49 protein-coding genes, 2 tRNA genes and 2 riboswitches (2 of these 53 only partly in view) are annotated in these 56,920 nt (G+C 65.9%); of the genes, 19 read left to right on the top strand and 32 right to left on the bottom strand.

Annotated elements, in window-relative coordinates; genetic code table 11:
• Positions 1-254, top strand: the 3' end of a protein-coding gene (locus DES44_RS07550; RefSeq protein WP_058935525.1) for an arginyltransferase. The gene continues 481 nt to the left of window position 1, outside the view; the window shows 254 of its 735 coding nt (coding positions 482-735); its start codon lies beyond the left edge, outside the window; it ends in the stop codon at positions 252-254.
• A 64-nt stretch (positions 255-318) separates the two neighbouring features.
• Here the strand turns inward: DES44_RS07550 and DES44_RS07545 are convergent, their stop codons facing one another.
• Positions 319-1,098: an NUDIX hydrolase gene (locus tag DES44_RS07545; RefSeq protein ID WP_259374780.1), complete on the bottom strand. Its 780-nt coding sequence runs from the start codon at positions 1,096-1,098 to the stop codon at positions 319-321.
• Positions 1,099-2,048: 950 nt separating this feature from the next.
• Positions 2,049-2,582, bottom strand: coding sequence for a GNAT family N-acetyltransferase (locus tag DES44_RS07540; protein ID WP_058935527.1), 534 nt, complete (start codon positions 2,580-2,582; stop codon positions 2,049-2,051).
• A gap of 163 nt (positions 2,583-2,745) precedes the next feature.
• Between DES44_RS07540 and DES44_RS07535 the strand changes: the two genes are divergently transcribed.
• The 4 genes from DES44_RS07535 (at position 2,746) to DES44_RS07515 (ending at position 7,376) form a co-directional block, all read left to right on the top strand.
• Positions 2,746-3,027: a hypothetical protein gene (locus DES44_RS07535; RefSeq protein WP_147307006.1), complete on the top strand. Its 282-nt coding sequence runs from the start codon at positions 2,746-2,748 to the stop codon at positions 3,025-3,027.
• Between the two features lie 105 nt (positions 3,028-3,132).
• A complete protein-coding gene (locus DES44_RS24555; RefSeq protein WP_147307005.1) occupies positions 3,133-3,822 on the top strand; it encodes a hypothetical protein in 690 nt (229 codons plus the stop codon).
• The gene (locus DES44_RS07525) at positions 3,819-5,783 is read left to right on the top strand and encodes a carbamoyltransferase C-terminal domain-containing protein (RefSeq protein ID WP_083525662.1); all 1,965 of its coding nucleotides are present in this window, start codon (positions 3,819-3,821) and stop codon (positions 5,781-5,783) included. The genes DES44_RS24555 and DES44_RS07525 overlap by 4 nt, the downstream gene beginning before the upstream one ends.
• Before the next feature lie 768 nt (positions 5,784-6,551).
• Entirely contained in the window at positions 6,552-7,376 is an 825-nt protein-coding gene (locus DES44_RS07515; RefSeq protein WP_058935531.1) for a DUF3037 domain-containing protein, read from the top strand.
• A gap of 118 nt (positions 7,377-7,494) precedes the next feature.
• Here the strand turns inward: DES44_RS07515 and DES44_RS07510 are convergent.
• The 6 genes from DES44_RS07510 to DES44_RS07485 form a co-directional block, all read right to left on the bottom strand.
• A tRNA-Val gene (locus tag DES44_RS07510) sits at positions 7,495-7,569 on the bottom strand.
• Between the two features lie 104 nt (positions 7,570-7,673).
• Positions 7,674-7,748 (bottom strand) — tRNA-Val (locus tag DES44_RS07505).
• Between the two features lie 217 nt (positions 7,749-7,965).
• A complete protein-coding gene (gene dnaQ, locus DES44_RS07500; protein ID WP_058935532.1) occupies positions 7,966-8,712 on the bottom strand; it encodes a DNA polymerase III subunit epsilon in 747 nt (248 codons plus the stop codon).
• Between the two features lie 15 nt (positions 8,713-8,727).
• Entirely contained in the window at positions 8,728-9,564 is an 837-nt protein-coding gene (lgt, locus tag DES44_RS07495) for a prolipoprotein diacylglyceryl transferase (RefSeq protein WP_058935533.1), read from the bottom strand.
• Between the two features lie 78 nt (positions 9,565-9,642).
• Complete coding sequence (locus DES44_RS07490) at positions 9,643-10,707, bottom strand: tetratricopeptide repeat protein (RefSeq protein ID WP_058935534.1); 1,065 nt, start codon at positions 10,705-10,707, stop codon at positions 9,643-9,645.
• Positions 10,708-11,020: 313 nt separating this feature from the next.
• Positions 11,021-11,272, bottom strand: coding sequence for a TIGR04438 family Trp-rich protein (locus tag DES44_RS07485; protein WP_058935535.1), 252 nt, complete (start codon positions 11,270-11,272; stop codon positions 11,021-11,023).
• A 266-nt stretch (positions 11,273-11,538) separates the two neighbouring features.
• Between DES44_RS07485 and DES44_RS07480 the strand changes: the two genes are divergently transcribed.
• A complete protein-coding gene (locus tag DES44_RS07480) occupies positions 11,539-11,850 on the top strand; it encodes a c-type cytochrome (RefSeq protein WP_058935536.1) in 312 nt (103 codons plus the stop codon).
• A gap of 89 nt (positions 11,851-11,939) precedes the next feature.
• On the opposite strand, the gene DES44_RS07475 is transcribed toward DES44_RS07480, so the two are convergent.
• From DES44_RS07475 to DES44_RS07460, 4 genes are all read right to left on the bottom strand, one after another.
• Positions 11,940-13,580 carry a Do family serine endopeptidase gene (locus DES44_RS07475; RefSeq protein ID WP_232309789.1) on the bottom strand — a complete coding sequence of 547 codons (1,641 nt, stop codon included), beginning with the start codon at positions 13,578-13,580 and terminating at the stop codon, positions 11,940-11,942.
• Positions 13,581-13,637: 57 nt separating this feature from the next.
• Positions 13,638-14,999, bottom strand: a complete 1,362-nt coding sequence (locus DES44_RS07470; RefSeq protein WP_058935537.1) for an ATP-binding protein — start codon at positions 14,997-14,999, stop codon at positions 13,638-13,640.
• Complete coding sequence (locus DES44_RS07465; RefSeq protein ID WP_058935538.1) at positions 14,996-15,655, bottom strand: response regulator; 660 nt, start codon at positions 15,653-15,655, stop codon at positions 14,996-14,998. Before DES44_RS07465 ends, DES44_RS07470 begins: the two co-directional genes overlap by 4 nt.
• 158 nt (positions 15,656-15,813) lie before the next feature.
• A complete protein-coding gene (locus DES44_RS07460) occupies positions 15,814-18,534 on the bottom strand; it encodes a hypothetical protein (RefSeq protein ID WP_058935539.1) in 2,721 nt (906 codons plus the stop codon).
• Positions 18,535-18,659: 125 nt separating this feature from the next.
• Positions 18,660-18,793: riboswitch (glycine riboswitch) on the top strand.
• 27 nt (positions 18,794-18,820) lie between these two features.
• Positions 18,821-18,959, top strand: a riboswitch (glycine riboswitch).
• A 154-nt stretch (positions 18,960-19,113) separates the two neighbouring features.
• Between DES44_RS07460 and gcvT the strand changes: the two genes are divergently transcribed.
• The 4 genes from gcvT (at position 19,114) to DES44_RS07440 (ending at position 25,203) form a co-directional block, all read left to right on the top strand.
• Complete coding sequence (gene gcvT, locus DES44_RS07455; protein WP_058935540.1) at positions 19,114-20,238, top strand: glycine cleavage system aminomethyltransferase GcvT; 1,125 nt, start codon at positions 19,114-19,116, stop codon at positions 20,236-20,238.
• Between the two features lie 40 nt (positions 20,239-20,278).
• On the top strand, positions 20,279-20,653 hold the full coding sequence (gene gcvH, locus DES44_RS07450; protein WP_058935541.1) for a glycine cleavage system protein GcvH: 375 nt from the start codon (positions 20,279-20,281) through the stop codon (positions 20,651-20,653).
• A gap of 157 nt (positions 20,654-20,810) precedes the next feature.
• Complete coding sequence (gene gcvP / locus DES44_RS07445) at positions 20,811-23,699, top strand: aminomethyl-transferring glycine dehydrogenase (RefSeq protein ID WP_058935542.1); 2,889 nt, start codon at positions 20,811-20,813, stop codon at positions 23,697-23,699.
• A 37-nt stretch (positions 23,700-23,736) separates the two neighbouring features.
• Positions 23,737-25,203 carry an L-serine ammonia-lyase gene (locus DES44_RS07440; RefSeq protein WP_058935543.1) on the top strand — a complete coding sequence of 489 codons (1,467 nt, stop codon included), beginning with the start codon at positions 23,737-23,739 and terminating at the stop codon, positions 25,201-25,203.
• Between the two features lie 60 nt (positions 25,204-25,263).
• Here DES44_RS07440 and DES44_RS07435 read toward each other — a convergent pair whose 3' ends face one another.
• The 6 genes from DES44_RS07435 to DES44_RS07410 all read right to left on the bottom strand — a co-directional run bounded on the left by DES44_RS07435 (position 25,264) and on the right by DES44_RS07410 (position 31,188).
• Positions 25,264-26,385, bottom strand: a complete 1,122-nt coding sequence (locus tag DES44_RS07435) for a patatin-like phospholipase family protein (protein WP_058935544.1) — start codon at positions 26,383-26,385, stop codon at positions 25,264-25,266.
• A 98-nt stretch (positions 26,386-26,483) separates the two neighbouring features.
• Entirely contained in the window at positions 26,484-27,404 is a 921-nt protein-coding gene (locus tag DES44_RS07430; protein ID WP_083525663.1) for a substrate-binding periplasmic protein, read from the bottom strand.
• A 187-nt stretch (positions 27,405-27,591) separates the two neighbouring features.
• Positions 27,592-28,620 carry a TRAP transporter substrate-binding protein gene (locus DES44_RS07425; RefSeq protein ID WP_058935546.1) on the bottom strand — a complete coding sequence of 343 codons (1,029 nt, stop codon included), beginning with the start codon at positions 28,618-28,620 and terminating at the stop codon, positions 27,592-27,594.
• Between the two features lie 62 nt (positions 28,621-28,682).
• Complete coding sequence (locus DES44_RS07420; protein WP_058935547.1) at positions 28,683-29,984, bottom strand: TRAP transporter large permease; 1,302 nt, start codon at positions 29,982-29,984, stop codon at positions 28,683-28,685.
• Positions 29,984-30,433, bottom strand: a complete 450-nt coding sequence (locus DES44_RS07415; RefSeq protein WP_116001429.1) for a TRAP transporter small permease — start codon at positions 30,431-30,433, stop codon at positions 29,984-29,986. Before DES44_RS07415 ends, DES44_RS07420 begins: the two co-directional genes overlap by 1 nt.
• Positions 30,434-30,549: 116 nt before the next feature.
• Positions 30,550-31,188, bottom strand: coding sequence for a gluconokinase (locus DES44_RS07410; RefSeq protein ID WP_310732340.1), 639 nt, complete (start codon positions 31,186-31,188; stop codon positions 30,550-30,552).
• Positions 31,189-31,450: 262 nt separating this feature from the next.
• On the opposite strand from DES44_RS07410, the gene gntR reads away from it, so the two are divergent.
• On the top strand, positions 31,451-32,476 hold the full coding sequence (gene gntR, locus DES44_RS07405; RefSeq protein ID WP_058935548.1) for an HTH-type transcriptional regulator GntR: 1,026 nt from the start codon (positions 31,451-31,453) through the stop codon (positions 32,474-32,476).
• Positions 32,477-32,633: 157 nt separating this feature from the next.
• On the opposite strand, the gene DES44_RS07400 is transcribed toward gntR, so the two are convergent.
• Together DES44_RS07400 and DES44_RS07395 are read right to left on the bottom strand one after the other, a co-directional pair.
• Positions 32,634-35,918: an efflux RND transporter permease subunit gene (locus DES44_RS07400; RefSeq protein ID WP_083525665.1), complete on the bottom strand. Its 3,285-nt coding sequence runs from the start codon at positions 35,916-35,918 to the stop codon at positions 32,634-32,636.
• A gap of 12 nt (positions 35,919-35,930) precedes the next feature.
• Positions 35,931-37,082, bottom strand: a complete 1,152-nt coding sequence (locus DES44_RS07395) for an efflux RND transporter periplasmic adaptor subunit (protein WP_058935549.1) — start codon at positions 37,080-37,082, stop codon at positions 35,931-35,933.
• A gap of 179 nt (positions 37,083-37,261) precedes the next feature.
• On the opposite strand from DES44_RS07395, the gene DES44_RS24550 reads away from it, so the two are divergent.
• On the top strand, positions 37,262-38,362 hold the full coding sequence (locus DES44_RS24550; RefSeq protein WP_157592967.1) for a glycoside hydrolase family 19 protein: 1,101 nt from the start codon (positions 37,262-37,264) through the stop codon (positions 38,360-38,362).
• Entirely contained in the window at positions 38,346-38,930 is a 585-nt protein-coding gene (locus DES44_RS07385; RefSeq protein WP_058935551.1) for a hypothetical protein, read from the top strand. Before DES44_RS24550 ends, DES44_RS07385 begins: the two co-directional genes overlap by 17 nt.
• Before the next feature lie 4 nt (positions 38,931-38,934).
• Here DES44_RS07385 and aroC read toward each other — a convergent pair whose 3' ends face one another.
• Positions 38,935-40,044, bottom strand: a complete 1,110-nt coding sequence (gene aroC / locus DES44_RS07380) for a chorismate synthase (protein WP_058935552.1) — start codon at positions 40,042-40,044, stop codon at positions 38,935-38,937.
• Between the two features lie 221 nt (positions 40,045-40,265).
• Positions 40,266-40,727, bottom strand: a complete 462-nt coding sequence (locus DES44_RS07375) for a CBS domain-containing protein (protein WP_058935553.1) — start codon at positions 40,725-40,727, stop codon at positions 40,266-40,268.
• A gap of 193 nt (positions 40,728-40,920) precedes the next feature.
• Here DES44_RS07375 and DES44_RS07370 point away from each other — a divergent pair, with 193 nt between their 5' ends.
• Positions 40,921-42,234: an O-acetylhomoserine aminocarboxypropyltransferase gene (locus DES44_RS07370; protein ID WP_058935554.1), complete on the top strand. Its 1,314-nt coding sequence runs from the start codon at positions 40,921-40,923 to the stop codon at positions 42,232-42,234.
• A gap of 8 nt (positions 42,235-42,242) precedes the next feature.
• Positions 42,243-43,091: an alpha/beta fold hydrolase gene (locus DES44_RS07365; protein ID WP_058935555.1), complete on the top strand. Its 849-nt coding sequence runs from the start codon at positions 42,243-42,245 to the stop codon at positions 43,089-43,091.
• Here DES44_RS07365 and DES44_RS07360 read toward each other — a convergent pair.
• Both DES44_RS07360 and kbl read right to left on the bottom strand, forming a co-directional pair.
• On the bottom strand, positions 43,077-44,054 hold the full coding sequence (locus DES44_RS07360) for an NAD-dependent epimerase/dehydratase family protein (RefSeq protein WP_058935556.1): 978 nt from the start codon (positions 44,052-44,054) through the stop codon (positions 43,077-43,079). The genes DES44_RS07365 and DES44_RS07360 overlap by 15 nt on opposite strands.
• Positions 44,055-44,141: 87 nt before the next feature.
• The gene (gene kbl, locus DES44_RS07355) at positions 44,142-45,365 is read right to left on the bottom strand and encodes a glycine C-acetyltransferase (RefSeq protein WP_058935557.1); all 1,224 of its coding nucleotides are present in this window, start codon (positions 45,363-45,365) and stop codon (positions 44,142-44,144) included.
• Between the two features lie 143 nt (positions 45,366-45,508).
• Here kbl and DES44_RS07350 point away from each other — a divergent pair, with 143 nt between their 5' ends.
• The gene (locus DES44_RS07350; protein ID WP_058935558.1) at positions 45,509-46,087 is read left to right on the top strand and encodes a helix-turn-helix domain-containing protein; all 579 of its coding nucleotides are present in this window, start codon (positions 45,509-45,511) and stop codon (positions 46,085-46,087) included.
• Between the two features lie 16 nt (positions 46,088-46,103).
• On the opposite strand, the gene DES44_RS07345 is transcribed toward DES44_RS07350, so the two are convergent.
• Positions 46,104-46,337: a FitA-like ribbon-helix-helix domain-containing protein gene (locus tag DES44_RS07345; protein ID WP_083526070.1), complete on the bottom strand. Its 234-nt coding sequence runs from the start codon at positions 46,335-46,337 to the stop codon at positions 46,104-46,106.
• Between the two features lie 122 nt (positions 46,338-46,459).
• Here DES44_RS07345 and DES44_RS07340 point away from each other — a divergent pair, with 122 nt between their 5' ends.
• On the top strand, positions 46,460-46,828 hold the full coding sequence (locus DES44_RS07340) for a hypothetical protein (protein ID WP_058935559.1): 369 nt from the start codon (positions 46,460-46,462) through the stop codon (positions 46,826-46,828).
• A 173-nt stretch (positions 46,829-47,001) separates the two neighbouring features.
• Here the strand turns inward: DES44_RS07340 and DES44_RS07335 are convergent, their stop codons facing one another.
• Complete coding sequence (locus tag DES44_RS07335) at positions 47,002-48,240, bottom strand: YihY family inner membrane protein (RefSeq protein ID WP_232309790.1); 1,239 nt, start codon at positions 48,238-48,240, stop codon at positions 47,002-47,004.
• Positions 48,241-48,259: 19 nt separating this feature from the next.
• Between DES44_RS07335 and DES44_RS07330 the strand changes: the two genes are divergently transcribed.
• Together DES44_RS07330 and DES44_RS07325 are read left to right on the top strand one after the other, a co-directional pair.
• Positions 48,260-48,670, top strand: coding sequence for a DUF2069 domain-containing protein (locus DES44_RS07330; protein WP_232309791.1), 411 nt, complete (start codon positions 48,260-48,262; stop codon positions 48,668-48,670).
• A 74-nt stretch (positions 48,671-48,744) separates the two neighbouring features.
• Positions 48,745-50,166: an FAD-binding oxidoreductase gene (locus tag DES44_RS07325; protein WP_058935561.1), complete on the top strand. Its 1,422-nt coding sequence runs from the start codon at positions 48,745-48,747 to the stop codon at positions 50,164-50,166.
• A 30-nt stretch (positions 50,167-50,196) separates the two neighbouring features.
• Here the strand turns inward: DES44_RS07325 and DES44_RS07320 are convergent, their stop codons facing one another.
• From DES44_RS07320 to nuoN, 6 genes are all read right to left on the bottom strand, one after another.
• Positions 50,197-53,520, bottom strand: a complete 3,324-nt coding sequence (locus tag DES44_RS07320) for an efflux RND transporter permease subunit (RefSeq protein WP_083525668.1) — start codon at positions 53,518-53,520, stop codon at positions 50,197-50,199.
• 17 nt (positions 53,521-53,537) lie between these two features.
• Positions 53,538-54,773 carry an efflux RND transporter periplasmic adaptor subunit gene (locus DES44_RS07315; RefSeq protein ID WP_058935562.1) on the bottom strand — a complete coding sequence of 412 codons (1,236 nt, stop codon included), beginning with the start codon at positions 54,771-54,773 and terminating at the stop codon, positions 53,538-53,540.
• A 262-nt stretch (positions 54,774-55,035) separates the two neighbouring features.
• Complete coding sequence (locus tag DES44_RS07310; protein WP_058935563.1) at positions 55,036-55,569, bottom strand: DUF1178 family protein; 534 nt, start codon at positions 55,567-55,569, stop codon at positions 55,036-55,038.
• 25 nt (positions 55,570-55,594) lie between these two features.
• Positions 55,595-56,227 carry an NUDIX domain-containing protein gene (locus DES44_RS07305; protein ID WP_058935564.1) on the bottom strand — a complete coding sequence of 211 codons (633 nt, stop codon included), beginning with the start codon at positions 56,225-56,227 and terminating at the stop codon, positions 55,595-55,597.
• Positions 56,211-56,543, bottom strand: a complete 333-nt coding sequence (locus DES44_RS07300) for a DUF2818 family protein (protein WP_058935565.1) — start codon at positions 56,541-56,543, stop codon at positions 56,211-56,213. The genes DES44_RS07305 and DES44_RS07300 overlap by 17 nt, the downstream gene beginning before the upstream one ends.
• 42 nt (positions 56,544-56,585) lie before the next feature.
• Positions 56,586-56,920 carry the final stretch of an NADH-quinone oxidoreductase subunit NuoN gene (nuoN, locus tag DES44_RS07295; protein WP_058935566.1) on the bottom strand. It continues 1,144 nt past the right edge of the window, so 335 of the gene's 1,479 nt are visible here — the last part of the coding sequence; its start codon lies off the right edge, out of view; the stop codon is at positions 56,586-56,588.

Here is a 56,920-nt window from a genome sequence, read left to right as displayed (position 1 = left end):
TGGTGTCCATCCTGGACATCCTCAGCGACGGGCTGTCCGCGGTCTACACCTTCTATGAGCCGGAAGCCAAGGTCAGCTACGGCACCTACAACGTGCTGTGGCAGCTGCGGCAGACCCGCGAGCTGGGCTTGCCGCATCTCTACCTGGGGTATTGGATCGCGCAGAGCGACAAGATGGCCTACAAGGCTCGCTTCCTGCCGCATGAGCTGCTGCGGGACGGCAAGTGGCAGCGGGTGGAGAACGCGCAGGGCTGATGTAGCGGCTGAGGTCGCGGCGGAGGTAGCGGCGGAGGAGGCTGAGGCGGATCAGGAGCCTCGCTCAGGCGAGGAGATCGTCCCGCCTTTCGTCGTGCATCAAGCCCCATGCGGTGACGGCGGCGGCATCCACGCTGAATTCGTCCTGCGCGAGGCGCTGGGCCAGTGTTTCCAGGTCCAGGGACAGGAACTCACTCACCTCTCCGTCCCGGTTGCTGGCGACGAAGCCCGGCGGCAGCACCAGGCTGTAGACATGCAGCACCTCGTCATGCAGACCCTCCGGGGTCATGCGCGTGCTGCGGAGTTGCCCACGGGGCTTCAGCGAGGCGCTCAAGGCCATCGGGACACCGGCCTCTTCCCACAGCTCCCGCTGCGCGCAGGCCAGGAAGTCTTCGCCCACGGGAACACCGCCGGCTGCCAGGTTGTCGAGTCGGCCGGGGTCGGTGGCCTTGGAGAGGGCGCGTCGTCCGCACAGCAGACGGGCGCCTGGGAGGAAGCCGTTGATGTGCACGGCGCGGCTCATCAGGCCGAAGAAGCGGAAGGCGGCGCGTTCGAGCGCAAACAACGGCTCCCCCCGCTCGGCGCATGGGTCCGCGACCGGATGCTCACAGGCGAAAGCCTCATCCCGCCAGCCGGGGATGGCCTGCCGCTCCCGCAGGGCCAAAGCGACGGCGGCGATCCGTGCACTGCGCTGCGCCATGTCCATGTCGGGCGCATCCCAGCGCGCCAGGCCGGCCGAGAGCTGCAATTCCGGCCAGCACGCTTGCAGCGCAGGCACCCGCATGGGGTGAATCCATCCGATCGCGACATCGCCAAGCGTGAAGCGCAACAGCCCCTGCGGCACTGGCTGCAGGGCGCGAGACAGCTGGCGCGGCAGCAAGGCGGACAAGGTCGGCGGCAGGCCGTGGAGGGCTCGTGAGGATGCAGAGGGCGAGTGGGCGGGTGTCACGGAAGACGGCAATGCAGCGGCGCTTTGAGCATTGTGCTGCGCCGACCTTCGCCGCTCCCGCAAAGGGCTTCCAGCCTGGGTTGCTGGAGGAGCAAAGTGCGTTTTTCAGTCGGTCTTGAGCAGGTCCTTCGGCCTGCGTTGTTCTGGCATTTCGGCAACGAGCGCAGACTTGGAAGCCCACCGCACGTTTCAGGCTGACTGCTGTCGGTCGCATTCAGACGGCCAACGTCGGCGGCCGCTGGAAGCGGACTTTCGGCTGCGGTGAGGGTTGCTAGCAGGTCTTTGCATCCCGTCGCCCGCACTGTCATGCGTGCTGACCAATCAGACGAATGCGATCGCAGGCGCCGCGACCGCTGTCCTTGTTGACGACAGCATGCTGTCGACGCTCTCAGCAACGCCCGGTTCCGCCCGCGCATCGTCACAGACCGACTGGTCGGAACGGCCCGTGGGAGGGCTCACAGCACCGGGTAGCCAGTCGTACGCGGCATCGAGCACTGAGATGCTAAACCGACATTGAGATATCTGCCTCGGTCGGCTCTCCAGCGCATTAGGGGCGACCCGGCACCCCGATCTTGAAGTCACCGCACTTGGCCGCTTGCTCAAGTACCTGCTGGTCACGATCATTGGTGCACCTAGGAAGGCTCGACGTGAGGAATCTGCGATAGACCTGCCGGTCGCCGAAACAACGACTCCGAGGCCGCACGTACGTCCTCAATTTTGGGGAAGCGGAATGCGGACCGATGGTCTATTGTTTCAAGGAATAAACATCAACCGATCGAGCCGGCCTTCCGCTGCGTGCGAATGAATAAGGCAGCGCTCAAACACTGGCTCCGGCGCACGTTCGGCTATCTGGTGGTCAGGGATTTGCGCCACACTGCTTCAGCCGAAGTCGGTGCCTCGCCCGGATAGTCCTCGTGTCCGATTCGTTGGAAGCCTAGACGAGCCAGCAGCCTCATCGACCGGTTGTTATCCAAGCAGGTGACAGCGTAGGCAGTCTGCACGGCATGTTGAACATGGAGCAAATAAAGCATCTGCAAGGTTGCCTTGTACGCAAAGTCCTGCCCCCAAAATTTGCTGGCGAGAACGTACGCAACATCCGCATAGGCGGGCTCGTAAATCGTGGCTTGGACATAACCGAGCAGCTGACCTTCACGGTGGCGCACGACCCAGTTTAGCCATTTCTCCGTGCCGTCAGGTGAGCCTCCGACTTCCAGCGCTTGGAGCCGCTTCGAAAACGATTCCAAAGTTAAAGGAGGGGTGTCGGAGATGTGCTTGTAAATCTCCAGGTCCTGCAGCACTTCGAAGAGCTCGCCAGCGTGCGCACGGGTCTGCGATTCGAGCGTCACGTAGTCGTCGGGGGTCTTGGCGTCCGTTGTCATGAAATTCTCAATGCAATCATAGGGCTGGCTCTACCACCTGCTCGTCCACGCGACCGCGTCAGTACATTACCTGATGGCTCACCGAGCAGCTGGCGCCGCTGTCAACCGAGGTTTAGCATTTTATCGCGCTCCTTTCGCGGAGCGTTACACAAAGGAGGACTAAGTGGCAACATCGGCGAAACCCAAAAACCTTGATGCGCTGGAAGCAGCGACGCCTACGCTCATCAAGAAGCTGGCAGAGATGAGTAAGACGCTGACTCCGGAAGAGAAGCAGGTGCTCAGCGAGATCGTGGAGTCTGCAGCCATCCACACCAAGCTTGTACAGGCACACGAAGAGGGCGATGGCGATCTCGTGTTTATGAAGCCCAAGTCCGTTCATTCAACCATCAAGATGAAGAAGGCGTATGCCGACCTCCCCAAGAAGCTGGGGCTTGGAAAGAAATAGGCCTCATCAGCGCCCTCGCTAGAGCCTGAGCGGCTTGCGTGAGTCTGAACGAAAAGTCCTCTTTCTCGTTAACTGTTGGTCTTTCTTCGACAAGGATGGCACTGCATGCAAGCGCAGTTGGCAAAACGGTTCGCTAGTCTTAAGAGAAGCCTGACCCAAGAAGAGCTCGAAAACTACAAGCTACTGCTTTGCATGGCGGCAGGTGGTCTCGCGCCGCGTGGGTCAAGGCCGCATAGTGAGGCAAGCGCCGCGGCATTCAGAACCGTGCTCCAGTGCCTCAGCGACATGCGTGTGCAGGGCACAATGTGGCGCGGTCGGCCGGCTTGCGTAACCGATATCGTGCTGGCGTCTCTGCAGGAGGAGAGTCGGTGTACCCGGGAGATCGCTAAGCCGACCGATCGATACTTGCTGGGATGCGGTGGCACGGTTGCCGATCAGTTTGCACTGGACCGCGATCTCAAGCGGTTCGTTCAAGACCTTTATCCTGGTGTTGAGCCAACTGGAGTAGCGAGTTATATCTACTACGACGGCCAAGGACATGGGCTCGACCCACATGTGGATACAGAGGTTTATGAAATCAATGTGATCGTAATGTTGGAGCATCTGCATCCTGTGGATGCTGAGCCGTCGCATCTCCTAATCTATGAAGACGACGTCTCTCCGAGGCGCATTTTGCTTGCCCCTGGCGAAGTTGTTGTTCTGAATGCCGGAAGCGTGGTTCACGCACGCGAAGATATGAAGCCTGGAGAGCGCGTCAGCATCTTGACGGTTGGTTTCTCCAATCAGGTGCAGTGAGCAAGAAGAGATCCATCTCGCTCGGCATTCACGTAGGACACGACTCTGCGTGTGCGGTGGCAATCGACGGCTGTATCGTTTCCGCCCTCCAACAAGAGCGAGTCACACGCCGAAAACACGACGGACAGGCCAGTCTTTCCGAGCGCTTGCCGATACGAGAGGTGCTAAATGCAGCCGGCGTGACGATCGACGACGTCGATCGAATCGTCAGCAGTCACCAATCTGCTTCGCTTGGCGGCATCGGCTTCGGGAAAGACCTTGTATCGCCGGGCTTCGATGCATTTGCTGCGGATGATTCGCGGCATATGGCGATTTCGCATCATCTTGCGCACGCCTACTCAGTTATCCCCTATCTTGAAGGGAATGACTATGCAATCCTGGTTTGTGACTTAGCCGGTTCGACGACGCACGACGGCGACGACTACGCCGTGCCGTTTCTCGAGTTGCTTGCCTCGCTTGGGCGCTCAGGCGCAATTCAGCCCGTTCGGACAGAGTGTCTGTCGATCTACAAGTGGCAGCATGGGCGACACCTACTCGTTGAACGTGAGTTTGTGATGGCGCATAATGAGCCCGACTGCTTCGTTTTCAGTCCTGCCAGTCTCTACGACAACGCTGCCCAGTGGGTCTTTCAGAAGCCAAACTGCTACGGGCAGTTGATGGCACTAGCTTCGTTTGGTGTGCCGTCGGATTGCCTCTCTGTTGAGGATATCTGCCGCGTCTCCGACGAGCGCGTCGATTGGCTGAACGGGTGGCAATCCAAAGTCTGCTGGCCGCCCTCCGATTTCGATGCGTCTGCAGCATTCGCGGCTGTAGTTCAGCGCACCACTGAAGAGGTCGTACTCGCCCATGCTCGTCGTGCTAAGCGTTTGACGGGGGCCAGTCGGTTGGCTCTTGCAGGCGGCCTGTTTCTGAACATCAACTGCAATAGTAGACTCGCCGAATCTGGCCTGTATGAGCATGTGGCGGTTCCAAGTGCGCCTGGTGATGCAGGCATTGCCGTGGGCTGTGCGATGTATGGGCAAGCCTCGCTTGGCTTCGACCTCAGAGCTGCGAGGACTCTTACTGACAGGTTGGGCCCTCGCTATTCTCGCTCTATCGTGTACCGCGCGTCAGCGGCTTTTGCCCCCTTTGTCGACGCAGAACCGTGCTCGACCTCGCGCGTCGCGCGAGCTCTTCAATCTGGATGCATCGTCGCAAGGTGGTCGGGCCGTTCAGAGTTCGGTCCGCGTGCCTTGGGTGGCAGGAGCCTTCTTGCATCCCCTCTATTCGGGAAAAACAAGGATCGACTCAACGCCATCAAGGGCCGGCAGCATTGGCGTCCGGTCGCACCGATAGTTCTTACCGAGCGCTTCTCGGAATACTTCGATGGACCGTCGCCAAGTCCATTCATGACCTTTCTTCATCGCGTCAAGCCCGCGCTGCAGTCAGTATTGCCAGTACTTTGGCATCCAGATCACTCGACTCGTGCTCAAACGCTGGACCTATCCACAGACCCTGATCTCAGGGAACTTCTTCTCGAGTTTGAGGAGCTCTCGGGATACGCAGTGCTCGCTAACACCTCTCTCAATGGTCCAGACGGCCCAATCGTCGAGACTCCAGAGGAGGCCTTAAGGTTTTTTATTGAGAACGCGGATATCGACGCATTGGTACTAGAGGATCTATTCATTACAAGGGCCCCAAAATGGGCTGAGGCGAAATGGGCGCCTACCGAAATCCGACTGGGACTCGGCACCGCAGTAGGGCGAGTCGTTGGTCACAACGGACAGGAATTCCGCTTGTATCGGGCGTCGACTTCGATTGGGATCAGCGAGGAGTGCTTTTATCTACTCACCAACCACGCGATAAATTTTATCGATGCAAAGACGTTGGTTGAGCATGCCCGAAAAATTGCGTCGTCTTTGGCTGATGAATTGTACGCGCTCGCATCGGCAGGGTGGCTCGAATGGCGCCACAGAAATTGAAGGACACCCAATGGGCCGCAGTGATTGATGCCGCAGCAGAAATACGGACTCGGGAAGGATTGCCCTTACGGGGTCGGCATAGTGAGTCCGGGTCCCAAAGAAGCACTTATCGGCGGTTACCTACTGACACCGCGTGCCGTACGGCGGGTATCAATGTACCGCTGCTATTCACGCGCCCAACGCTGATCGGACCGGCTGACCGCTTGGCCGCGGTCAGCGTGCGCTCGCGTCCGCGTAGCCAAGGTCAGTAACCGCAGCATAACGGCCGTTCACGGAACCTCGTTCATGTTGCCGAACTTGGTGTCCGTGGACGCCGAAATGAGCAAGCAAAGCAGCGTGAACGTCCGATAGATCAGACAAATTTGATGTTTTTGCCTGAAGTATCGGACAGCCCCGTGGTCGCGGACATTGGAGGAGCCGACTTCCCGCGCTGCGCGCACCGGATGTCTGTGTCCGGGCGCACAACGCAGCCACACGAACCACAGCACCGACACCTCACAGAACTGCAGCAGCAAGACACTCAAAGCCGCAATCTTCCGGGATCGAAACATCAACTCTGGGCGGCGTGCCGCCCGTCTCGCGACCGTAAGATGGCGGAGCTAACTTGCCTTCTGAGGCTTTGCATGACCCCCTCATGCTGGCCGGGAACTTCCCACCACTGCCCTGCTGATTCCCGATCCAGCGCCCATTGTTCAAATCGTCGAGGTGTTAGGCCCCAGTGAACAAGGGCTTGCCCGCCCCTATCTAGAGTGGACTTTGGAGGACGGTATGAAAAAAGTTGCGTGCCGCTACGCCGTGGTTCAGTTCACACCGTTTAGCGAAACCGGCGAGTTTGCGAATGTTGGAGTGGTGCTGACTTGCCCCCATACCAAATACTTTGGATTTCAGCTCCAGACGCGGCGGTACAAGCGGATCACGAGCTTTTTTGATGAGTTGCCCAAGGACGTCTACCTCAGGGCCATGCAAGTCATCAAGATCGAGCTTCAGAGGGTTGCCGACGTGATTGCCGCTGCGCCTGCAGCTGGGCAGGCGGAATACGTCAGGCACGTGTTTGACAGCTTGATCCATCCTCGGGAAGCCATTATTCGCTTCAGCGCAGCGAAGGTCGTGCTGACGGACGACCCCGGTTTGGAGCTCGCCAAGCAGTTTGACCACTATGTGGACCGTTCTTTCGCCTCCCCAGAATATGTGGAGCAAGCCATCGAACGGCGCATTCGGACCTTGCTGGGCAGCTTGGAGCTGCCTCATCCGTTTCGGCCCGCGAGGGTGGGCAATGACGACGTCTACGTCAAATTCCCACTGGTTCAACAGCATGGAGAGCGAACCTCCAAGGTCATCAAGCCATTCAATCTGGACCAGAAGGAGCCAATGGGCATCTACGACCATGGCGGTACGTGGCTTCAGCGGGTGAAGCTGCTTCGCCGACATCGCCTGCTGCCGCAAGACGTTCTGTTTGCGGTATCGCGGCCTCCGGAAGCAGATGCGAAGCGCTATGCAGCATTTGCGGAGATTCAGCGTGAGCTGCAGGCCGAGGACGTGCAACTCGTGGACGAGCGGGATGAGGATCGAATCGCTGCATTCGCTCTGGCTTGAGAGGATGACCACCCTGGAGGCGCCATGCACCTGTCCCGCACGGTGACCTTTGCAGCTCCAGGAACGTCCAGCCGAAGATAAAAAAGCACTTGGCAGTTTTGCCAAGTGCTTTTTCATTTGGTGGGCGGTGCAGGGTTCGAACCTGCGACCCCTGCCGTGTGAAGGCAGTGCTCTACCGCTGAGCTAACCGCCCGGTATCTGGGCACATCACTGTGCTGGCGACATCCGGGATGTCTTCGCGACGCGTTCCTGTTGCCTGGGATCACTGCGCTGGATGGCGCACATCTCAAACCAACTTGGTGGGCGGTGCAGGGTTCGAACCTGCGACCCCTGCCGTGTGAAGGCAGTGCTCTACCACTGAGCTAACCGCCCGATTTGTTGCTTCGGGCTCGCCGCGAAAGACCAAGAGTATGCCATGGAAATTTAGGGCCACTCAAGAGGTTCAACGGTTTTCTTTGAGGGCGCTGAGCGAGACTTTTGTTAATCGCACCAACTGCTACACAAAAGGGCAGCCCCGGCCCTCACCCGCTCAACCAGAACGGCTCCAATCAGCCGTTCCAACCTGTCCTGGGCTTGGGCGCCTTCCCGCTCAAGCCGTTGCGGTAGCGGCCGCATCACTGGGCGCCTGCGGCACCTGCCAGATCCGATTGCCGCCGCTCGCCTTGTCCAGGTCTGCCAGCACCTTCTCATGCAGGGCCAGCTCTTCCTCAGTCGCGGTGATCACCGGCAGCTGGAAGCTGCTCAGGTCAATCGCCGCCACCTCCAGCTCACCGCCCTGCCGCTGCGAAGACGCATCCGAATCGTCGATGACCAGCGAGTCCTGGCCCCGCGTCAGGCGAATATAGACCTCGGCCAGCAGCTCCGCATCCTTCACGGCGCCGTGCAGGCCACGGTTGCTGTTGTCCACCTCCAGCCGGCGGCACAAGGCGTCCAGCGAGTTGGCCTTGCCCGGGAACATGTCCCGCGCCATCAGCAGCGTGTCGGTCACGCTGGCCACCACTTCATGCAGCAGCTGGCGTTTGGCCCGCTTGAGTTCCGCGTTGATGAAGCCGACGTCGAAGGCCGCGTTGTGGATCACCAGGTCCGCCCCGCGCAGGAAGTCCAGCAGCTCGTCCACCACCTCGGCGAACTTGGGCTTGTCGGACAGGAATTCGCTGCTCAGGCCGTGGACCCGGAAGGCTTCTTCCGGCATGTCCCGCTCTGGGTTCAGATAGAAGTGCAGATGCCGCCCGGTCAGCTGCCGGTTCACCATCTCCACACAGCCGATGTCCACCACGCGGTCACCGGACTCCGGGTTCAGGCCCGTGGTTTCCGTATCAAAAAAGATCTGTCTCATGTCTCAACCCCAGGTTCAGGTCCGCGCCACCGACGGCGTCCCCGCCCCTCGTGCACGACGGTAGGCCCAGATCATCATCAGGATGCCGGCCACCACCATCGGTGCGCTCAACCATTGCCCCTGGCTCCAGCCAAAGGCACGCAGCCCCAGGAAATCATCCGGCTCGCGGAAGTATTCAGCGATGAAGCGGAACGCCCCATAGCCAATCAGGAACAGGCCGGACACGGCCGCCATCGGCCGCTGCTTGCGGGCATACAGCCACAGGATGATGAACAGCAGCAGCCCCTCGCCCAGGAACTGGTAGACCTGGGACGGGTGGCGCGGCACCATGTCGTGCGCCTGCGGGAAGATCATCGCCCAGGGCAGCGACGGGTCCGCCGGACGTCCCCACAGTTCTCCATTGATGAAGTTGCCCACCCGGCCCATGGCCAGGCCCGTGGGCACGCAGGGGGCCACCAGATCGGCCACCTCGAAGAATTTAAAGCCCCGGCGCCACGCAAAAAACGCCAGCGCCGCGATGACCCCCAGCAAGCCGCCGTGGAAGGACATGCCGCCCTGCCACACCGCAAAGATGTTCAGCGGATGCTGCAGGAATTCGGCAGGCTTGTAGAACAGCACATAACCCATGCGCCCGCCCAGCACCACGCCCAGCACACCGAAGAACAGCAGGTCGTCCACGCCCTGGCGGGTCCAGCCGCGCTGGGCGTTCCAGGGCCTTTTGGCCTGCACATTGGCCAGCCACAGGAACAGGGCAAAGGCTGCCAGATAGGTCAGGCCATACCAATGGATGGGCCAGCCAAACACCTTGAAGGCGACCGGGTCGAACTGGGGATGGATCAGCGGAGGAGTCATGCGATTGGAGGCTGCCGGCGGCGAGGTGCCGAATCATAGTGCGCTGGCGACGGCCGCCACGCGCTCTGCGCCCCCGCGTCAGGTGGCGGCGCCCAGTTCCGCCAGACGGCGGCGGCAATCCTCGACATTGCTGGCGCTGGCGCGGCGGTTGCCGATGTAGCGCTCGAACGCGGCGCGGGCGCCGGCCTTGTCGCCCTTGTCCTGCAATGCGATGCCGATGCGGTGATCCAGCGCCAGTTGCTCGGCGCCGAGCAGCGTCTTGGCCTTTTCGTAGGCGGCGACGGCGGCGTCGTGGTCATCCATCGCATCCAGCACCCGGCCCAGGCCGTACAGCGGCATGGCCTGCTGCGGCTGCTGGCGGGACAGCTCCTCCAGCCAGGCTTTGGCCTTGGCGTATTGACGGTCATGCATCCACTGCCGACCCAGGTCGCTGCCGATCACGCGCTGCTCCAGCAGCAGCTCCGGACGACGGGTGCGCACGGCCCGCAGCTCCCGCTCCACCGACGCCCAGTCCTTTTTCGACGCGGCGACCCGGGCTCGCATCAGCCGCAACTGGTCCTCGTCCTGCACGCCCTGCTCCAGCGCCCGGGCCTTGGATTCGCCGCCGCCGATGAAGCTGGGCAGTGCCAGGTAGTACTGCTGCAGGGCGCTGCGCGGCTCGGGGGCATCCGGCAGTTGCGCCATTGCCTTTTGCATCAGCTCGCTCACCCGCCCCAGGGCGCCCAGGGCCTTGAACTTGCTGCCGCCGCGCACCTCCATCACCAGAGACAGTGCCAGGGCATAGGCGCAGCTGGCTTCCTGCGGCGTTTTCTGCACGCATTGCTCCAGCCGCTGGATGTTCTGGCGCAGCACGTTGCCGTCCGCCAGATCCAGCTGGGCCAGGGCCAGCGCGGCGGTGGCCTGCGGATCGTCCGGGTTGGATTTGAGACGTTGACTGGCCACCTTTTCCATCTGGTCGGCCTGACCGGCGTCCAGCAAGGACTGCAGCGCGCTGTCCTTGAACACCGCTGCCTGGGCCCACGACCCGCCCATCAGCAGGGCGGGCGCCAGCAGCAGCCCCGTCAGCCATCCGCGTCCCGGACGCGGCCGCGCCCGTGCGCCGGTCGGCCAGTGGGTCGTGCTGGGTCGGGTCTTGCCATCCATGAGGTCACCTTGCGTTCTGTGGATCTGAAAACTGCCGAGCGGGTCAGCAGCATCCGATGTGCCTGAGCTTATCGCCTGCGGCCCTCCTTCAACGGAACGCGCCGGCGACTCGCGGACAGCCCGGGTCGGCCGACGCGGCTGCCCAGCGCCCAAAGGCCGTCATTGGGAGACCGTTGGGGCGAACAGCGGACGACAGCCCTGACTGGATCCAACGCAAAAGGGACCCGCAGGTCCCTTCAAGTGCGCGAACGCGTAGCCGGCGACGTCTCGGTGACTTCTCGCCGAAGTCTCGAGAACGTCACGGTGATGTGTGTCAGCGACGACGGCGCCGCTGCTTGTCCGAGGTCCCGATCTTGGACATGGCCTCCTGGCGCCGCGCTTCCTTGCGCTCGTCCAGCCGGTCCATGGCCTTGCGCTGGGTGTAGCCGGTCTTGTCCGCAAATTCCCACCAGACCAGTGCAAAACCGAAAGGTGCCAGCACCCACCACCAGCTCAGGTCAGCCACTGGGCCCACCTCCGCCACCTTCATCAGCAGGAGCAACACCCCAACCACAATGAACCACATGGAACTCTCCTCTTGACCAATGCGCAACCGCGTCGCCGGCCGAACACTACAATCTTTTGAGCCGGGCCAGCCCCAGCCACGCCCTTGCGTCTGTTTCATATTGCCGGTTTGCGGAACCACCCTTTGGGGCGTCCACAGCGGCGGGCTGAAATGTAGCCAAAAGGAGTCGATTGGGGCTCACGAACGGTCCGCCGTTTCCAACCGTTTCCAACTATTTTCAAGCGTTCCCTTCCGGTTATCCTCAAGGAACGATTTGAAAGGATGCCATGAAAATTGCCCTGATCGCCTCCGCCACCCTGCTGGCCGCTGCATTCGCCACCCCCGCCCTGGCCAGCCAGGAACTGGCGCAGAAGAAGAACTGCATGGCCTGCCATGCGGTGGACAAGAAGTTGGTCGGCCCCGCCTACAAGGACGTCGCTGCCAAGTACGCCGGTGACAAGGACGCCGTGAAGAAGCTGTCCGAGAAGGTCATCAAGGGCGGCTCGGGCGTCTGGGGTCCGGTGCCGATGCCGGCCAACCCGCAGGTGACCCCGGCGGAAGCCGAGACCCTGGTCAAGTGGATCCTCACCACCAAGTGACCCATGAAAATGGGGGCTCACGCCACCACACGTGAGCCCCCTCGGAGCAACGACCAGGCCTCCCCGGTCGTTCTTCTCTACCGGACGGATCAGCCGATCCGCACCGGTACGAAGATCTTGTCGCCGCCTCGCTGCACCAGCAGGGCCACCGACTTTTCAGCGTTCTGGAGCAGGTTCCTGACCTGATCCACCGACTGCACCGGCGTGCCGTTGACCGCCAGCAGCACATCCCCAGGCCGCACCTGCGCACGGGCGGCCGGCCCGGACACTTCCTCGATCAGCAGCCCCTCACGGATGCCCAGCTGACGGCGCTCTTCCGCCTGCAGCGGACGCAGCGCCAGACCCAGCTTGCCCTGCGACGCGGACGGCGCGTCGTCGTTCTTGGCCTGACGAGCAGCACGGTCCTTGGCATCGCCCAGCACCACGCTGAGCTGCTCGCGCTTGCCGCCGCGCCACACTTCCATGGCGATGCGGTCGCCCGGGCTGGACTGGTCCACCAGAGCCGGCAGGTCGCCGCTGGCCACGATCGGCTGACCCTTGAAGCTCAGGATGACGTCACCTGGACGCAGCCCAGACTTCGCCGCAGGACTGCCCTCTTCCACATTGGCCACCAGCGCGCCTTCCGGACGCTCCAGCTTGAAGGAATCGGCAAAGCCCTGGTTCACTTCCTGCACCATCACCCCCAGGCGGGCGTGCTGCACCTTGCCGCCGTTCTGGATCTGCTGGCGGATTTTGTTGGCCACCTCGACGGGAATGGCGAAGGACAGGCCTTGGTAGCCGCCCGAGGCGCTGTAGATCTGCGAGTTGATGCCCACCACCTCGCCCCGCGCATTGAACAGCGGGCCGCCGGAGTTACCGGGGTTGATGGCGACGTCGGTCTGCAGGAAAGGAACCCGGCTTTCTTCCGGGCCCAGCGAGCGACCCTTGGCGCTGATCACACCGGCGCTGACACTGTTCTCGAAGCCGAAGGGCGAGCCGATGGCCAGCACCCATTCACCCACGCGCAGGTCCTTGGTCGACCCCAACCGCACCGTGGGGAGGTTCTTCGCGTCGATCTTGAGCACCGCCACGTCGGTGGACTTGTCGCTGCCCAGCACCTTGGCGCGGAATTCGCGCCGGTCGGTCAGCTTGACCACCACTTCCTGGGCATCCTGCACCACATGGGCGTTGGTCAGGATGATGCCGTCGTTGCTGACGATGAAACCGGAGCCCTGGCCGCGGATCTGGCGGCTGCCGCCGTCCTGATCCCCGCCGAGACCGGGGCCGCCCGGGCCGCCGGGGAAGCCGAAGCGGCGGAAGAAGTCGTAGAACGGATCGTCCGGATCCATCTGCGGCATGCGGGAACTGCGGGTCTTGACGGTGCCGGAGACACTGATGTTCACCACCGCCGGCCCCTGGGTGGCGGCGATCTGGGCGAAGTCGGGCAGGCCGGCCGGTGGCGGGGTCACCGCCGTGGGTGCGGCGGCGCCGGCCAGCGGCGTGATCACGGCGGCGACCTGGGCGCCGTTCAGGGGGGCGGTGCCGCCGGACGTGGCGGAAGGGGCGCCGTTGTCAGCGCCAGCACCGGGGCTGGCCACGCTGGCGGACGAGGTCACGGAAGAACTATCCGCCTCGTTGGACACCTTGGCATTGCGCATGGCCAGGGCACCGCCCGTGGCGCCCAGCACGCCGGCTGCGGCCAGCGCCCACACCAGTTTTTTCGCCGAGATCATCTTTTCCACTTGAGCCATTTGATTCACCTCCTGGAGGTAAGTCAGAGTCGATGGCTGAAGTGTGAGACCGCTGCCTTAGAGTTCTCTTAAAGCAGCCCGGGGCAGCGCAGATTGCGCCGCGTCGCTGCGCAGCGGAAACGCCAGCTCCACCCGCAAGCCCCCAAGGGAAGTGCTGTGACCCAGCCGCAGGGTGGCGCCATGATCACTGGCGATACTGCGGGCGATGGCCAGCCCCAGCCCGCTGCCTGGCGCCTGCTGGGCCTGGGCTTCGGACCGGTAGAAGCGGTCGAAGACCCGGGAGCGTTCCGCATCCGGAATACCGGGCCCATCGTCCTCCACCACCACCAGCGCCTGATGCGCGGTGCGTTCCAGGCTCAGGTCCACCCGGCTGCGCCCATACTTGACGCCGTTGTCCAGCAGGTTGCGCAGCAGGATCCGCAAGGCGTCCTGCTGGCCGCTGACCTCGACCGCATCGCAGCGGCCCAGCCCCACGTCCACTCCGCGCGCCTGGGCCAGGGTGCTGGCTTCCACCACGCCGTCGCGGCACAGCGCATCCAGCGCGATCACCTGCGGCGGCGCCTGGACCTTGGCGCTGTCCTGGCGGGCCAGCGTCAGTAGTTGCTCGATCAGTCGCCCAGCCCGGTCGATGCCGGTGGCCAGACGCTCAGTCGCCTGGGCGCGGGCCTGATCGTCCGGCGCTCGCCGCAGCGCCTGCAACTGCAGCTTCAAGGCCGCCAGTGGCGAGCGAAGCTCATGGGCGGCATCGGCCACGAACTGCTGCTGGGTCTCGAAGGCCTGGCGGACCCGCTCCAGCAGCGCATTGAGCTCGGTCACCAGCGGTTCGACCTCGCTGGGCAGGTCGGCAGCATCCACCGGCGACAGGTCCTGCGCCGCGCGGCGGGAGATCTGCTGGCGCACCCGCTGCAGCGGATCCAGCGAATAGCTCACCACCCACCACACCACCATGGCCAGCAGCGGCAGCATCATGGCCGTCGGCAGCACGGTGCGCCAGGCCAGTTGACCGGCCATCCGCTGGCGCACCGACAGGTCCTGCGCCACCTGCACCACCTGGAAGCGCCCCTGGATGGCCAGCACCCGGTAGCGCTTGCCCTTGAGCTCCACATTCGAAAAGCCCAGCACCGCCCGCTGCGGCAGCCAGTCCGGACCAGCCGACCGATACAGCGGGGTGCCGTCCAGGCTCCACACCTGCACGATCAGGTCAATGCTCTGCTCCTCCCCCAGCGGCAAGGGCAGGCCGGTGCCCATGCCCGCGCGCAGGGACAGGGCGACCTGCTGCATCTGGTAGTCGAAGATCTCGTCGGCCTCCGCCAGGGCATTGCGGTAGGCGCTGCCGCCTTGAACCAGCGCGCTGAGCAACATGGCGCCCAGCAGGAACAGCAGCAGCCGATATCGCAGCGAACGGGGCAGCACGCTCATTCCTTGGGCACGCGGTAGCCCACGCCTCGCACGTTCTGGATCAGCTCGGCACCGAGTTTCTTGCGCAGACCGTGGATGTAGACCTCCACCGCATTGCTGCTGATCTCGTCCTTCCAGCCATAGAGCTTCTCTTCCAGTTGCTGGCGGGACAGCACCATGCCGGGCCGGGCAATCAGCGGCTCCAGCACCGCCCATTCCCGGGCGGACAGCGTGACCGGCTGCCCTTGCGCCGTGACCTCCCGCGTGGCGGGATTGATGGTGACACCCATGTGCTCGTACACCGGCTCGGCCCGGCCGGCGGCGCGGCGCAGCAGCGCGCGGATGCGGGCCAGCAGCTCGTCGAGCTCAAAGGGCTTGAGGACATAGTCGTCGGCGCCGGCATCCAGGCCGGCCACCCGCTGCGCAAGCGCATCGCGGGCGGTGGCAATCAGCACCGGCATGGTCTGCTTTCGGCCGCGCAGGCCCTGCAGCACCTGCATGCCGTCGCGCTTGGGCAGACCCAGATCCAGCAGGACCAGGTCGTAGGTCTGGGACTGGAGCGCGGTGTCGGCCATTTCGCCGTCCCGCACCCAGTCCACCGCGTAGCCGTCGGCGCGCAGCAGCTCCAGGAGCTGCTCGCCGATCATCATGTCATCTTCCACCAGCAAAAGTCGCATGGTGGCGATTGTGCACGGGCGCGGGCCGGGGCGTGAACAACGGCCAGCGCCGCCCACGAGCTCGCCCACGGGCGCGCCCTCACCCGCCCTCACCCGCCCTCACCCGGGCGAACAGGGCAAGGGCCAGCGTCACGCGCCGGCCATGCCAGAGCATCGTGTCAGGGCTTCACGCCGGCCACTTCCTTGGTGAGCTCCAGCACCCAGCGGGTCGCCCACTCATGGTCGACTGCCTTGCGCACCATCTCTTCAGCGGAAAACGCCGGCTTTCGGAACTCAGCCAGCGCTGCGGTCGGCCGCCTGTCCGCTTTGTGCCACGGGAACAGCGGTGGCCGGTCGGACGCCTCCTCGCTGGTCTGCGGTCCATTCAGATGGAGTCGGCCAGGCAGCGCTTTCACCTTGGACAGACTGTTGCTCAGCGCCAGCTCGAAGCGGTCGCTGTGGCCCGTCACCCGATGACGCCACCGTTCCTGGTCCTTTGCGCTGAGCCGTCCGAAATGATCGGCCAGCAGCGTCTTGATTGCATGCCGGGCCAATTGCGCCACCTGCGCCTCATCGACCTTGGCCGGCGAGTCGCTCGCCCCTCGCTGCGACTGGGCATGTTCTCGCAGATCATCCTGAACGACCTTGATCAAGTCCTGGGCCCAGCGCGTGTGCGGTTCCAGCAATCGATTCTGCGAATTGATCACGCGTGAGCGCAAGTTCCCGATCGTGCCCGTCCAGGCCGTCATTTCCCGCACCAGGCCCTTCACACGATCTCGGTGGATGTCGATCCAGGCACCGCCTTTGGACCAGCGCTCGACGATCGCCTGCGGAATCGAATCCAGCGCACTGCGATCCCCGCCTGTGGCGGCTTCACGGGCTTTGATCAGCGCCCTCATCAGCTCGCCGGGGGTGTCTGCACGCGCGGCTTCAGGGGCACCGTTCACCGATCGCTCGGTAACTGGAGGAGTGGTCGCCTGCAGCCGCGCCAGATTCGCCTGCACGGCGCCAACGTGGGCTTTGCCGTAGGCATGCAGATAGCGCGTGCGCCCGGCGCCATTGGGCGGCATCTGAAGGGGCGCACTCCCCTGCGGGACCTGCGGCTTCACCGCGCCGGGCGCGCGGCTCGATCCCGGGCGGGTTTCGGCGTCCGGTTGCGACCGTGTCGAACGATCCAGGACCGTGGACTGGGTCGCCGCGGTGATGAGGCGCGACGAGGTAGCGGAGGTGCCAGAATCTGCCAGCCGCGAGGAAGGCGACCTCGTTGGCGACGTCATCGTCGACCGGCCCGCCTGGATCAGTGCTGATTCAAACTCCCCCGACGCGTCGAACGGGTCGGCCGTGTTCGTCAAGTCGGTCTGACGCTGCAGGCTGGATAAGGTCCCCATAGGGGAGGCGTCGGCCACCACCCCCGAGTCCACAGAAACTGTCGTTGCGTTCCGGTAATGCGCCACGGCGGCTTTCCCAAGCGCCCGAACTGCACGCTCAGCCTCTTTGGCCGCCGCGATGCTGGGCTCGGGCACTTCTCCTTCCGGCAGCTCCTGCCCGATTTCACGCCGGAACTGCTTCACGGCCGTGGAGTTGGGGTTGGACAAGACCTGAGTCCACGAGTCCCAGAGAGCATAGGCCAACTCTCGGGTGTTCAGGTCGTAGCGGTCGGGCTGAGCAAAGGACGGGCTGCGGTGCTGCCCGGCCGCCTTCATGAAGTCGTCCAGTCTTTCCGCCAGGTCGTCGACGTTGGTCAGATGAATCTCGCCGCGATTGAAGGCTTCGAGACACTGCATGCCATGCAAAGCGATGGCGACCACGCCTGACGCGCTGGCCCCGTCCTTGCACATCACCGCGAGGTTCAGCGGCTGTGACTTGTCGTGGAGCCATTGCACGCCAAGGGCGAACATCAGCTGACGGGGCCAATCGGGGACATGCAGGTTCAGCAAGAACGTGCGTACGTCGTGCGACTGGTGACTGCCGTCAGCAGCGCTCAATTCGACCTTGAGACTGCCCCGCGGCAGTCCGACCCTCGGGGGAGTGGGCTCAACGGAGGTCGTGGACACGTGAGTGAACGGCGACCCGGGTGGGAACGCAAATTCCAGTTTGTCCACCAACGGCGCAACGACCGGATTGTCTAGAGCGTAGCCAACCGGTAAGCCCTCGCCGCCAGCGGTTACGCGGGGAGCGCCCCTCAGCGCGCTTGGCGCGCTGGGCACCTGCTGCGCGCTCGGCGCGCTGGGCACCTGCTGCGCGCCCGGCAAGGCCGGGTCTTCCTGGTTCGACGCCGCGTCTGCGCCCACCGGCACGGGGCCGCCTGGCGTCACGACCCTGCAGTCCACCTCGAAAACAGGATCTTCCCACTTCGTCAAAGCCCGCTTGCCAACCGGTGTGGGGGCGTCGTCCGCCACCGGCGCCAGGCCGTCCACCACGATGAGATCGGTGACCTTGCCCAGCATCAGCGCGCAGGCGGTACCGCCCGCGGCGTGCGAGGTTTTGTCCAAGGGGGCCTGCATCTGGAGCACCGCCGGCTCGCGCAGCATTCGACTCCAGTTGGTGGTCGGGGTACGGCTGGAAGCGGATGCTGCGTCCTTGGGCGCCAGCGGCAGCAGGGTGGCATTGACCCGCGTCACGTTCGAACCGAGCGGATCGCGCCAGTCCCTCCTGCCAACTGGAACCATCTTGAGCGCTTCAGGCAGCACGACGAACCGCTCGGGCGTGAACTGGACCCGGCGGTGGGTGTTCCAGTGCTTGTCGTTCAGCACCCGGGTGTCGCCCAGGGGGTCGTCCCACAAGGACGGCGCCTTCCAGTCCAGCGGGGGGAGGCTCGGCGGTGGGGCGGACGCAGGCATTTCCGCGGTGACATCCGCGGTCACGGCGCCGACCGGCGCAGCGGCGATCGTTTCAGGCATTCGAACGTGCATCATGGCAATCAGACCCTGGGGCCTCTCAGTACTTCAGACCCGCTTGGTGCCCGTGAGTCGTGACGGAGTTCGCATGACAAGCCCGCCCCACTTCCCAACAATCCATGACTACAATGCGCGAGTCAGGAGAGAGTTCCCGCGCTCGCGAGCCCGGGAGCCGCCGAAGGCGCAGTGGCATCCCCCCGTAGCGGTCAATCCCATCGGGACCGTGCTGCGAACGCTCAGGCAAAAGGACTGGCAAGACGTTGGCCGTGCCGCCCCCAGCGGCGCACCGGCGTTCCTCACTGGAGAGAGGCGGGGTGGACCGGGGCCGCAAGCCCGGGTTGAGCTCGCCCACCGAAGGGGCAAGCCACGGACAGGCAGTTGCGCGTCCGGCGGCCAATCTCTCAGGTAAAGCGGACAGCGAGGGCATCCCCCATTTCAGCCCGCCAGCGGCGGCGACTGGAAGACCGGCATTCCGACCCCTGCAAGGCAGTGGATTCGGGGGCCCGGTCGATCAGACGCCCTCGGACGCCCCCAGGCGCCCGCTGCGGACGAAATGGCTTCCAGATCGCCCCGGAGACTTTCATGTCCGCTGACACTGCTGCCCTGCTCAAGACCCCGCTGCATGCCCTGCACCTCGAACTCGGCGCCAAGATGGTGCCCTTCGCTGGTTACGACATGCCGGTGCAATACCCCACCGGGGTGATGACCGAGCACCGCCACACCCGCACGGCGGCCGGCCTGTTCGACGTGTCCCACATGGGCCAGGTGCTGCTGGTGGGTGATGACGCTGCAGCCGCCCTGGAAACCCTGGTGCCGGTGGACATCGTGGGTCTGGAACTGTTCAAGCAGCGTTATGCGCTGTTCACCGATGACAACGGCGGCATCCTGGACGACCTGATGGTCGCCCGCCGTACCGATGGCTTGTTCGTGGTGGTCAATGCCGGCTGCCGGGACCAGGACATCGCCCACATGCAAAAACACTTGGGTGGCCGCTGTGAAGTGCGCCCCCTGCCGGACCAGGCGCTGCTGGCGCTGCAAGGTCCGCAAGCCGTGACCGCCCTGTCCCGCCTGAATCCGGACGTTGCCAAGCTGGTCTTCATGACCGGCGGTTTCTTCGACCTGGACGGCATCCCCACCTTCGTGACCCGCTCCGGCTACACCGGCGAAGACGGCTACGAAATCTCGGTCGCCGCCGACCGTTCGGTGGAACTGGCCCGCAAGCTGCTGGCCCAGCCCGAGGTCAAGCCCATTGGCCTGGGCGCCCGCGACTCCCTGCGCCTGGAAGCCGGCCTGTGCCTCTACGGCCATGACATCGACACCACCACCACCCCGGTCGAGGCCTCGCTGACCTGGGCCATCCAGAAGGTGCGCCGCGCCGGTGGCGAACGTGCCGGCGGTTATCCCGGCGCCGCCGTGGTGGACCGCCAGCTGGCCGAAGGCGCCAGCCGCAAGCGGGTGGGTCTGGTGGGCAGCGAACGCATGCCGGTGCGCGAAGGCGCCAAGCTGGTGAACGAAGCCGGCGAGGAAGTCGGCGTGGTCACCAGCGGCACGCTGGGCCCCACGGTCAACAAGCCGGTGGCCCTGGCCTATGTCACCAAGGCCCATGCGGCCCTGGGCACCCAGCTCTTCGCCCTGGTGCGTGACAAGCGCACCCCGATGACGGTCGCTTCCACGCCGTTCACGCCCAACGGATACTTCCGCGGCTGATTTCTTTCTTCTTTCCGCCCTTTTTCTGACGGAGCCTTCCATGACCATCAAGTACACCCCCGACCACGAATGGGTCGAGATCCACGGCGACGGCACTGCCACCGTGGGGATTACCGTGCATGCCCAGGACGCCCTGGGTGACGTGGTGTTCGTGGACCTGCCCGAAGTGGGCAAGGCCTATGCCGCCAAGGAAGTGGCAGGCGTGGTGGAGTCGGTGAAAGCCGCCGCTGACGTCTACGCTCCGGTCTCCGGCGAAATCGTGGAAGTCAACGAGTCGCTGCGCGACGACCCCTCGCTGGCCAACTCCGACCCGCTCAAGGCCGGCTGGTTCTTCAAGGTCAAGCTGTCCAATGCCGCCGAGCTGGACGGCCTGATGGACAGCACCGCCTACGACGAACTGCTGAAGAACAGCTGATCCAGCGGTCCCCGGACCAGGAGTGGCGGGCCCCAGGCCCTGGCCGCTCCGCGGTCCGGACGCCCCGCTGCTCGCGCTCAGCCTGCTGTCCCCGCTGTCCACCGCCTGCCCCGCCCCTCGCCGGCCGCCCGCCTCACCGCCCTTCAGGATCGCCGCCATGTCCGCCCTGCCCTCCTTCGCCGAACTCGAGAACAACAGCGAGTTCCATGCCCGCCACATCGGCCCGGATGCCGCCGATGAAGCCCTGATGCTGTCCGCCATCGGCGCCGCTTCGCGCGAAGCGCTGATCGACGCCATCGTGCCCGCCAGCATCAAGCGCGCCGCGCGCATGGACCTGCCTGAAGCCGTCACCGAGGCGCAGGCGCTGGCCCAGCTCAAGGAGATCGCCAGCCGCAACCAGTTGCTCAAGAGCTTCATTGGCCAGGGCTACTACGGCACGCTGACGCCGGGCGTGATCCTGCGCAACATCCTCGAGAACCCCGCCTGGTACACCGCCTACACGCCCTACCAGGCTGAGATCTCGCAGGGCCGCATGGAGGCGCTGGTGAATTTCCAGACCATGGTCTGCGACCTGACCGGCCTGGCCATCGCCAACGCCTCGATGCTGGACGAAGCCACCGCCGCCGCCGAAGCCATGACGCTGGCCGCCCGGGTGGGCAAGAGCAAGAGCCAGGTGTTCTTCGTGGCGGACGACGTGCTGCCCCAGACTCTGGAAGTCATCCGCACCCGCGCCGAGCCCCTGGGCATCACGGTGCAGGTGGGCCCGGCTGAAGACGCCGGCAAGTCTGACTGCTTCGGCGCCCTGGTGCAGTACCCCGGCGTGAACGGCCAGATTCGTCCGCTGCAGGCCATCGCGGATGCCGTGCATGCCCGCAGCGGCCTGCTGGTGGTCGCCGCCGACCTGCTGGCCCTCACCCTGATCAAGGCGCCGGGTGAACAAGGCGCCGACATTGCCGTCGGCACCACCCAGCGCTTCGGCATGCCGATGGGCGCTGGCGGCCCGCACGCGGCCTACATGGCCTGCCGGGACGAATTCAAGCGCAGCCTGCCGGGCCGCCTGGTGGGTGTGTCGGTGGACAGCCACGGCAAGCCGGCCTACCGCCTGTCGCTGCAAACCCGCGAGCAGCACATCCGCCGCGAGAAGGCCACCTCCAACATCTGTACCGCCCAGGTGCTGCCGGCCGTGGTCGCCAGCATGTATGCGGTCTATCACGGCCCGCAGGGCCTCAAGCGCATCGCCCAGCGCGTGGCCGGCTACACCGCCGTTCTGGCCAAGGGCCTGGCGGACCTGGGCCTGTCGCTGGCCCATGAAGCCGCTTTCGACACGCTGCATGTCCGCACCGGTGCCCGCACCTCGGCCATCCTGGCGGCTGCCGTGGCCGCCGGCATGAACCTGCGCCGTGCCAGCGACGACAGCATCAGCCTGTCGCTGGACGAAACCACCAGCCGCGCCGACCTGCAGGCCCTGCTGACCGTCTTCGCCGACGGCCGCAAGGTGGCGGACGCCTTCGCCGGTGCCGCGTCGGTCCAGGCCCTGATCCCGGCCGACCTAGTGCGCACCAGCGCCTACATGACCCATCCGGTCTTCAACCGCCACCACTCCGAAACCGAGATGCTGCGCTACATCCGCCAGCTGTCGGACAAGGACCTGGCGCTGGACCGCAGCATGATCCCGCTGGGCTCGTGCACCATGAAGCTGAACGCGACCAGCGAGATGATCCCCATCACCTGGCCCGAGTTTGCCCAGGTGCATCCGTTCGCCCCTCAGGACCAGTTGCAGGGCTACGCCCAACTGGACCAGCAGCTGACCGCCTGGCTGTGCCAGGCCACCGGTTATGCCGGCGTGTCGCTGCAGCCCAATGCCGGCTCGCAAGGCGAATATGCCGGCCTGCTGATCATCAAGGCCTGGCATGAGTCGCGCGGTGACGCCCATCGCAAGATCTGCCTGATTCCGGAATCGGCCCACGGCACCAACCCCGCGTCCGCCCAGATGGTCGGCATGCAGGTGGTGGTGACCAAGTGCGACAAGGAAGGCAACATCGACCTGGCCGACCTGAAGGCCAAGTGCGAGCAGCACAGCGCCCAACTGGCCGCGATCATGATCACCTATCCCTCCACCTATGGCGTGTTCGACACCCATGTGAAGGAGATCTGCGCCCTGGTGCATGAGCATGGTGGCCGTGTCTACGTGGACGGTGCCAACATGAATGCCCTGGTGGGCGTGGCAGCGCCTGGCCAGTTCGGCGGCGACGTGTCCCACCTGAACCTGCACAAGACCTTCTGCATCCCCCACGGCGGTGGCGGCCCGGGCGTGGGTCCGGTCTGCGTGGTGGAGGACCTGGTGCCCTTCCTGCCGGCGCATCGCAGCGCGGGCCTGGGCACGGACACGGCCATCGGCGCGGTCAGCGCCGCTCCGCTGGGCAATGCGGCGGTGCTGCCGATCTCCTGGATGTACATCCGCATGATGGGCGAGGCCGGCCTGACCGCCGCCACCGAAACCGCCATCCTGTCGGCCAACTACGTGGCGGCCCGCCTGGCCGGCCATTACGACATCCACTTCAGCGGCAACATCGACGGCCTGAAGGGCGGCGGCGTGGCGCACGAGTGCATCCTGGACCTGCGCCCCCTGAAGGACAGCAGCGGCATCTCTGCCGAAGACGTGGCCAAGCGCCTGATCGACTACGGCTTCCATGCCCCGACGCTGTCGTTCCCGGTGGCCGGCACGCTGATGGTCGAGCCGACCGAGAGCGAATCGAAGTTCGAGCTGGACCGCTTCATCGCGGCGATGATCCAGATCCGCGAGGAGATCCGCAAGGTCGAATCCGGCAGCTGGACCCGTGAGGACAACCCGCTCGTCAATGCCCCGCACACCGCGGAAAGCCTGCTCAAGACCGAATGGACCCATGGCTACAGCCGGGACGAGGCCGCCTATCCGGTGGCTGCCCTGCGCCAGGTGAAGTACTGGTCGCCGGTGGGCCGCGTGGACAACGTCTACGGCGACCGCAACCTGGTGTGCAGCTGCCCGCCGGTGTCGGACTACCAGTAACTCTCAGCCCACGGGCTGAGCACAGCGGGGTGCCTGCATGGCCGTCTCAGTATTTGATCTCTTCAAGATCGGCATCGGGCCGTCCAGCTCGCACACCGTCGGCCCGATGCGGGCGGCGCGGCTGTTCGTGCAGCGCCTGCGGCACGAAGGCCAGCTGGACCGCACGGTGCGGGTCGCCACGGCGCTCTACGGATCGCTCGGGGCCACCGGCAAGGGGCACGGCAGCGACAAGGCCGTGCTGCTGGGCCTGGCCGGCCATGAGCCGGACACGGTGGATGTCGAGAGCATCCCTGCCATCCTGGAAGAGATCCGGGGCCGCAAGCGCGTGGCCCTGGGCGGCGAGCATGAGATCGCGTTCGACGAGGCGCGGGACCTGGTGCTCTACCGGCGCCAGAGCCTGCCGCTGCATGCCAACGGCATGCGGCTGATCGCCTTCGATGCGGACGGCAACGAGCTGCAGAACCGGGTGTACTACTCGGTGGGCGGCGGCTTCGTGGTGACGGAAGAGGTGCTGGCCGATGGCTCGCGCCAGAAGCAGATCGCCCCGGACACCACCGTGCTGCCCTACCCCTTCAAGACCGGGGCGGAGCTGCTGGCGCTGACGGAGCGGGAGCAGTGCTCCATTGCCGAGATCATGCGCCGCAATGAAGGCCATTGGCGCAGCGATGAAGAGACCCGCGCCGGCCTGCTGAACATCTGGCGCGTGATGCAGAGCTGCGTGCAGCGCGGCTGCCGGACCGAAGGCATCTTGCCGGGCGGCTTCAAGGTGCGACGCCGGGCCGCCCAGTTGCACCGGGAACTGACCAGCGATGCGGAAGCGGCGCTGCGCGACCCGCTGCAGGTGATGGACTGGGTCAACCTCTACGCGCTGGCGGTCAACGAGGAGAACGCGGCTGGGGGTCGCGTGGTGACGGCGCCAACCAACGGCGCGGCCGGCATCATTCCCGCCGTGCTGCACTACTACGCCCGCTTCGTGAATCCCCCGCCGCCCGCCCCCCGCGGCGGCACAGACGCCACCAGTGCGGGCCCCGGCGGACGGACCAATCCTGCCCTGGGCGCGCATGAGGACGGCATCATCGACTTCCTGCTGACGGCCGCGGCCATCGGCATCCTCTACAAGGAAAACGCCTCCATCTCGGGCGCCGAAGTCGGCTGCCAGGGCGAGGTGGGCGTGGCCTGCTCCATGGCCGCGGCGGCGCTGTGCGCGGTGATGGGCGGCACGCCGGCCCAGGTGGAGAATGCCGCGGAAATCGGCATGGAACACCATCTGGGCCTGACCTGCGACCCGGTGGGCGGACTCGTGCAGATTCCCTGCATCGAGCGCAATGCGATCGCGTCGGTCAAGGCCATCAATGCAGCCCGCATGGCACTGCGCGGCGATGGCACCCACCATGTGAGCCTGGACAAGGTCATCAAGACGATGCGGGAGACCGGCGCGGACATGATGACCAAGTACAAGGAAACGGCCCGCGGCGGGCTGGCGGTGAACATCGTCGAGTGCTGAGGGCCCCTGCGGTGCCTCCGCCGGAGCGCCGCATCCACCGCCAGGGCGGAATGCCGCGGCTCAGGACGTCCCGCCGGACTTGTCCCCATCCAGCGGCAGCTTCTGCAAGCGGTTGGTCAGGAACACCTCGCCGATGTCCAGCGTGCTCTCCTGCCCCACCCGCTTGCCGCAGTCCTTCAGCCAGCGCTGCGCAGCGGCGCGCCCCAGCTCGAAGAGCGTGGTCAGCAGCCGCCAGTCGGTGTTGAGCTTGCTGGAGGCGCCAAACGGTGCCAGCCCGGCCTCATCCGCCACGCGGTGCAGCCGCATGGCCTTGTAGTGGGTCGGATCCACCCGCCGGTCCCGCAGCAGCCGCTGCACGAAGGCGATGGCCCGCAGTTCCGCCACCAGGCTGGCGTTGAAGGTGATCTCGTTGATGCGGTCGTCGATCTCGGCCGCGGTCTTGGGAATGCCGTCGTGCTCGCGTGGGTTGATCTGCACCAGCAGCACGTCGTCGGTGTGGGTGCCGTAGACCAGGGGCCACAGGGCCGGATTGCCGGAGAAGCCGCCGTCCCAGTACGGCTCCCCGTCGATGACGATGGTCTGCGCGCTGCGCGGCAGGCAGGCCGACGCCATCAGCGCTTCGATGCTCAGGTCGCCGTCGCTGAACACCCGCGGCTGGCCGGTACGGACCGAGGTGGCGGTGACAAAGACCTTGATGGGCCCCTTGCGCAGGGCCTCTTCGTCCACATGCTGGCGCACGATGTCCCGCAGGGGGTCCAGATTGAAGGGATTGAGCTGATACGGGCTCCACAGCCGCAGCCATGCGTCCCAGGCCAGGGCCGCCGGCCAGGCGCTGCGGTTATAGGCCCAGGCGGGCGGCGCGGTGCTGCCGGCGGGGCCGGACGGCGTCACCTCGCCCATCATGCCGAAGCAGGCAGGCACGCCCGACACCGCCTGCCAGAACGCCCGGAGCGCCTGCCGGGCCCCGTCCGCGCCTCCCTGCGCATAGCCGGTGGCCAGCACGGCGGCATTCATCGCGCCCGCGCTGGTGCCGGAGACGCCGTCAAAGCGCATGGTGCCGTCCTCCAGCAACGCATCCAGCACGCCCCAGGTGAAGGCGCCATGGGAGCCGCCGCCTTGCAGCGCAAGATCCAGGGGCCGGCTGGGCGTGTCCGGGGCTCGGGGATGGGAGGGTGACGCCATGGTGTGCTCTCCAGAGGACGTCTGGAATATAGCCGCGCCGGATTCGCGCCGGATGACAGGGCTCCCCTGCCCCGTCACTCGCCCGTGGGAGGCACCGCTCAGCGCAGCGGCAGCAAGGGCTCGTTGGGCAGCCAGCGCTTGTAGATGGCCTGGAAAGTGCCGTCCCGCTTGAGCTCCTGCAAACGCGCCTGCCAGGCCGTCACCGTGGCCTTGGGCGTGCTGAGGGAAAAGGCGATGTAGCCGTCGTTGACGGCGAAGCTGAACAGTTCACGGATCTGGGACGGCTTGACGCCAGCCAGCGCCAGCGTCTGCGGCATGCTGACCCGCTCCCCCGCCAGCAGCGGGGCCCGCCCGGCCATCAGCATGCGCACGCCCTGCACCGGGTCGCTCACGGTTTGCAGGTTGCGAAAGCCTTGCGTGCGCAGTTGCTGGGCGGTGTACCAGTCCCGGACCACCAGGATGCGGCTGGCGTGGCGGGCATCGTCCAGGGTGCGGGTCTGCACCGGGACCCCCGAGCGGGCGTAGAAGGTGCTGCGAAACTGCACCAGCGGACCGACCCACTGGAACAGGGATTCCCGCTCCGGGATACGGGCCGTGGCGAACAGCGCCGTCGGTGTCTGCTCCTGCGCCTCCCGGAAGGCCCGGGCCCAGGGCAGGACTTCGATCGGCAGGTCCTGCCCCAGCCGCTGCTGGATGGCCTGCACGATCTCCACGGTCAGGCCGCGAGGCCTGCCGTTTTCGCTGAAGTTGATCGGTGGAAACTCTTCGGTCAGCAGACGCAGGGAGGCGGGCATCGACGCGAGGTCGACGGCGCCTGGGCCGGAGGCACTGCCGGGGGTGACCGCATGGCCGCTGGCGCTGCCGGACGTGCTGGCACCGCTGAAGCTGCTCATGCCACTGCCGCGGCTGATGTTGCCGCTGCCGCCGCTGCTGCCGTTGCCGCCCGTCGCCGCCATCAGGGAAGCCGCCGGCGAGGCCAGACAGGCCAACCCCATCGCCGCCACATGTCGTCGCTGCATACCTGATCGTCCGAAGCCGAAAGTACCGTGGTGTTGGCCGACGATGATAGGGGCGGACCGCAGCCGCTGCGCATCCGCCCCCCGTGCAGAACACACATCCAGGCGGGATGTGTGCGGTGCGTCCCAGCTATGACCCGCCTTGGTTGCAGTCTTGGCTGGCGCCTTGGCTGCAGCCTTACTTGCCGGGTTACTTGCCGCCGCGCAGCTTGCTCAGCTGGGCCTGGGTCTCGTTCCACAGGTCCATGCCCACCTGCGCCGCCACCCCGGCATTCACCCGGGTGAGCTTGTCGCGCATGCGGGCGGCCTCGGCCGGGCTCAGCTCATTGACCTGCATGCCCTTGGCCTTGAGCGCCGCCAGGGCCTTGGCCGCCTCGTCCCGCGTGTCCTTGCGCTCGAAGTCGCGGCTGGCCACGGCGGCCTTCTGCAGCACCGCCTTTTCGTCCTTGGACAGGCCGTCCCAGAACTTCTTGCTCACCGTCACGATCCACGGGCTGTAGACGTGGTTGGTGATGGTCAGGTACTTCTGCACCTCGAAGAACTTGGCCGACAAAATCGTGTTGTAGGGGTTCTCCTGGCCGTCCACCGCATTGGTTTCCAGGGCGGTGAAGAGCTCCGAATACGGCAGCGGCACGGCATTGGCGCCGAGCTGCTTGAAGCTGTCCAGGAAGACGTTGTTCTGCATGACGCGCAGCTTGATGCCGTCCAGGTCTTCCAGCTTGGTGACCGGGCGCTTGCTGTTGGTCAGGTTGCGGAAACCGTTCTCCCAGTACACCAGGCCCACCATGCCCTTCTCTTCCAGCTTGGCGCGGACCTTGTCGCCCACCGGGCCGTCCAGCAGGGCGTCGGCCTCACGGGTGTTGTTGATCAGGAAGGGCGTGTCCCACAGGGCCATTTCCTTGGCGATGCCCACCAGCGTGGCGGTGGAGCCCACCATCATTTCCTGCGCGCCGCCGATCAGGGCCTGCTGCATCTGCGTGTCCGGCCCCAGGGCCGCGCCGCCGATGGCCCGCACCTTCATCTTGCCGCCGGAGAGCTTCTGCACCTCGTCGGCGAACACCTTCACCGCGCGGCCCTGGTTGCTGTTCTCGGCCAGGCCGTAGCCGAAGCGGATCAGGCGCGGCTTGATGTCCTGGGCAGCGGCGGGCAGTGCAGCCAGCACCAGGGAGGCGGCAGCGGCCGCGAGGGTCAGACGACGACGAATCGGGGAGCAGTTCATGGGAGTCTCCTTGTTGGACCTGGATCGGCCTTGATGAATTCTGTGGGTCGTGAAGAGCGGGCTCAGCGCCACCAGTGCATCGGCACCGTGACCAGCGCGGGGAAGCAGGTGAAGGCCACCAGGATGATCACGTAGGTGAGCAGGAACGGGTTCACCCCCTTGATCACCTGATGCATGGTCAGCCGCCCCACCCCCGCCACGACGTTGAGCACCGTGCCCACCGGCGGGGTAATCAGGCCGATGGCGCCGTTGAGCACGAACATCAAGCCGAAGTAGACCGGATCGATGCCAGCCTTCACCGCGATGGGCAGCATCACCGGCGCGAAGATCAGGATGGTAGGCGTGAGGTCCAGCGCGGTGCCGATGAGCACCAGCAGCACCATCATCAGCGCCATCAGCAGCCGTGGGGATTCGATCAGCCCGCCCAGCCATTGCGTCAGCACGCCCGGCAGGTCGGCCAGGGTGATCATGTAGCTGGCCACCTGCGCGCCGGCGCACAGGAACATCACCACCGCGGTGGTCTTGGCCGCCCGCACCAGCACGCCATGCAACTGGCCCACCGACATCTCGCGATGCACCACGAAGCTGATGACCAGCGCATAAAACGCCGCCACCACCGCCGCTTCCGTCGGGGTGAAGATGCCGGACTTCATGCCGCCGATGATGATCACCGGCATCAACAGCGCCCAGAAGGCCTTGAAGGTGGCCCGCAGGCGGTCGTCCCAGGACAGTGCCTGGCCTTCCGGCAGATTCAGCTTGCGCAGTTGCAGTTTCCAGGCGACCAGCAGCCCGATGCCCATGAACAGTCCGGGCACGATGCCCGACACGAACAGCGCCGAGATGGAGGTGTTGGTCGTCACCCCATAGATCACGAAGGGCATCGACGGCGGAATGATGGGCGCGATGATGCCGCCCGAGGCGATCAGCCCCGCCGACGTGGCCATGGGGTAGCCATGGCGCTGCATCATCGGCAGCAGGATGGTGGCCAGCGCGGCCGTGTCGGCCAGGGCCGAGCCACTCATGCTGGCCATCAGCACCGCGGCGCCGATGGCCACGAAACCCAGGCCACCGCGGATGTGTCCCACCCAGGCCTGCGCCATCTCGATGATGCGCCGGCTGATGCCGCCCGCATTCATCAGCTCCCCGGCCAGGATGAAGAACGGCACGGCCAGCAGCGGGAAACTGTCGATGCCGGCCACCAGGTTCTGCGCCAGCAGCTGGGTGTCCCAGAAGTCCAGGGCCCAGGCCATGCCGGCGCCGGTCAGCACCAGGGCAAAGGCCATGGGAATGCCCAGGCCCATCAGGACCAGCATGCCGGCCACGAAGATGATGAAGGACAGGGCTTCGTTGCTGATGCCGGTCATCACTCGACCTCCAGTTCATGATCGAGATTCAGCGGCTTGCCGCGCACCAGTTGCCACAGCGCCATCACGGCGATCAGCACGCAGCTGATCAGCGCCGGCAGCGGCAGCAAGGCGTTGGAGTAGCCCAGCACCACCGAGCGGCTGTCCAGGCCCACGACGACCTGCTGCCAGGCGCCCCAGGCCACCATGCCGGCGGCCGCCACCACCGCCAGGCGGATCAGCTTGGCGATGACCAGGATCAGCGTGCGGCGCCGGCGCAGCGGCAGCAGCAAACTGGTGAAGGCCATGTGCTCGCCCAGCGGATAAGCCGCCGTGGCGCCGATGAAGACCATCCAGACGAACAGCAGGCGGGAGAGCTCTTCACTGGCCGCCACGCCGCTGCCAAAGCCGTAGCGCAGCACGACGTTCACGAACACGGCCAGCGCCATCACAGCCAGGCACAGGGCCATGGCGCCTTCGGCCAGACGGAGCCAGAACGGGCGGGGACCAGGGTCGCCATGCGGCGTCGGCGGGACCGGAGGAAGGGCGGGACCGGAGGCCACCGGCGCGGAGGAGGATGAGGGCGTCATAGGCCGGACTCCTTGGGGGAGGACACTTGCTCGGCGATGCTAGGCGGCACGTCGGCAGGCGGGGAAACAGGGGTAAGACTCGCCGCACCGGCGCGGGTGTCGTCAGCGGCATGAGCGGCGGCCACCAGTTGCTGACGCTGCGCCAGGATCGCAGCCACTTGCGCATCCAGCGGCAGGTCGGCCGACACCGTCATCACACCGGCCTCACCCACGGGCGATTCCAGCGTGGCGAACTGGCTGTCCACCAGGCTCGCAGGAAAGATATGGCCGGAGGCACGCGCGGCGACCCGCGTCAGGGCCAGGCTGCGGCTGATGTCGATGAACACGAACTGCAGCGGCGGATGGGCCGCGCGAAGACGGTCCCGGTACACCCGCTTGAGCGCCGAGCAACTCAGCACCACCGGCCCGGGGGCCTGCAACAGTGCGCCGAGGCGGTCCAGCCAGCCCCAGCGGTCCTCGTCGGTCAGCGGCTGGCCGGCCTGCATCTTGGCAATGGAGGCGGGGGAATGGTGCGCGTCGCCTTCAATGAAGGGCCACTTCAGGTGACGGGCCAGGGCTTCGCCCACGCTCGTCTTGCCGCAGCCCGCCACCCCCATCACCACGATGGAGGCGCAGCCGTTCTCTTGTTCAGCCATGCTCACTGGCCCTTCTTCTTCACCATCCCCAGATGGGATAGCGCTGTCCCGTTATCGAAAAAGAGACGGCGAAGCCTTCGCCGTCCGGTTGTCTCCGTGAGGTCGTCCCCAGCTTCCCACGGAATGTGCATGGGTCGCGCTGGATCGCCTCGCCCCCCTCGCGTCGGCGTGGCAGCCTAGGGCTTCCACCGCTCGTGAGCACGATTGGGTAGCGCTATCCTACGCCGGACCGCCACGCACCTTGCTAGGGAAACTACGCACCATGAGTCAGCCTTCCGCCCCAAAACGACGCCGCGCCACCGGGCGGGTGACCTTGCAGGATGTGGCTGTGGCGGCGGGTGTGAGCCCGATCACCGCGTCGCGCGCCCTACGGGGGGAACGCGGCGTCGCGGCGGATCTGGTGGAGCGGGTGCAGGTGGCCGTGCGGGAGCTGGGCTATGTGCCGGACCCGGCCGCACGCGCGCTGGCCTCGGCCAAGAGCAACCAGGTGGTGCTGCTGGTGCCGCTGCTGTCCAACGCGCTGTTCGTGGATCTGCTGGATGCGGCGCAGCGCACGCTGCTGCAGGCCGGCTACCAGAGCATGATCGGCGTGACGCACTACCAGCCGGAGGAAGAGGAAGCGCTGCTGCGCACCTATTTGATGAACCGTCCGGCCGGGCTGCTGGTCACCGGCTTCGACCGCACCGACACGGCCCGCAGCCTGCTGCAGGGCAGCGGCGTGCCCTGCGTGCATCTGATGGAGAACCGCGCGGGCGACGGTTTGTATTCGGTGGGCTTCTCGCAGGAGGACGCCGGCCGTGCGATGACGCAGGCGCTGATGGACAAGGGCTACCGGCGCATTGCCTTCGCCGCGGCGCAATTGGACCCACGCACCTTGCAGCGGGCCACGGGCTACCGGGCGGCGCTGGGCGCATTGCATGACCCGAAGCTGGAGTTCATGGATGCCGCGCCCTCGTCGTTCGCACTGGGTGCGCAGATGTTCGACCGCGTGCTGGCCCAGGCGCCGGAGGTGGACGCGATCTTCTTCAACAACGACGACCTGGCCCAGGGCGCCCTGCTCCAGGCCCTGCGGCGCGGCATTGCGGTGCCGACCCAGGTGGCGGTGGCGGGCTTCAACGACCTGATCGGCGGCGAGCAGATGTTGCCGCCGCTCTCGACGGTCCGCACGCCCCGCGGCGAGATCGGCCTGAAGGCAGCGGAGATGCTGATTGCGCTGATGCGCGGCGAGCCGGTGGAGCAGCCCTGCGTGGACCTGGGGTTTGAGCTGCTGATGCGCGGCAGTTGCTGATGTGCAGCAGTGACTGATTCGGCAGCAGTGACAGGTTCGGTCGCTGCTGATTCGGCAACTGCCGCATCGAGGCACCGGCGCATCGAGGCACCGGCGCATCAACGAAAAAAAGCGGGGCTCAGCCCCGCTTCTTCATGGTCCAGCCTCGCTGGCGATGTCAGTCCGCGATCCCCGGCGTCGGCGTGATGCCACCGAGGTGGCTCACACGTTGGTCCCCTGCGGCGGCAACACCTGAACGCCCGCTGTCCGCGCCGCCCTGCCCCTGAGCCTCTGCGGCCCGGAAGCTCTTGGCCCCGCGCACCAGGTAGGAGTAGATCACCGGCACCACCACCAGCGTCAGCAGCGTGGAGGTGATCACCCCGCCGATGATCGCCCGGCCCATCGGCGCCTGGATCTCACCGCCGTCGTTCAGCGCGATCGCCATCGGCAGCATGCCGAACACCATGGCGGCGGTCGTCATGATGATGGGCCGCATCCGCACCAGCCCCGCCTGCAGCAGCGCCTCCGGAATCGACATCCCCTCCTTGCGGGCATGGTTGGCAAAGTCCACCAGCAAGATCGCGTTCTTGGTCACCAGGCCCATCAGCATCACCAGCCCGATCATCGAGAACACGTTCAGCGTCGTCTTCCAGAACAGCAGGGCCAGCATCACCCCGATCAGCGACAGCGGCAGGGAGGCCATGATCGCAATCGGCTGCAGGAAGCTCGCGAACTGGCTGGCCAGCACGATGTAGATGAAGATCAGCGCCAGGCCCATGGCCATCACCAGGCCGATCATGAAGTCCGCCTGCTGTTTGCCGTCGCCGTCCACCATGAAGCTGATTCCGGGGGGCAGTTCCGTTTCCTTGATCAGCTTTTGCACATCGGCATTCACATCGCCCGACGGGCGTCCCTGCACCCCGGCATACACCGCTTCACGGCGCTGCAGGTTCTGGCGACGGATCACTTCCGGATTGAACACTTCCTCCAGCGTGGCCACTTGCTCCAGCGACACGGGCGAGCCGTCCTTCGCAAAGGCGACCGGCAGTCGGCGCATCTGCTCCAGGTTCTGGCGCTGGTCCTTGGGCAGGCGCAGCAGCACCTCCACCTGATTGCCGTCCGGCGTCGTCCAGTAGGTCGCGACCTCGCCATTCACGTACGCATGCAGGGAAGACGCCACCATCGGCGCATTCAGGCCCAGCTCACGCACGGCGGAGTCCTTCAGACGCACGGCAAAGGTCGGCACGCCCGGCTTGACCGTGGTGTCCACATCCACCGCGCCCTTGATCTTCTTGACCTTCTCGGCGAAGTCCTTGGCCACCTGGGTCAAGACCTGCGGGTCGGTGCCCAGGATGGTGATCCACACCGGCCGGTTGAAACCAACGCTGAGCTCCACACCCGGAATGCGGGAGATTTGCTCGCGGATGGCGTTTTCCACTTCGCTTTGGCTGCGGCTGCGCTCGCGGCGGTCCACCAGCGCGATGTTGAGCATGGCCTGGTTGCGGCCAGTGGACATGCCCTCCCCGCTGGCGCCGACCACCGTCGAGACGGTCTTGACCTCCGGCATGCGGGCCAGGATTTCTTCCACCTGCCGCACCTTGTTGTCGCCGCGGTCCAGGCTGGTGGCCACCGGCATGCGCAGACTGATCTGGGTAAAGCCCTGGTCGGTCTGCGGCACGAATTCACCGCCGACCAGCGGCACCAGCATCAGCGCGCCGACGAAGCTGGCCACACCGCCCATCGTCACCAGGCCGCGCGGCGTGATGGTCGCAAACCGCAGCCGACGCGGCAGTTGGCGCTGGCGCTCCCCAAACGCGTCGAACGGACGGCCATAAGCGGGCATCGGGGGCACGAACATCCGGTAGCGGCGGCCCGAGAAAATCCAACGGATGCTGACCTCATACCAGCGGTGCAGCACGTCCATGCCGGCGTCGGTGGCGCGGATGAGATGCCCCACCACCGGCACGCGCTTCAGGCGCGTGGAGGGCGGGTCGTGCCACACCGAGGACATCATCGGGTCCAGCGTGAAGCTGACGAACAGCGACACCAGCACCGCCACCGCGACGGTGATGCCGAACGGGTAGAAGAACTTGCCGATGACGCCGCCCATGAAGGCGACCGGCACGAACACTGCGCAGATGGCGAAGGTGGTGGCCATCACCGCCAGGCCGATCTCGTTGGTGCCGTCCTCGGCGGCGCGGCGATGGTCCTTGCCCATGCCGACATGCCGCACGATGTTCTCCCGCACCACGATGGCATCGTCGATCAGCAGCCCGATGCACAGGCTCAGCGCCATCATGGTCATGAAGTTCAGCGTGAAGCCGAAGGCATAGACCGCGATGAAGCTGGAGATGACCGAGATCGGCAGTGTGAGGCCGGTGATGACGGTGGACCGCCAGCTGTGCAGGAACAGGAAGACGATGGCCACGGTCAGCAGCGCGCCTTCCACCAGCGTATGCCGCAGGCCCTTGAGCGAGTTCTTCACGAAGTCGCTGTTGGCGTAGATCAGGCGCAGCTCCATGTCCTTGGGCAGCGTCTTGCGCAGCTCCGCCAGGGCGGACTGGATGGCTTCGCCGGTGGCGACGATGTTGGCGTCCTGCTGCTTGAAGATGTTGAAGTTGACCGCCGGCTGGCCGTTGATGCGGGCGATGGAGTCTTTTTCGCGTTCCCGCTCGACCAGCGTGCCCAGGTCGCCCAGGGTGAGGTTCAGGTCGCCGCGGCGGGCCACCACCACGTTGACGAACTCCTTGGGGTCCTTGACCTTGCCTTCGACGCGCAGCATGGTGTCGGTGGCGGCATTGGACAGCAGGCCGACCGGGGAATCGGTATTGGCCTGGTTCAGCGCCGTGGCGATCTGGGCCGGAGTGACGCTGTAGGCGCGCAGGCGCTGCGGGTCCAGGTCGATGCGCACTTCCCGCAGGGCCAGGCCGCCCACATCCACGCGGGCCACGCCTTCGACGCGGGACAGCCGCTTGGAGACGACCAGGTCCGCCATCATCGACAGCTCCCGCGGGGTGCGGGTCTTGCTGAGCAGCGCGGCCACGACGACGGGCTGCGCGTTATCACCCTGGAAGCGGGAGACGGTCGGCGGCTTGGCGTCCTTCGGGAAGCTGGCCTGGGCCAGCGCGACCTGGTCGCGCACTTCCTGCATGGCGCGGTTCATGTCGACGTTGAGGCTGAACTCGACGCTGGCCTGCACCCGGCCTTCGAAGCTGCGGGACTGGATGCGGTCCACCCCGGCGACGGTGTTGAGCGCTTCTTCCAGCGGCTTGGCAATCTCACGCTCGACGGCTTCCGGCGAGGCGCCGGGGTAGCGCACGTCGATCCAGGCGCCGGGCAGCGAGATGTCGGGCATCTGTTCGACGCCCAGCTTGGAGTAGGAGAACAGCCCCAGCACACACAGGGCCACCATGACCATGGTGGCGAAGACCGGGTTCTGGATCGAGATACGGGTCATCCACATGGGGAATCCCTCTTACTGAGTATTGGCGCTGGCCGATGCGCTGGCGACGCTGGCCTTGGGCGGCAGGATGGTGGCGGCCTGGCCTTCCTTCAGGTTGTCGAAGCGGGCGCCAAGGACCTGGGCGTCGGAGGCCAGGCCGGCGACGACTTCCACCCGGCCTTCCCGCGGGTCGCGGCGGCCGGTGGTGACGATGCGGCGGACGAGGTTGCCCTTGTCGATGACCCACACATGCTCCTGGCCGGACACGCTGCCCAGAGCCGTCAGCGGGACGGTCATGCGCTGCTTGTCGTCCGGCATTTCGACGCGGGCGACGGCGTATTGGCCTGCTCGGAAGCGCTCACCCGGGTTGTCCAGGGTGAGGGTGACGCCGATGGAACGGGTGCCGGGTTCCGCCGCCGGGGCGATGCGGGCGATGCGGGCCTCGACCGGCTTGTCGACGCCTTCGACCTGAAGGTTGACGCTCATGCCGGGCTTGAGGCGGCTGACTTCGTGGGTGCCGACGAGGCCGGCGAGTTCCAGGCGGGAGAGGTCGACGATGGTCAGGACCTGCTGTTCCGCAGCGACCTTTTCGCCGGGGACCACGTGGCGCTTGGACACGATGCCGTCGATGGGTGAGAGCAGCGCCGCCTGGGTCAGGAGCACCTGGCTGGTGGCCAACTGGGCCTGCGCCGAGAGCATCTGGGCGCGGGCGGTTTCCAGCGCGGAGCGGGAGTTATCCAGGGCGGTGGGCGCAATGAAGTTCTGGGTGGCCAGGCCTTGGTTGGCTTTGTATTGGCGCTCGTACTGTTCATACTGGGCACGGGCGGATTCGACGCCGGCCGTGCGTTCTGCCACTTTGTGGCGAAGCTCTTCCAGGTCCAGTTGGCCCAGGCTTTGTCCCGCCTTGACGCGGCTGCCCTCGCCCACCGAGAGGTTGACCAGGCTGCCATTGGCCTTGGCCCGGACGACCACGGTGTTCGGCGCCACCAGCGGGCCCGAAAATTCAATCACCCCCGGCATGCTGGCCGGCATGGGGCGCACCACCTCGCTGGCCTGGAATTCGAGCGGGGGCTTGGCCGCTTCCTTCTTGGGCGCGGGTTCAGCCTGGCGGCTGACGGCAAAGACCGCAGCGCCGCCCGCCAAAATCACCAAGGCCAGTCCGCCCAGCCATACCTTCTTGCGCATGTTCTCCCCCAAGTCTCTTGAACCGCTTGGCTGGGCATCCCGGAACCACCCGCGACACCACAACGAAGCTCGAATGCGGCGGAGTGTAGGAAGGGGGCCTCAGCGCAGGGGGTGAACTGCGACGAATTGCAGTTTGCAGAGCATGAACTGCTGAAGGTTGCGGATTGTCGATCCTTGTTGTGAACGACGAAGTTCTGGTGCGCGCGGGCACCAATGTTCCCAGTGAAGAGTCTTCATGTGACCGGGATGGCGAAAGTCACATTCCAACACTCACGCCCGCCGGTAGACTTGCTCGCACACTTATCCTTGGCTCAAGAATGGCTGGACTAAGAAGCATCGGCATATTGGGGCTCGACATCCATTCGGATCCGAATCCCTTAACTGCATCTCCCGGGTTCAATGGCCCTGGGCACGGTTACCTCCAAAGCGCAGATCAAACAGTCCCTGGACCACTCGGTTTGGGTGGATACGGACCGGCTTCAGGAGTTCAATCGTTATCGAGCAGCGCCGGCTGGCTCTACGGCACCCAACCGGGACTTGACTACGGGCCCGCGGGCTTGCTGGGGCTAAACGGTGCGAGTGCGGGCCTTATCACCGCTTTCCAACTCAAGGCCGTCTTCAGCGACGCGACGCCAGCTTTCCTGCAAGGCGTTGCGGATGAGCTCAACGTCAACTTGGTCAAGTTCCGTCTGGACACCCCTTTGAGGCGGGCCCATTTCTTTGCGCAAGTGCGTGAGGAATCCGGCCCGGGCATGGACGCCCAGGTGGAAGACATGACCTACGCTCCGGCCGTTCTCAAATCGAAATTCGGGTATTACAAAGAGCACCCGGACGAGGCCGATGTCGATGGGTACGAGCGTGATCCCAAAAACTCCAGAAAGTTCCTGCGTAAGCCTGACAAAGAAGCCATCGCCAACAAGGCTTACTCTTCGAGATATGGCAATGGCGCACCAAGCACAGGTGACGGCTCAAAGTTCCGTGGGCGTGGATTGATTCAGGTCACCTGGCGTGACAACTATCGAACGATCACCAACTTCTACAACTCACTGTTTGGCAAAAGTGATGTGGACTTTGAAAAGAATCCCGAATGGATGGCCACGTATCCGTACAGCGTCAGATCTGCGGTTTGCTACTGGGTCTGGAAAGAGCTGGCTGGTCTCGCCGATCTCGGCTCGACTGGCGCAGACGTTGACCGCATCACCGCCATCGTCAACAAGTACACGGATTCATATGCACGCCGCAGGGAGCACTTCAAAGTCGCGTATGCAGCTTTCAAGTAAACAGCCGTGGATCGGAGCCCTCCTCGTCGGGCTCTCTTCGGCCTGCTTCGGCCAGGCCATGTGCACACCGCAGGAAGAAGTTGCGTACTCCTGCACTACCGGCACCAAGACTGCGTCCCTCTGCAAGTCCGCGGACACCACTGCGCCGGCTTCGCTAACGTACCGATACGGCAGGGTTGGCAAGACGGAACTCGAATACGTGGCGACCCTTGAGAATGCGAGGACATTCTCGGCGTTCACGCTGCCAGCCAACCCACGCGCTCAGATTCGCATGGTTTGGTTCGACAAAGGGGACTTCCAGTACCTGATGACGGAGTGCGCCGGCGGTAGCTGCAAAAGTTTGGGCCGACTGGCGGTATTCAGGGGGGACCGCATGCTGATGAACGCGGAATGCACAAATCCCCCGTCATCCCAGCCGCATTTCTCTCGCAGCCTCATTCAGTTTGGACCCGATGTTGATCAAGCCAAAAGCCTGACTCCGCTCATCAAGTGGGAAGAGATGCTGTTCCCCATCGAGGCAATCTACAAAGCCGAGATGGCGCCGCATGGCAAGACCTGGGACAACTAGTCGCTCAGGCTGACTGCGGGCGCTGCGCCGCGATCGCGGCAATCGGCAGTTCAACTTCCGCGCATTGGGCGCGGTCCATCAGGACATGGTCCATGACCACCAAGGCCAGCATGGCCTCGGCAATCGGCGTGGCACGGATGCCCACGCACGGGTCGTGCCGGCCGAAGGTCTCGACCGTGGTCGGCTCGCCCGCACGGTTGATCGATGCCTTGGGCGTCCGGATCGAACTGGTCGGCTTGATGGCAATGGACACGCGCAGGTCCTGGCCGCTGGAAATGCCGCCCAGCACGCCCCCCGCGTTGTTGCTGGCAAAGCCCTCTGGCGTCAGCTCGTCGCCGTGCTGGCTGCCGCGCTGGCGCACGCTTTCGAAGCCGGCTCCGATCTCAACGCCCTTGACGGCGTTGATGCCCATCATGGCGTACGCAATGTCGGCATCCAGCTTGTCGAAAAGCGGTTGGCCCAAGCCCGCCGGCATGCCGGTGGCCTCCACCATCAGTCGGGCGCCGACGGAGTCACCGTCCTTGCGCAGCTGGTCCATGTAGGCCTCCAGCGCGTCAATCTGGCTGGTGTTGGCCGCAAAGAATGGGTTCTGGCCGACGTGCTCCCAACCCTCGAAAGCAATGTCGATGTCGCCCAGCGCCGTCATGCAGCCCCGGAACGAAACCCCCAGCGACTGCGCCAGCCACTTGCGGGCCACCGCGCCGGCCGCCACCATCGGCGCCGTCAGGCGGGCCGAGGAGCGGCCACCGCCGCGCGGGTCCCGCAGGCCGTATTTGCGCCAGTAGGTGTAGTCGGCATGGCCCGGGCGGAAGGTGTCCAGGATGTTGCCGTAGTCCTTGCTGCGCTGGTCCACGTTGCGGATCAGCAGGCAGATCGGGGTGCCGGTGGTGACCCCCTCATAGACGCCCGACAGGATCTCGACCTGGTCCGGCTCCTGCCGCTGGGTCACATGGCGGGACGTGCCCGGGCGGCGACGGTCCAGCTCCGGCTGGATGTCCTCCACCGACAGCGCCAGCCCCGGCGGGCAGCCATCAATGACGCAGCCAATCGCCGGGCCATGGCTTTCGCCGAAATTGGTGACGCGAAACAAGCTGCCGAAGGTGCTGCCGGACATCGTAAAACCTGCCAGGGCTGAAAAAGGGGAAGGGTCGATTCTACGAGCCCCCTCCCCCGCTCAAGGACCAGCGCCGCTCCCTCAGACGCAAAAACGGCCCATCAAAGGGCCGTTTGGAGCGCACCGGGGACAGTGATTCGGCAACCCAGTCTTCGCGGCCCTGACTTCGCAGCCCCGCTTCCGAAGCCCAGTCCCCCGGGTTCAACGAAGTTCAACGGGGTTCAGGACGCCTGCGCCTGACCCCCCTCTTCCGCCGGCCAGTCCCGGATGTAGGCCTTGAGCATGCGGTTTTCGAAGTCCTGCGAATCCACCACCGTCTTGGCGACGTCGTAGAACGAAATCACGCCCATGAGCTGGCGGCCATTGAGCACCGGCATGTAGCGGGCATGGCGCCCCAGCATCATGCGACGCACTTCGTCGATCTCGGTGGCCGGGGTGCAGGTCAGCGGCGCGTCATCCATGACGCTTCGCACCAGCGACGTGCCCACGCTGCCCCCATTGCGGGTGATGGCCTGGATGACCTCGCGGAAGGTGAGCATGCCCACCAGATCGTCGAATTCGATCACCACCAGCGAGCCGATGTCGCGCTCGGCCATGGTGGCCACAGCGTCCGCCAATGGCTGGTCGGGTGAGACGGTAAAGAGCGTGTTGCCCTTGACGCGCAGGATGTCGGAGACTTTCATGCCCCTCAACATAGCACACAATGCCCGCTGGAAGGCACCACCTGCATGCGGCCGTCGTCAAGATCAGCAGCGGCCGTGGGCGGCGCCCCACGATACGGTCGGGCGCCCCCCGACACCCCCTCGCGGACGGCCGCCACCCGCGCCCGCCCGCCGACACGACGGCCGACCACGGCCGCAGAGACAGGAGACATTCATGGCAGGTCCTGCCGATCCCGGTTTTGACACGCTGGCCCTGCATGCCGGCGCCAGCCCCGACCCCAGCACCGGCGCACGTGCCGTCCCGCTGCATCTGACGACCTCGTTCGTGTTCGAGAGCACCGAGCAGGCCGCCGGCCTGTTCAACATGGAACGCAGCGGACATGTGTATTCCCGGCTGTCGAATCCGACCACGGCCGTGCTGGAGGAGCGCATCGCCGCCCTGGACGGCGGCGCCGGCGCCATCGCAACCGCCAGTGGCCAGGCCGCGCTGCATCTGGCCGTGGCCACCCTGGTCGGCGCAGGGCATCACATCGTGGCGTCGTCGGCGCTGTACGGCGGCTCCCACAACCTGCTGCACTACACCCTGCGCCGGTTTGGCATCCAGACCACCTTCGTGGCCCCCGGCGACCTGGACGCCTGGCGCAACGCCATTCGCCCCGAGACGCGCCTGCTGTTGGGAGAAAGCCTCGGCAACCCCGGCCTGGACGTCCTGGACATTCCCGCCGTTGCCCAGATCGCCCACGACGCCGGCCTTCCGCTGCTGGTGGATGCCACGTTCGTGACGCCCTATCTGCAACAGCCCCTGGCCCTGGGCGCCGACCTGGTCTACCACTCGGCCACCAAGTTCCTGTGCGGACACGGCACGGTGGTGGGCGGACTGCTGGTTGACGGCGGCCGCTTCGACTGGGAACAGGCCCACGCCGGCAGCGGCACCGAACGGCGATTCGCCGAGCTGTGCGAGCCTTATGACGGCTTCCATGGGATGGTCTTCAGCGAGGAGAGCTCGGTGGGCGCCTTCCTGCTGCGCGCCCGTCGCGAAGGACTGCGCGACTTCGGCGCCTGCATGAGCCCGCACACCGCCTGGCTGATCCTGCAAGGCATCGAGACCCTGCCCCTGCGCATGCAGCGGCATGTGAGCAATGCGCAGAAGGTGGCGGAGTTCCTGGTCCGTCATCCGATGGTGGACCGGGTCCGCTTCCCCGGCCTGCCGGATCATCCCGACCATGCCCTGGCGCAGCGCTTGCTGCCGCGCGGCTGCGGCGCCGTCTTCAGCTTCGACCTGAAGGGCGGACGGGATCAGGGCCGCAAGTTCATCGAGTCCCTGCGGCTGTTCTCCCATCTGGCGAATGTGGGGGATGCCCGGTCGCTGGTGATCCATCCGGCCTCGACCACCCACTTCCGCATGGACGACGCCGCGCTGGCCGCCTCCGGCATTGGCCCCGGCACCCTGCGGCTGTCGATCGGGCTGGAAGATCCGGACGATCTGATCGCCGACCTGTCCACCGCACTGAAGGTGGCCGCCAAATGAGGATCGAGATGAAGACCCCGATCCATGTCGAACGCGACGGCGAGCACGATGGGCGCGACGCGCATGGTGGCCCCACCGCCTATGCCTACACCGGCGGCAAGCCCTTCGACCCCACCCTGCCCTGCGTGGTGTTCATCCACGGCGCCCTGCATGACCACAGCGTCTGGACGCTGCTGGCCCGGTTCCTGGCGCATCACGGCCACTCCGTGCTGGCCGTGGACCTGCCCGGCCACGGCCGCAGCGACGGCCCACCGCTGGCCGATGTGGAAGCGCTCGGCGCCTGGGTGCTGGACCTGATGAGCGCAGCCGGCGTGGACACCGCTGCGCTGGTCGGTCATTCGATGGGCTCGCTGATTGCGCTGGAAGCGGCGGCCCAGGCACCGGCACGCTGCTCGCGCCTGGTGATGGTGGGCACCGCCTGGCCGATGAAGGTGAGCGAGTCGCTGCTGAACACGGCCCGCGAACAGCCGCTGAGCGCGATGGCGATGGTCAATGCGTTCTCGCATTCGACGCTGGCCGCCAAGCCGTCCCACCCCGGGCCCGGCGTGTGGCTGCACGGGGCGAATCTGGCGCTGATGGAGCGGACGCAAGCCCGCGGCGCGGCCCACGGCAACCTGTTCCTGCACGACTTCCAGGTGTGTGACCGTTACACCGGCGCACCCGAGGCGGCGCAGCGGGTGCAGGCGCCCGCCCATCTGATCCTGGGCGCGAAGGACCAGATGACACCGCCCAAGGCGGCCCGTCAGCTGGCGGACATGCTCAAGGCGCAGGTCCAGACGCTGCCCGCCGGCCATGCGCTGATGACCGAGGCGCCGGAGGCGCTCCTGGCCGCGGTGAGGGCGTCACTGGCCGGCTGAGGAGCCCGCCTTGTCCGCGCTGGCGTCGATCTGCTGCTTCAGCGACGCCAGCATGTCGTCCACCATCTTGTCCAGGTCGTACTGGAGCGCCCAGCCCCAGTCGCGCTGGGCGACCGTGTCGTCAATAGCCTGGGGCCAGCTGGCGGCGATGTGCTGACGGAAGTCCGGCGCGTAGTCGATGGTGAAGCCCGGAATATGCCGACGAATGGACGCCGCGATCTGCGCCGGCGTGAAGCTCACCCCGGCCAGGTTGTAGCTGCCCCATTCGGTGATGCGCTCGGCCGGGGCTTCCATCAGCTCCAGCGTGGCCCGCAGGGCATCCGGCATGTACATCATCGGCAGGGCCTGGTCTTCCCGCAGGAAGCAGGTGTAGCGGCCGTGCTTGAGGGCTTCATGGAAGATCTCGACGGCATAGTCGGTGGTGCCGCCGCCCGGAGGCGTCTTCCAGCTGATCAGGCCCGGATACCGCAGGCTGCGCACATCCACGCCGTGGTTGGCGTGGTACCAGCGGCACCAGCCCTCCCCTGCCAGCTTGGAGACGCCATACACCGTGGTCGGATCCATGACCGTCGTCTGCGGCGTGCCGACCTTGGGCGTCTGCGGGCCGAAGGCGGCGATCGAGCTGGGCCAGAACACCCGCTCCAGCTTCACCGTGCGGGCCAGTTCGAGCACGTTGAGCAGGCCCTTCATGTTCAGGTCCCAGGCCCACATCGGATGCTTCTCACCGGTGGCGGACAGGGCCGCGGCCAGGTGATAGACCTGCGTGATGCCGTGACGCTTGACCACGGCCGCCAGTGCGGCGCCGTCGGTCACGTCGAGCATCTCGTGGGTGAGGAAGGGAACGCGGCCCTGCGGGGCCACGTCGCTGGTGATGACGCTGGCGTTGCCGTGGCGCTGGGCCAGTTCCACCGCCAGTTCGGAACCGATCTGGCCATTGGCCCCGATCAACAAAATCTTGGTCATTGCTGCTCTTCTCAATCGCTCTTGCCGCGTCGGTGCAACGCCTGCCCGGGCCCGGTGCCCGCGAGGCGCCCACCGTCCGCCACGGCCTTACTTCACCAGGCCCAGTTCCCGTCCGGCCTGGGCGAAGGCGGCCACCGCCTTCTCCAGATGTTCGCGCTCATGCACCGCGGAAATCTGCACCCGCACCCGCGCCTGCTCCTTGGGCACGACCGGATAGAAGAAGCCCACCGCATAGACGCCCAGTTCCAGCAGACGCGCGCTGAGCTGCTGGGCCTTCACCGCATCGAACACCATGATGGGGACGATGGGGTGCGTGCCCGGCTTGATCTGGAAACCGGCCTGCTGGATGGCCTCGCGGAAGTAGGTGGTGTTGGCTTCCAGCTTGTCGCGCAGCGCGGTGCTGGCTTCCAGCAGGTCCAGCACGGCCAGCGATGCGCCCACGATGCTGGGCGCCACGGTGTTGGAGAACAGATACGGACGGGAGCGCTGGCGCAGCAGCTCGATGACTTCCTTGCGGCCGGTGGTGAAACCGCCCGAAGCGCCGCCCAGGGCCTTGCCCAGCGTGCCGGTGATGATGTCGACCTGGCCATAGACGCCGCGATGTTCATGGGTGCCGCGACCGGTCTTGCCCATGAAACCGCTGGCATGGCATTCGTCGATGCCCAGCAGCGCGCCGTGGCGGTGGGTGATCTCGCGGATCTGGTCCAGCTGGGCAATGGTGCCGTCCATGGAGAACACACCGTCGGTGAAGACCAGCACATGGCGCGCGCCGGCCTGGCGGGCCTCGACCAGTTGCCGCTCGAGGTCGGCCATGTCGTTGTGCTTGTAGCGGTAGCGCTTGGCCTTGCACAGGCGGATGCCGTCGATGATGGAGGCGTGGTTCAGCTCGTCGCTGATGATCGCGTCCTGCTCGCCCAGCAGCGGCTCGAACAGGCCACCGTTGGCGTCGAACGCGGCGGCGTAGAGGATGGTGTCTTCCGTGCCCAGGAAACGGGCCAGGCGCTGCTCCAGTTCCTTGTGGATGTCCTGCGTGCCGCAGATGAAACGCACGGAAGACAGGCCGTAGCCATGCGTGCGCAGCGCCTCGTGGGCCGCCTCCAGCACCTGCGGATGGGCCGACAGGCCCAGATAGTTGTTGGCGCACAGGTTGATGACTTCACGCCCGTCGCGGGTGGTCACCACCGCGCCCTGCGGGCTGGTGATGATGCGCTCGTTCTTGTAGAGACCGGCTTCGCGGATGCCCTGCAGTTCATTCTGCAGATGGCGATAGAAATCTTCCGTGGAGGGGGTCTGAGGCGCTTGGGTGGTCATGCGGGGAGCTCCTGCGGCACAATCCGTTAAATCGAACGCGTTCGTTATATCGAACGGCTGTGCAGTATCGAGGAATCAAAGTGGCGGGTCAAGGTGGCGAGTCCAAGGGGCGAGTGGCCAGGCCTGCGCAATGTCAGTGAGCCATGTCCGCCATTCCGTCAGAAAAGTTGGAACCTCCGCGCGTCGGCGCCACCTTGCAGGCCCTGCGGCAGGCACAGGGTTTGTCGCTGGACGAACTGTCGCGACGGGCGGGCGTGTCCAAGTCGATGCTCTCTCAAATTGAGCGGAACCAGGCCAATCCCACGGTGGCAGTGGTGTGGCGGCTGGCCAATGCGCTGAGGGTGGAGTTGTCCGAGCTGTTGGGCGGGGAGCGTCCGGCGGCACCGCCGATCGAGGTGGTGGCGGCCCATGCCACGCCGGGGCTGTCCAGCCCGGACGGGCTGTGCCGGCTGCGCATCCTGGGGCCGATCGAGCTGGCCGGGCAGTTTGAGTGGTATGAGCTGACGGTGCAACCCGGCGGCGCGCTGGAGTCCGCGGCGCATGAACCCGGGTCGCGGGAGCACCTGAGCGTATTGAGCGGCGAACTGGAAGTGACGGCCGGCGGGAGCCGGCACCTGGTGAAGGCCGGGGAGACCGCGCGTTATGCGGTGGATGGGGCGCATGCCATCCGCAATGTGGGCAAGAAGGCCGCTACGGCGATGTTGGCGGTGCTGCACGCGTGATGGGCCACGCATCGGGTCATTCAAACTCCGCCGGTCGAACGGCGGACTTGCTGCGTGGCCACTTGGTTTCCACGCCTCCGAATCGCCCACCAATGGCTACGAGCGAAGTGCCCAGTCCCGGCGCAGGGCGTAAAGCGTTCTGCAGTATTTGACGCACCTCGGCTTGTAGGCTTCTCCCGTGGAGCTTAGCGCGGCGCTTGAGTTGGTTGCGTGTCTCTTCGGAGAGGTCGCGAACAGTGAATGTGGCCATCGCCATTACCTCCAAACAGTCTGATTCCAATTCAGAAATCCTACGTTCTGTTACCGACTTCTCCCTTCGATCCGATCAGAATCGTCAGCAAGAGAGAGGGAGCGTTTCAGGTAGTTCTATTGATGCAACAACGCTCACTGAAGTCCGTCCCCATCCGCGCGCAGACGTCCGAACCCACTGAGGACCAGCCCACTTCCCCCACCAGCATCCGCCCCGCACCCGACGACCAGTTGCAGAAATTGGCCATGCTCGAAGGTTCTGCCCGCTTGCGGGTGGCGGAGCAGCGCGTGCGTCACGGCTTGGAGGACCCCGCGATTCGCGTCCAGCCCTCCGCCGCAGCCACGCTGCACACGGCGCGGCACACGCGCAGTTCGGGAAGCGGGTATGTCGCCGACAAAGCCAAGGGCAAGGCGAAGCGCTTGCGCCTGTTCCTCTTGATCGTTGCAGCGCTGCTTCTGGGCAGCGCCGCCGCCTTGCACTGGCTGCGCTGAGCCATTTCAGCCTGAGCATCTGCTCACGGCACCGGAAGATGTCGCATCGCTGATCGCGATGGCCCGTCTGATGGAGCAGCCACGCGGCCGCGCCTCAGCGCAGGGCGACTGCAGAGATCGCCGATGCGCCGCGGGCCCCGCTGCCTCTGGATGACAGCCGCCAGGCCGGCTGCTCAGCGCTGCAGGACAGCGCGCAGCGTCAACTGATCCCACTGCGCACCCGCCCATAGCGCCCCGAGGCCGTCGGAGCGCGGGAGCAGCAGCGTGCGGATCAGCGGCTCGGCCCGCGTGGCGGCGGGGTCGCACAGCAGCACCAGTCGCTGCGCGCCCTCCTCTTCCAGCCGCCCCACCCAGTCCAGGTCCAGCAATTCGTCCACCACCGGCTCCAGCTGCAGCGGATCCACGCACAGCCGCTGCGACAGGGACAGCATCGTCAAGCCGGTCTCCCCGGCCGTCCTCGCCGCCTCCAGCTCCCGCAGGATGTCCAGCGCCAGCTCCAGTTGCATGCCCGGCGTCGGACGTCGCACGCTGACGCCGCCCGCCAGCGCGGGCGCATTCGCCGCGAGAATCGCCCCCAGCAGGACGATGGACCAGCCCACATAGATCCAGATCAGGAAGATGGGCACCGCCGCAAACGCCCCATAGAGCGTGGAATAGGTCGGCACCTGCTTCACATACCAGGCCAGCGCCTGCTTGGCCAGGTGAAAGGCCACCGCCGTGAACCCCGCGCCCACCAGGGCATGGCGCCAGCGCACATCCGTGTTGGGCACGTAATGGAACAGCGCGGCCATGGCCGCCCACAGCACGATCAGGTCCACGCTGGAGAGCAGCACCACCAGGCTGCGCGGCATGTTGTCCACCAGGTCCTTGCCGGTGGTGATCAGGTAGCTGGTCAGGGTGAGACTGCCGCCCAGCAGCAAGGGCCCCAGCGTCATCGCGGCCCAGTACACCAGCACCCGCTGCGCGATGGGCCGGGGCCGCTGCACCCGCCAGATCTGGTTGAGCGTGCGGTCGATGGTCAGCATCAGCGACAGCGCCGTCACCGCCAGCACCACCAGGCCCACCGCGCCCAGCCGGTTGGCCTTGGCGGCGAACTGCGTCAGCGAGCCCAGCACAGGGCGCGCAATGTTGTCGGGTACCAGCGACTTCAGGAAGTACTTTTCCAGCGCGCCCTGGAAGGCGGAGAACATCGGAAAGGCCGTGAACAGCGCCAGCGCGACCGTCAGCAGCGGCACCAGCGAAATGAGCGTGGTGAAGGTCAGACTGCCGGCGGTCAGCCCCAGGCGCTCTTCCCGGAAGCGCTGCACGAAGATGCGGAATGTCTCCAGCCACGGCCACCGCAGCAGGCTCTGCACCAACTCGCGAATCCCCTCTCGCCAGCCCTGCTCTGGCACACGCATCCTGATGTTCATGGTGGCTATGATGCCAGCCATGTCAAGTTTGCACGCCCCGCCTACCGACCTCGACACCCGGCGCGCCCAACCCACGCAGCCGCAGCGACTCAGCCGCGGTGTGGCGCTGGGTGCCACGGTGGCGCTGGCGCTGCTGTGTGTGGTGTGGGAAGTCTGGCTGCTGCCGGTGGGCCGCGGCACGCTGGCGCTCAAGGCGCTGCCGTTGCTGCTGCCGCTGCCCGGGTTGTGGCGCTACCGGCTCTACACGTTTCGGGCGCTCAGCCTGTTCGTGTGGCTCTATGCGCTCGAAGGCCTGGTGCGCGCGACGTCCGAACCGGGCCTGGGGGCGGTATTGGCCACGGGGGAAGCGCTGCTGTCCGTGGTGATTTTTGTCGCTTGCGCGGTGCATGTGCGGCAGCGGCTGGCGGCGGCCCGGGCCACGCCCGGTTGATGCCTGGCTGATGCCCGACTCATGCCCGATCTGACCCTGCGCGGCTGGCCGCTGCGCCTGTAGAGGACCCCACCATGACCGTTCACCTGATCAACGCCTTGCGCGGAGTCGTGGGCGATGCCCACGTGCTGCTGCCCGAGCTGCTGCCGGATCACGAGCTGACCCCCTATCAGCAGGACTGGCGCAAGCGCTACCAGGGACGAGCGCTGGCCGTGCTGCGGCCGGAGACGACCGCGCAGGTGGCGGCGGTGGTAAAGCTGGCGCGGGAGCATCGCGTGTCCCTGGTGCCGCAAGGCGGCAACACCGGCCTGGTGGGCGGCGGCGTGCCGGATGGCTCAGGCCAGCAGTTGCTGCTGAGCCTCAAACGGCTGCAGAAGGTGCGGCAGCTCGACGCGGCCAATCTGACGATGACGGTCGAGGCGGGCTGCGTGCTGCAGCAGGTACAGGACACCGCGCGGCACGCCGGCCTGCTGTTCCCGCTGAGCCTGGCCGCGGAAGGCAGTTGCACCATCGGCGGCAACCTCTCGACCAATGCCGGCGGCACGCAGGTGCTGCGCTATGGCAATGCCCGGGATCTGTGCCTGGGGCTGGAGGTGGTGACGGCCGAAGGCGAGATCTGGGACGGGCTCTCCGGCCTGCGCAAGGACAACACCGGCTATGACCTGCGAGACCTGTTCATCGGCGCCGAAGGCACGCTGGGCATCATCACTGCGGCCACGCTGAAACTGTTCCCCCAGCCCCGCGCCCGCATGACGGCGCTGGCCGCATGCCCGACCCTCGAGGCCGCCGTTCAATTGCTGGGCCTGGCGCAATCGCGCTGCGGTGCGGCGCTGACCGGCTTCGAAGTGATGAATGCGCAGTCGCTGGCGCTGGTGGCGCGGCACTTTCCGCAGCTGATCCAGCCCCTGGGCCCCCGCCCGTGGACGGTGCTGCTGGAGCTGTCGGACAACGAAGGCGAGACCCATGCCCGCGAGCAGTTCGAAGGCGTGCTGTCCGAGGCTCTGGAAGGCGGTGTGATCGACGATGCAGCGGTGGCCGAAAGCCTGGCTCAGAGCCAGGCGATGTGGCACCTGCGCGAGTCCATCCCACTGGCCCAGAGCGAAGAAGGCCTCAACATCAAGCACGACATCGCCCTGCCGGTGTCGCGCATCCCTGCGTTCGTGGCGGCCTGTGACGCGCTGCTGGCGCAGCACTTCCCCGGATCGCGGCTGGTGAACTTCGGCCATCTGGGCGACGGCAACCTGCACTACAACGTGCAGGCACCGGAAGGCGTGGCCCCGGCCGACTTTCTGAAGACCCATGAGGCTGCCGTCAACGCCGTGGTGTATGACCAGGTCATGGCGCATGGCGGATCGATCTCCGCGGAACACGGCATCGGCCAACTCAAGCGGGAGGAGCTCACGCGGCGCAAGAGCCCGGTGGCCCTCCAGCTCATGCGGCAGATCAAGCAGGCGCTGGATCCGATGGGCCTGCTCAATCCCAACCGGGTGGTGTGAGCGGACGCGGGACGCGTCCGCCCCACCGCATCAGTCGTCTCCGGCGCCGCGGGGTTGCTCGCGCAGGCCGACCAGGCCGGGCTGCACCGTCGGCCCCTCCTTGGGAGCGTTCGGGTCGTTCGGCATATGCGGCGTATTCGGCGTATTCGGCGGCTGCGACGACTCGCGGCGCTTGCCCAACAAGGCTTCCCCGATCCACCACAGGAACAGCACACCCGTCACCAACGCCACGAAGGTCACCAGCGTCTGCAGCAGGTTCAGCACCCAGGCCACCGGGGCCTTGCCACGCGCGGTCCAGCGCGCGGTGCGGGCCTTCTGGCGGTCGAAGAAGAGCTCGATGCTGTCGTAGAAGCACGGCACCATCAGCAGCGTCAACACCGTGGAGGTCAGGGTGCCGCCGATGATGGCCACCGCCATCGGCCGATAGAACTCACCGCCCTCCCCGACCCCGATCGCCACCGGCAGCATGCCGGCGATCAGCGCAAAGGTGGTCATGAGAATCGGACGGAAGCGCTTGCGGCCCGCATGCATCAGCGCCTCTTCGCGCGGCACGCCCTCCGACTCCTCATGGCGGGCGGCATCCAGCAGCAGGATGGCATTCTTGGCCACCAGCCCCGCCAGCATGATCACGCCAATCAGGCTCATCAGGTTCAGGCCGCCATTGGTGATCAACAGGGCCACCACCACCCCGATCAGGGACAGCGGCAGCGACAGCATCACCCCCGCCGGCGCGGTAAAGCTGCCGAACTGCATGACGAGGATCAAATACATCAGCCCGATGCCGGAGACCAGCGCCACAAGCATGGCGCCGAACACCTCCTGCTGGCTCTTGGCATCACCGGCCAGCGCAATGCCATAACCGGGCGGGAAGTTGATCGACTTGGCCAGCTTCAGAGCATCCGCCGTCACCTCACCCGGCGAGCGACCATGCGCATTGGCCGACACCGCAATCATCCGTTTGCTGTCCGCATGCTGGATCTTGGACGGGCCCTTGCCCATGGTGATGGTGGCGATCTGCTCCAGCGGGACCATCACCCCGGTGCCGGTCACCGAGATCGGCAGCCGCTCGATGTTGGAGGCATCCACCCGGTCCTGCGGGGCCAGGCGCACCGACACGTCGCGGGTCTCGCCGCTGGGGTCCACCCAGTCGCCGACTTCCACACCGGCAAAGGCCACCCGCAGCGCATTGGCCGCATCCCCCACAGAAATGCCCAGCGAATTGGCCAGGCCGCGGTTGAGCTCGATCTGCAGCTCGTCCTGCGGATCCTGTTCGGACAGGCCCACATCCACCGCGCCCGGCACCTTGCGCAGCTTCTCCATGAAGTCGGTGGTCAGCTCCATCAGTTTGCGGGAATCCGTGCCGGAGAAGCGGATCTGCACCGGCTTCTGGGCGCCGTTGTTCAGGTCGTCCAGCACCGTGTACTCGGCGCCGACCAGGCGGGACACGCGGGAGCGCAGGTCCGCCGCGATCTCCGCCGCACTGCGCTTGCGCTGGGTGCTCTTGCCCAGGTCCACATAGATGCGGCCGCCGCTGACGTTGACCGTCTCGTTCGTCGCCTTGGTCTCCGGAATCTCCCGGGCCAGCGCCGCAGCTGCCGCCAGCTTCAGGCGGGAATATTCCAGGCTGGAACTGGCAGGAGTGCGCACGTCCACGGCAATCGTGCCGGAGTCGGTCTTGGGCAGGAAACTGCTGCCGCCAAAAAGCGCCTGCAGCACCAGCGCCAGCACCAGGCTGACCATGGCAAAAAACGCCATCCACCGGCGATGGTGCAGTGCCCAGGCGATGACGTGACCATACCGGTCCGCCTGATGGTCGAACCAGTGGTTGAAGCGCTCCAGCAGGCGCGAGATGCCCTTCTTCGGCTGCTCGTGATAGCCGGGAGGGTCGCCCCAGAAGGCCGACAGCATCGGGTCCAGCGTGAAGGAGATGAACAGGGACACCAGCACCGAAGCCACCACGGTCAGCCCGAACGGCCGGAACCATTCGCCGGACACGCCCGGCATGAAGGCCACCGGCACGAACACCGCAACGATGGAGAAGGTGGTGGCCGCCACCGCCAGGCCGATTTCGGCCGTGCCGTTCAGGGCCGCCGTGCGACGGTCCGCCCCGCGTTCCATGTGCCGGACGATGTTCTCCCGCACCACGATGGCATCGTCGATCAGCACCCCGATGGCCAGCGACAGCCCCAGCAGGCTCATGAAGTTCAGGGTGAAGCCGCACAGCCACACCGCGATGAAGGCCGCCACGACCGAGGTCGGCAGCGACAGCGCCGTGATCAGCGTCGAGCGCCAGGAATTCAGGAACACATACACCACGAACACCGTCAGGCCCGCGCCGAAGACCAGCGCATGGATGACGTTGTTGAGGCTGTCCTGGGCGTCCTTGCCGCCGTCCTGGGTGATCTCGAGCTTGGTGCCCTTCTTCAGCGTCTTGTTGATGTCGTCGACCAGCTTGCGGGTCTCATTCGCCACGGTCACGGTGGACGCGTCGCGCGAGCGGGTGACCGCCAGGCCCACATTGGGATTGCCGTTGCGCACGGACAGGCCAGTCTGCTCGGCAAACCCGTCCTGCACGGTGGCGACCTGGCCCAGGCGCACCAGCTCATTGCCGGAGCGCTTGACCACGATCTGGGTGAAGTCTTCCGGGGATTCGAGCCGGCCCAGCAGCCGGATGCTCTGGTCCTCCATCGTGCCGCGCACCTTGCCCACTGGCGCGGTGGTGTTCTGATTGCGCAGCGCCTGCACGACCTCGGTCACCGAGACATTGAATTCGCGCAGCTTCTGGGCATTGAGCAGCACCGACAGTTCCCGCTTCAGCGCGCCGTTGACCTCGACCGTGGCCACGCCGGAGAGCGAACGGAAGCGGTCGGCCAACTGGTCTTCCGCCAGACGCGAGATTTCCGCATGGCTTTCCGCGCTGGAGGACAGGGCCAGCTGCATCACCGGCTCGGAGGCCGGGTCGTAGCGCTGCAGCACCGGCTCCCGCATTTCGGTGGGCAGCTTGTGCCGGACCGCGCCGATGGCGTTGCGGATCTCATCCGCCGCCTCGGTCATGTTCTTGTTGAACTCGTAGATCAGGATGAACTGTGCGCGACCTTCATTGGCGGTGGCGCGGACCTCCGTCACCCCGGGGATGCTCTGCATCGATTTTTCGATGCGGTTGATCACCTCCCGCTCCACCGTCTCCGGGGACGCGCCCGGATAGGTGATGCTGACCACCATCACCGGCTCCTGCACGTCCGGAATCTGGTTGACCCGCAGCTTGGACAAGGCCAGCAGCCCCATGGCCATGAGCATGATGATCACCACGATCATCGCGACCGGCTTCTTGACCGAGAAATTGGAAAGGAACATGTCGGTCTCCTGGCGGATCAGGCGGCCCGCAGCGGCGTCAGGGCCTCACAGCCCTGTGCAGAGGAGGTCATGGTGGACGGCTTGGGCGCCGAGGGTGCCGCGGGCGGCGGCAGGGCCTTGGTGAAGTCGACCTTCTGGCCGTCCTGCAATGTGCTGTTGGGATGACGCAGCAACCGGTCGCCACTCTTGAGGCCACCGGCCACCACGAACAGGCCCTGGCGCTCGTCTCGGGCGCCGAGCTTCACTTCAGCCTTGCGCAGGCTGTTGCCGTCGATGCGCCACACAAAGCTGCGGTCGCCTTCCCGCACCAGGGCGCTGTCGGCCACCATCAGGGCGGAAATGCTGGTCGCCTCGACACGGCCTTCGGCATAAAGACCGGCCACGCCGGGCTGCTGGGCCCCGCTGAAGTCCACCAGCACTTCCACCTGGCGGGTGTTGGTGTTGGCGGCCTGCGCAATCCGGCGGATCTTGCCCTGGAAGTCGATCTGCGGATAGCCGTTGACCTTGAAATAAACGATCTGGCCCAGCTTGAGCTCGGCCATGCGGTCCGCGGAGACCAGGCCTTCGAAGCGCATGCTGCCCGGGTCCATGACCTTGATCAGTTCCTTGCCCAGCTGCGCCGAATCGCCGGGCGACACCTTGCGGTCGCTCACCACGCCGTCGAACGGGGCACGGATTTCGGTACGCTGCTGCTGCTGGCGCGCGGTCGCCTGGCGGGCCTTGGCCGCCACCAGGTCGCTCTGGGCATTGTTGCGGCGGACCTCGGCATCTTCCATCGCCTGGATGGAGCTCATGCCCTGGGCCTGCAAAGTCTTCAGGCGTTGGTACTGGCGCTCGGCCTGCTCGAAGCTCTGGGCGGACGCCCGCACCGCTTCCTCGGCCGACTGCACGCTGTCGCGAATGGCGGTGTCGTCCAGCCGCACCAGCAGGTCGCCGCGCTTCACCCGTTCGCCGTTTTCCTTGTAGACCGACAGCACCACCGCCTGGATCTCAGCGCGCAGGTCGGCGCGACGTTCCGGCTGGATGGAGCCGGTGATGACCGGCCCGCTGGCGTATTGGCTCTCCCCCAGGGTCTGCACGTCCTCGGGCGACACGATCAGGCTGGGCGCCGTGGTGCTGCCCACGGCCTGGGCGTCCTTCTTGCCGCCCTCGCCCCCGGGCTTTTGTTCGCCGCGTCCGCAAGCGGTCAGGACCACCAAAGTGGCAAGGGCAACCAGCGACAGGCGCAGCGAAGAGCGCAACACAGGCGTCATGAATCAGGCTCCGAAGAAGTCAGGCAGTGAGATCAATCAAGGGACGGGTTCTCGCACGCCCGCGCCTGCCTGGAACTACAGCGGGCGCGTGTCGGTCTTGAATGCAGGGTTCGTGCGAAAAGCGCGCTAGCTTAACGCCTGTCTGCGCCCGTGATGATGGTCACACCCGAGAGGGTGCCTGCGGCGCGACAACGCAACCGGCCAGCGCACTCGGACGGTGCGACTGCGGGGGAGAACTGCAGGGGACGACTGCGGGCGCTGCCTACTGCAGCGGGTCCTTGAGCGCGCTGGGCACCGCCAGCGTCACGACCTCGATGCCCTCTTCGGCCAGCGCCTGGGCCTCGTCCGGCGTGGCCTGCCCGCGGATGCCGCGGGCTTCGCTCTCGCCGTAATGGATGCGGCGCGCTTCTTCGGCGAAACGCTCGCCAACATCTTCGGTGTTGGCCATGATCTGGCGCACTGCCTGCATCACCTGCCGTTGCAGGTCGATCGGCGCCATCGCGCCCTCGGCGGACGAACCCGGCGCCGCACCGGACGGCCCGGCGGGTGCCAGGGCTCCGCCGCTCGTGCCTGCCGGGCCCGCAGGACCGCCCGAGGCGCCTCGCGAAGGCGCCACCGGCTCAGACGCCGACGACAGGTTCAAGCGCGGCGCACTCGGCATGCGCCGCACCTGCACGCTGTTGCACAGGGGGCAGCTCAGCAGACCGCGCTGCTGCTGGGATTCAAAGTCGGCGGCAGAGCCAAACCAGCCCTCAAAGCCGTGTCCCGCCTCACAAGCCAGATTCAAGACCAACATGGTGGCAATGCTAGCCTTTCCCGATTCAGGCTGCCGGATGCCAGTCCAAAGGCCATGCCCCCGAGCGCCAGCGGGACAGCCACAACAGGCAGGTCAGCGACTTGGCGTCGGTCAACTCACCCTGGACCGCCATGCGCTCCAGGGTGTCCTGGTCGTGGGCCACCACGTCGAGGAATTCACCTTCGTCCAGCTTGCGCTCACCCGCCACCAGGCCGCGTGCAAAGAAGATCTCGATGCGTTCGGTGGAATAGGCAATGGCGTTGTGCATGACGCCGGCATGGGCCCACTCGGTGGCCCGGTAGCCGGTCTCTTCCAGCAGTTCCCGCTGGGCGCAGACCAGCGGCGGCTCGTCCGGATCCAGCTTGCCGGCCGGAAACTCGAGCATCACACGGCCCATCGGATACCGATACTGCCGCTCCAGCAGCAAGCGGCCATCCTCCAGAATGGGGACGATGACCGCCGCGCCCGGATGGTGGATGTATTCGCGGGTGGATTCGCGGCCGTTGGGCAGTTGCACCCGGTCGCGGGAGACCTGAAGAAAATTGCCGCGCAACACCCACTGGGCACTGAGCGGCAATTCACGTAGGTGCGGGTCGGCGTCGGCGGCGGGCTGGATGCCGGAGAACGGTGCGTCAGGGGTGTCAGCGGTCGTCGTCATCGAACTCTCGAACACGGGTCCGGGACCGGCGCAGGTAACGCCAGACGAAACCCGGAAAACCCAGGGTGATGAACAGCGCCAGGGCGGCCGCATAGAACTCCCAGCCCTGGGGATAACGCTGACCGAGGCGGGCTTCCAGGCCCACCCCGATGGCCAGCGTCAGCAGGGCCAGCAAGAACAGTTCCAGCAGACGCCAGCCAGGCGCTTTGGGATCACGCCGGGGACCGACCAGCAGCACCCGGGAACTGAGATAAGGCAGATTGGCGGCGGCCAGTGCCACCGCCAGGACGATCCAGACCGATGCGCTTTGCTCCATGCGGAAACGTCCCTGCCCTCTTTCAGTGCCGGCGAGCCGGTCTTAGTGCGTCAGCGCGCGGGTCAGCGCCTGGCTGCACAGCGTTAGCAGACCGCCCGGCAGGATGCCCAGCACCAGCACGGCCAGGCCATTGATCGACATCACCAGGCGGGCGTCGGCCGGCGCGGTGATGCCGGCACGGTCGGTCGGCTCGTCAAAGAACATGACCTTCACCACACGCAAGTAGTAGAACGCACCGATCAGCGACAGCACCACGGCCACCACGGCCAGCGTGATGTAGAGCTGCGACCCGGTCGTCACCATCGCCTGCAGCACGGCCATCTTGCCGTAGAAGCCAGCGGTGGGTGGAATGCCGGTCAGCGAGAACATGTAGATGG

Source organism: Roseateles depolymerans (assembly GCF_003387155.1).
GTDB classification, from domain to species: Bacteria; Pseudomonadota; Gammaproteobacteria; order Burkholderiales; family Burkholderiaceae_C; genus Roseateles; species Roseateles depolymerans.
Note: the sequence above shows the minus strand (reverse complement) of the source record. Positions and strands in the feature narration are given on the sequence as shown.

Coding starts and splice junctions, on each gene's coding strand:
- DES44_RS07540 (WP_058935527.1), bottom strand. CDS start 2,582: ATGACAACGGACGCCAAGACCCCCGACGACTACGTGACGCTCGAATCG.
- DES44_RS24555 (WP_147307005.1), top strand. CDS start 3,133: ATGCAAGCGCAGTTGGCAAAACGGTTCGCTAGTCTTAAGAGAAGCCTG.
- DES44_RS07515 (WP_058935531.1), top strand. CDS start 6,552: ATGAAAAAAGTTGCGTGCCGCTACGCCGTGGTTCAGTTCACACCGTTT.
- dnaQ (WP_058935532.1), bottom strand. CDS start 8,712: ATGAGACAGATCTTTTTTGATACGGAAACCACGGGCCTGAACCCGGAG.
- lgt (WP_058935533.1), bottom strand. CDS start 9,564: ATGACTCCTCCGCTGATCCATCCCCAGTTCGACCCGGTCGCCTTCAAG.
- DES44_RS07490 (WP_058935534.1), bottom strand. CDS start 10,707: ATGGATGGCAAGACCCGACCCAGCACGACCCACTGGCCGACCGGCGCA.
- DES44_RS07485 (WP_058935535.1), bottom strand. CDS start 11,272: ATGTGGTTCATTGTGGTTGGGGTGTTGCTCCTGCTGATGAAGGTGGCG.
- DES44_RS07480 (WP_058935536.1), top strand. CDS start 11,539: ATGAAAATTGCCCTGATCGCCTCCGCCACCCTGCTGGCCGCTGCATTC.
- DES44_RS07475 (WP_232309789.1), bottom strand. CDS start 13,580: ATGGCTCAAGTGGAAAAGATGATCTCGGCGAAAAAACTGGTGTGGGCG.
- DES44_RS07470 (WP_058935537.1), bottom strand. CDS start 14,999: ATGAGCGTGCTGCCCCGTTCGCTGCGATATCGGCTGCTGCTGTTCCTG.
- DES44_RS07465 (WP_058935538.1), bottom strand. CDS start 15,655: ATGCGACTTTTGCTGGTGGAAGATGACATGATGATCGGCGAGCAGCTC.
- DES44_RS07460 (WP_058935539.1), bottom strand. CDS start 18,534: ATGCCTGAAACGATCGCCGCTGCGCCGGTCGGCGCCGTGACCGCGGAT.
- gcvT (WP_058935540.1), top strand. CDS start 19,114: ATGTCCGCTGACACTGCTGCCCTGCTCAAGACCCCGCTGCATGCCCTG.
- gcvH (WP_058935541.1), top strand. CDS start 20,279: ATGACCATCAAGTACACCCCCGACCACGAATGGGTCGAGATCCACGGC.
- gcvP (WP_058935542.1), top strand. CDS start 20,811: ATGTCCGCCCTGCCCTCCTTCGCCGAACTCGAGAACAACAGCGAGTTC.
- DES44_RS07440 (WP_058935543.1), top strand. CDS start 23,737: ATGGCCGTCTCAGTATTTGATCTCTTCAAGATCGGCATCGGGCCGTCC.
- DES44_RS07435 (WP_058935544.1), bottom strand. CDS start 26,385: ATGGCGTCACCCTCCCATCCCCGAGCCCCGGACACGCCCAGCCGGCCC.
- DES44_RS07430 (WP_083525663.1), bottom strand. CDS start 27,404: ATGCAGCGACGACATGTGGCGGCGATGGGGTTGGCCTGTCTGGCCTCG.
- DES44_RS07425 (WP_058935546.1), bottom strand. CDS start 28,620: ATGAACTGCTCCCCGATTCGTCGTCGTCTGACCCTCGCGGCCGCTGCC.
- DES44_RS07420 (WP_058935547.1), bottom strand. CDS start 29,984: ATGACCGGCATCAGCAACGAAGCCCTGTCCTTCATCATCTTCGTGGCC.
- DES44_RS07415 (WP_116001429.1), bottom strand. CDS start 30,433: ATGGCCCTGTGCCTGGCTGTGATGGCGCTGGCCGTGTTCGTGAACGTC.
- DES44_RS07410 (WP_310732340.1), bottom strand. CDS start 31,188: ATGGCTGAACAAGAGAACGGCTGCGCCTCCATCGTGGTGATGGGGGTG.
- gntR (WP_058935548.1), top strand. CDS start 31,451: ATGAGTCAGCCTTCCGCCCCAAAACGACGCCGCGCCACCGGGCGGGTG.
- DES44_RS07400 (WP_083525665.1), bottom strand. CDS start 35,918: ATGTGGATGACCCGTATCTCGATCCAGAACCCGGTCTTCGCCACCATG.
- DES44_RS07395 (WP_058935549.1), bottom strand. CDS start 37,082: ATGCGCAAGAAGGTATGGCTGGGCGGACTGGCCTTGGTGATTTTGGCG.
- DES44_RS07385 (WP_058935551.1), top strand. CDS start 38,346: ATGCAGCTTTCAAGTAAACAGCCGTGGATCGGAGCCCTCCTCGTCGGG.
- aroC (WP_058935552.1), bottom strand. CDS start 40,044: ATGTCCGGCAGCACCTTCGGCAGCTTGTTTCGCGTCACCAATTTCGGC.
- DES44_RS07375 (WP_058935553.1), bottom strand. CDS start 40,727: ATGAAAGTCTCCGACATCCTGCGCGTCAAGGGCAACACGCTCTTTACC.
- DES44_RS07370 (WP_058935554.1), top strand. CDS start 40,921: ATGGCAGGTCCTGCCGATCCCGGTTTTGACACGCTGGCCCTGCATGCC.
- DES44_RS07365 (WP_058935555.1), top strand. CDS start 42,243: ATGAAGACCCCGATCCATGTCGAACGCGACGGCGAGCACGATGGGCGC.
- DES44_RS07360 (WP_058935556.1), bottom strand. CDS start 44,054: ATGACCAAGATTTTGTTGATCGGGGCCAATGGCCAGATCGGTTCCGAA.
- kbl (WP_058935557.1), bottom strand. CDS start 45,365: ATGACCACCCAAGCGCCTCAGACCCCCTCCACGGAAGATTTCTATCGC.
- DES44_RS07350 (WP_058935558.1), top strand. CDS start 45,509: ATGTCCGCCATTCCGTCAGAAAAGTTGGAACCTCCGCGCGTCGGCGCC.
- DES44_RS07345 (WP_083526070.1), bottom strand. CDS start 46,337: ATGGCCACATTCACTGTTCGCGACCTCTCCGAAGAGACACGCAACCAA.
- DES44_RS07340 (WP_058935559.1), top strand. CDS start 46,460: ATGCAACAACGCTCACTGAAGTCCGTCCCCATCCGCGCGCAGACGTCC.
- DES44_RS07335 (WP_232309790.1), bottom strand. CDS start 48,240: ATGAACATCAGGATGCGTGTGCCAGAGCAGGGCTGGCGAGAGGGGATT.
- DES44_RS07330 (WP_232309791.1), top strand. CDS start 48,260: ATGTCAAGTTTGCACGCCCCGCCTACCGACCTCGACACCCGGCGCGCC.
- DES44_RS07325 (WP_058935561.1), top strand. CDS start 48,745: ATGACCGTTCACCTGATCAACGCCTTGCGCGGAGTCGTGGGCGATGCC.
- DES44_RS07320 (WP_083525668.1), bottom strand. CDS start 53,520: ATGTTCCTTTCCAATTTCTCGGTCAAGAAGCCGGTCGCGATGATCGTG.
- DES44_RS07315 (WP_058935562.1), bottom strand. CDS start 54,773: ATGACGCCTGTGTTGCGCTCTTCGCTGCGCCTGTCGCTGGTTGCCCTT.
- DES44_RS07310 (WP_058935563.1), bottom strand. CDS start 55,569: ATGTTGGTCTTGAATCTGGCTTGTGAGGCGGGACACGGCTTTGAGGGC.
- DES44_RS07305 (WP_058935564.1), bottom strand. CDS start 56,227: ATGACGACGACCGCTGACACCCCTGACGCACCGTTCTCCGGCATCCAG.
- DES44_RS07300 (WP_058935565.1), bottom strand. CDS start 56,543: ATGGAGCAAAGCGCATCGGTCTGGATCGTCCTGGCGGTGGCACTGGCC.